This window comes from Streptomyces sp. NPDC096079 (assembly GCF_040303145.1).
Classification (GTDB): Bacteria; Actinomycetota; Actinomycetes; order Streptomycetales; family Streptomycetaceae; genus Streptomyces.
The window spans coordinates 300819-356638 of the sequence record NZ_JBEOST010000004.1 but is presented as its reverse complement, the minus strand read 5'-3'; the positions used below and the strand labels follow the sequence as shown (position 1 = coordinate 356638).

Annotated in this window: 53 protein-coding genes and 2 pseudogenes (2 of these 55 cut by a window edge); 25 read left to right on the top strand and 30 right to left on the bottom strand. The window is 72.5% G+C overall.

Annotated elements, in window-relative coordinates; all coding sequences use genetic code 11:
* Positions 1-2072, top strand: partial view of an ALF repeat-containing protein gene (locus tag ABTY59_RS11965; protein ID WP_352018778.1) — the 3' portion only. Its footprint begins 1594 nt before the window's first position; only the last 2072 of its 3666 coding nucleotides appear in the window; the start codon falls outside the window, past its left edge; it ends in the stop codon at positions 2070-2072.
* Positions 2063-2443 (top strand): DUF6086 family protein, encoded by a 381-nt coding sequence (locus tag ABTY59_RS11960; RefSeq protein WP_352018777.1) that lies wholly within the window; start codon positions 2063-2065, stop codon positions 2441-2443. Before ABTY59_RS11965 ends, ABTY59_RS11960 begins: the two co-directional genes overlap by 10 nt.
* A gap of 56 nt (positions 2444-2499) precedes the next feature.
* Here the strand turns inward: ABTY59_RS11960 and ABTY59_RS11955 are convergent, their stop codons facing one another.
* Entirely contained in the window at positions 2500-3135 is a 636-nt protein-coding gene (locus ABTY59_RS11955) for a nucleoside/nucleotide kinase family protein (RefSeq protein WP_502995355.1), read from the bottom strand.
* Positions 3136-3290: 155 nt separating this feature from the next.
* On the opposite strand from ABTY59_RS11955, the gene ABTY59_RS11950 reads away from it, so the two are divergent.
* Together ABTY59_RS11950 and fusA are read left to right on the top strand one after the other, a co-directional pair.
* Complete coding sequence (locus tag ABTY59_RS11950; protein WP_352018775.1) at positions 3291-3698, top strand: VOC family protein; 408 nt, start codon at positions 3291-3293, stop codon at positions 3696-3698.
* A 242-nt stretch (positions 3699-3940) separates the two neighbouring features.
* Complete coding sequence (gene fusA / locus ABTY59_RS11945; protein WP_352018774.1) at positions 3941-5926, top strand: elongation factor G; 1986 nt, start codon at positions 3941-3943, stop codon at positions 5924-5926.
* 79 nt (positions 5927-6005) lie between these two features.
* On the opposite strand, the gene ABTY59_RS11940 is transcribed toward fusA, so the two are convergent.
* Both ABTY59_RS11940 and ABTY59_RS11935 read right to left on the bottom strand, forming a co-directional pair.
* Entirely contained in the window at positions 6006-6395 is a 390-nt protein-coding gene (locus ABTY59_RS11940; protein ID WP_352018773.1) for a VOC family protein, read from the bottom strand.
* Between the two features lie 83 nt (positions 6396-6478).
* Positions 6479-6943 carry an ATP-binding protein gene (locus tag ABTY59_RS11935; RefSeq protein WP_352018772.1) on the bottom strand — a complete coding sequence of 155 codons (465 nt, stop codon included), beginning with the start codon at positions 6941-6943 and terminating at the stop codon, positions 6479-6481.
* A 150-nt stretch (positions 6944-7093) separates the two neighbouring features.
* On the opposite strand from ABTY59_RS11935, the gene ABTY59_RS11930 reads away from it, so the two are divergent.
* Positions 7094-7927, top strand: a complete 834-nt coding sequence (locus ABTY59_RS11930) for a helix-turn-helix domain-containing protein (RefSeq protein ID WP_352018771.1) — start codon at positions 7094-7096, stop codon at positions 7925-7927.
* Positions 7924-8163 carry a DUF397 domain-containing protein gene (locus ABTY59_RS11925; protein WP_352018770.1) on the top strand — a complete coding sequence of 80 codons (240 nt, stop codon included), beginning with the start codon at positions 7924-7926 and terminating at the stop codon, positions 8161-8163. The genes ABTY59_RS11930 and ABTY59_RS11925 overlap by 4 nt, the downstream gene beginning before the upstream one ends.
* Here the strand turns inward: ABTY59_RS11925 and ABTY59_RS11920 are convergent.
* Positions 8144-9100 (bottom strand): cupin domain-containing protein, encoded by a 957-nt coding sequence (locus ABTY59_RS11920; RefSeq protein WP_352018769.1) that lies wholly within the window; start codon positions 9098-9100, stop codon positions 8144-8146. The genes ABTY59_RS11925 and ABTY59_RS11920 overlap by 20 nt on opposite strands.
* A gap of 179 nt (positions 9101-9279) precedes the next feature.
* Here ABTY59_RS11920 and ABTY59_RS11910 point away from each other — a divergent pair, with 179 nt between their 5' ends.
* On the top strand, positions 9280-10119 hold the full coding sequence (locus tag ABTY59_RS11910) for an NmrA family NAD(P)-binding protein (RefSeq protein ID WP_352018768.1): 840 nt from the start codon (positions 9280-9282) through the stop codon (positions 10117-10119).
* 42 nt (positions 10120-10161) lie between these two features.
* On the opposite strand, the gene ABTY59_RS11905 is transcribed toward ABTY59_RS11910, so the two are convergent.
* Entirely contained in the window at positions 10162-10629 is a 468-nt protein-coding gene (locus ABTY59_RS11905; RefSeq protein ID WP_352018767.1) for a hypothetical protein, read from the bottom strand.
* Positions 10630-10694: 65 nt separating this feature from the next.
* Complete coding sequence (locus ABTY59_RS11900; protein WP_352018766.1) at positions 10695-12077, bottom strand: phage baseplate protein; 1383 nt, start codon at positions 12075-12077, stop codon at positions 10695-10697.
* A gap of 123 nt (positions 12078-12200) precedes the next feature.
* Here ABTY59_RS11900 and ABTY59_RS11895 point away from each other — a divergent pair, with 123 nt between their 5' ends.
* On the top strand, positions 12201-12986 hold the full coding sequence (locus ABTY59_RS11895; RefSeq protein WP_352018765.1) for an SDR family NAD(P)-dependent oxidoreductase: 786 nt from the start codon (positions 12201-12203) through the stop codon (positions 12984-12986).
* A gap of 12 nt (positions 12987-12998) precedes the next feature.
* Here ABTY59_RS11895 and ABTY59_RS11890 read toward each other — a convergent pair whose 3' ends face one another.
* The 9 genes and pseudogenes from ABTY59_RS11890 to ABTY59_RS11855 form a co-directional block, all read right to left on the bottom strand.
* On the bottom strand, positions 12999-13898 hold the full coding sequence (locus ABTY59_RS11890; RefSeq protein WP_352018764.1) for an SUKH-3 domain-containing protein: 900 nt from the start codon (positions 13896-13898) through the stop codon (positions 12999-13001).
* Positions 13895-14290 (bottom strand): YwqJ-related putative deaminase, encoded by a 396-nt coding sequence (locus ABTY59_RS11885; protein WP_352018763.1) that lies wholly within the window; start codon positions 14288-14290, stop codon positions 13895-13897. Before ABTY59_RS11885 ends, ABTY59_RS11890 begins: the two co-directional genes overlap by 4 nt.
* A complete protein-coding gene (locus tag ABTY59_RS11880; RefSeq protein ID WP_352018762.1) occupies positions 14283-14756 on the bottom strand; it encodes an SUKH-3 domain-containing protein in 474 nt (157 codons plus the stop codon). Before ABTY59_RS11880 ends, ABTY59_RS11885 begins: the two co-directional genes overlap by 8 nt.
* A 9-nt stretch (positions 14757-14765) precedes the next feature.
* A pseudogene (locus ABTY59_RS37655) lies at positions 14766-15173 on the bottom strand (YwqJ-related putative deaminase); the annotation flags it as partial.
* Between the two features lie 279 nt (positions 15174-15452).
* A pseudogene (locus ABTY59_RS37650) lies at positions 15453-16541 on the bottom strand (WXG100-like domain-containing protein); the annotation flags it as partial.
* A gap of 200 nt (positions 16542-16741) precedes the next feature.
* Positions 16742-17146 (bottom strand): peptide-methionine (R)-S-oxide reductase MsrB, encoded by a 405-nt coding sequence (gene msrB, locus ABTY59_RS11870; RefSeq protein ID WP_352018761.1) that lies wholly within the window; start codon positions 17144-17146, stop codon positions 16742-16744.
* A 30-nt stretch (positions 17147-17176) separates the two neighbouring features.
* Positions 17177-18568 carry a UDP-N-acetylmuramate--L-alanine ligase gene (gene murC / locus ABTY59_RS11865; protein WP_352018760.1) on the bottom strand — a complete coding sequence of 464 codons (1392 nt, stop codon included), beginning with the start codon at positions 18566-18568 and terminating at the stop codon, positions 17177-17179.
* Between the two features lie 164 nt (positions 18569-18732).
* Positions 18733-19203: an indole-3-glycerol phosphate synthase gene (locus tag ABTY59_RS11860; protein ID WP_352018759.1), complete on the bottom strand. Its 471-nt coding sequence runs from the start codon at positions 19201-19203 to the stop codon at positions 18733-18735.
* 106 nt (positions 19204-19309) lie between these two features.
* On the bottom strand, positions 19310-20071 hold the full coding sequence (locus ABTY59_RS11855; RefSeq protein ID WP_352018758.1) for a pyrimidine reductase family protein: 762 nt from the start codon (positions 20069-20071) through the stop codon (positions 19310-19312).
* Positions 20072-20107: 36 nt separating this feature from the next.
* Here ABTY59_RS11855 and zapE point away from each other — a divergent pair, with 36 nt between their 5' ends.
* The 4 genes from zapE (at position 20108) to ABTY59_RS11835 (ending at position 24167) form a co-directional block, all read left to right on the top strand.
* Positions 20108-21193: a cell division protein ZapE gene (gene zapE, locus ABTY59_RS11850; RefSeq protein ID WP_352018757.1), complete on the top strand. Its 1086-nt coding sequence runs from the start codon at positions 20108-20110 to the stop codon at positions 21191-21193.
* A gap of 34 nt (positions 21194-21227) precedes the next feature.
* Positions 21228-21653: an OsmC family protein gene (locus tag ABTY59_RS11845; RefSeq protein WP_352018756.1), complete on the top strand. Its 426-nt coding sequence runs from the start codon at positions 21228-21230 to the stop codon at positions 21651-21653.
* Positions 21654-21817: 164 nt separating this feature from the next.
* Positions 21818-23203, top strand: coding sequence for an alkaline phosphatase PhoX (locus ABTY59_RS11840; RefSeq protein WP_352018755.1), 1386 nt, complete (start codon positions 21818-21820; stop codon positions 23201-23203).
* 82 nt (positions 23204-23285) lie between these two features.
* Positions 23286-24167, top strand: coding sequence for a PPK2 family polyphosphate kinase (locus ABTY59_RS11835; protein ID WP_352018754.1), 882 nt, complete (start codon positions 23286-23288; stop codon positions 24165-24167).
* Here the strand turns inward: ABTY59_RS11835 and ABTY59_RS11830 are convergent.
* Positions 24153-25625: a helix-turn-helix domain-containing protein gene (locus ABTY59_RS11830; RefSeq protein ID WP_352018753.1), complete on the bottom strand. Its 1473-nt coding sequence runs from the start codon at positions 25623-25625 to the stop codon at positions 24153-24155. The genes ABTY59_RS11835 and ABTY59_RS11830 overlap by 15 nt on opposite strands.
* A gap of 113 nt (positions 25626-25738) precedes the next feature.
* Here ABTY59_RS11830 and ABTY59_RS11825 point away from each other — a divergent pair, with 113 nt between their 5' ends.
* Both ABTY59_RS11825 and ABTY59_RS11820 read left to right on the top strand, forming a co-directional pair.
* On the top strand, positions 25739-25936 hold the full coding sequence (locus ABTY59_RS11825) for a hypothetical protein (RefSeq protein WP_352018752.1): 198 nt from the start codon (positions 25739-25741) through the stop codon (positions 25934-25936).
* A gap of 26 nt (positions 25937-25962) precedes the next feature.
* The gene (locus ABTY59_RS11820; protein ID WP_352018751.1) at positions 25963-26868 is read left to right on the top strand and encodes a polysaccharide deacetylase family protein; all 906 of its coding nucleotides are present in this window, start codon (positions 25963-25965) and stop codon (positions 26866-26868) included.
* 7 nt (positions 26869-26875) lie between these two features.
* Here the strand turns inward: ABTY59_RS11820 and ABTY59_RS11815 are convergent, their stop codons facing one another.
* Genes ABTY59_RS11815 through ABTY59_RS11805 form a run of 3 tightly spaced genes read right to left on the bottom strand, consistent with a single transcriptional unit; the run spans position 26876 to position 29270 of the window.
* Positions 26876-27526 carry an ABC transporter gene (locus ABTY59_RS11815; RefSeq protein ID WP_352018750.1) on the bottom strand — a complete coding sequence of 217 codons (651 nt, stop codon included), beginning with the start codon at positions 27524-27526 and terminating at the stop codon, positions 26876-26878.
* Positions 27523-28596 (bottom strand): ATP-binding cassette domain-containing protein, encoded by a 1074-nt coding sequence (locus tag ABTY59_RS11810; protein WP_502995354.1) that lies wholly within the window; start codon positions 28594-28596, stop codon positions 27523-27525. The genes ABTY59_RS11815 and ABTY59_RS11810 overlap by 4 nt, the downstream gene beginning before the upstream one ends.
* The gene (locus tag ABTY59_RS11805) at positions 28593-29270 is read right to left on the bottom strand and encodes an AIM24 family protein (protein ID WP_352018749.1); all 678 of its coding nucleotides are present in this window, start codon (positions 29268-29270) and stop codon (positions 28593-28595) included. The genes ABTY59_RS11810 and ABTY59_RS11805 overlap by 4 nt, the downstream gene beginning before the upstream one ends.
* A gap of 71 nt (positions 29271-29341) precedes the next feature.
* Between ABTY59_RS11805 and ABTY59_RS11800 the strand changes: the two genes are divergently transcribed.
* The 4 genes from ABTY59_RS11800 (at position 29342) to ABTY59_RS11785 (ending at position 33322) form a co-directional block, all read left to right on the top strand.
* A complete protein-coding gene (locus tag ABTY59_RS11800; RefSeq protein ID WP_352018748.1) occupies positions 29342-30025 on the top strand; it encodes a peptidyl-tRNA hydrolase in 684 nt (227 codons plus the stop codon).
* Between the two features lie 82 nt (positions 30026-30107).
* Positions 30108-31502: an MbnB/TglH/ChrH family RiPP precursor modification enzyme gene (locus tag ABTY59_RS11795; protein WP_352018747.1), complete on the top strand. Its 1395-nt coding sequence runs from the start codon at positions 30108-30110 to the stop codon at positions 31500-31502.
* A gap of 2 nt (positions 31503-31504) precedes the next feature.
* Positions 31505-32548, top strand: a complete 1044-nt coding sequence (locus tag ABTY59_RS11790; protein ID WP_352018746.1) for a TIGR04222 domain-containing membrane protein — start codon at positions 31505-31507, stop codon at positions 32546-32548.
* Between the two features lie 48 nt (positions 32549-32596).
* Positions 32597-33322, top strand: a complete 726-nt coding sequence (locus tag ABTY59_RS11785; protein ID WP_352018745.1) for a TIGR04222 domain-containing membrane protein — start codon at positions 32597-32599, stop codon at positions 33320-33322.
* Positions 33323-33493: 171 nt separating this feature from the next.
* Here ABTY59_RS11785 and hemQ read toward each other — a convergent pair whose 3' ends face one another.
* Both hemQ and hemG read right to left on the bottom strand, forming a co-directional pair.
* Positions 33494-34207 carry a hydrogen peroxide-dependent heme synthase gene (gene hemQ, locus ABTY59_RS11780; protein ID WP_041663021.1) on the bottom strand — a complete coding sequence of 238 codons (714 nt, stop codon included), beginning with the start codon at positions 34205-34207 and terminating at the stop codon, positions 33494-33496.
* A gap of 17 nt (positions 34208-34224) precedes the next feature.
* Positions 34225-35712 carry a protoporphyrinogen oxidase gene (gene hemG / locus ABTY59_RS11775; protein WP_352018744.1) on the bottom strand — a complete coding sequence of 496 codons (1488 nt, stop codon included), beginning with the start codon at positions 35710-35712 and terminating at the stop codon, positions 34225-34227.
* Positions 35713-35851: 139 nt separating this feature from the next.
* On the opposite strand from hemG, the gene ABTY59_RS11770 reads away from it, so the two are divergent.
* Positions 35852-36895: a DUF4349 domain-containing protein gene (locus ABTY59_RS11770; protein WP_352018743.1), complete on the top strand. Its 1044-nt coding sequence runs from the start codon at positions 35852-35854 to the stop codon at positions 36893-36895.
* Positions 36896-36904: 9 nt separating this feature from the next.
* Positions 36905-38278: an FAD-dependent oxidoreductase gene (locus ABTY59_RS11765; protein WP_352018742.1), complete on the top strand. Its 1374-nt coding sequence runs from the start codon at positions 36905-36907 to the stop codon at positions 38276-38278.
* A 31-nt stretch (positions 38279-38309) separates the two neighbouring features.
* On the opposite strand, the gene hemE is transcribed toward ABTY59_RS11765, so the two are convergent.
* A complete protein-coding gene (hemE, locus tag ABTY59_RS11760) occupies positions 38310-39386 on the bottom strand; it encodes a uroporphyrinogen decarboxylase (protein ID WP_352018741.1) in 1077 nt (358 codons plus the stop codon).
* A gap of 91 nt (positions 39387-39477) precedes the next feature.
* Between hemE and ABTY59_RS11755 the strand changes: the two genes are divergently transcribed.
* The 3 genes from ABTY59_RS11755 to ABTY59_RS11745 all read left to right on the top strand — a co-directional run bounded on the left by ABTY59_RS11755 (position 39478) and on the right by ABTY59_RS11745 (position 42428).
* The gene (locus ABTY59_RS11755; RefSeq protein WP_352018740.1) at positions 39478-40170 is read left to right on the top strand and encodes a DUF3000 domain-containing protein; all 693 of its coding nucleotides are present in this window, start codon (positions 39478-39480) and stop codon (positions 40168-40170) included.
* Between the two features lie 228 nt (positions 40171-40398).
* Entirely contained in the window at positions 40399-41064 is a 666-nt protein-coding gene (locus ABTY59_RS11750; RefSeq protein WP_015037008.1) for a response regulator transcription factor, read from the top strand.
* Between the two features lie 80 nt (positions 41065-41144).
* Positions 41145-42428, top strand: coding sequence for an HRDC domain-containing protein (locus ABTY59_RS11745; RefSeq protein ID WP_352018739.1), 1284 nt, complete (start codon positions 41145-41147; stop codon positions 42426-42428).
* 66 nt (positions 42429-42494) lie between these two features.
* Here the strand turns inward: ABTY59_RS11745 and ABTY59_RS11740 are convergent, their stop codons facing one another.
* Together ABTY59_RS11740 and ABTY59_RS11735 are read right to left on the bottom strand one after the other, a co-directional pair.
* Positions 42495-43016, bottom strand: coding sequence for a hypothetical protein (locus tag ABTY59_RS11740; protein WP_352018738.1), 522 nt, complete (start codon positions 43014-43016; stop codon positions 42495-42497).
* A 49-nt stretch (positions 43017-43065) separates the two neighbouring features.
* Complete coding sequence (locus ABTY59_RS11735; RefSeq protein WP_352018737.1) at positions 43066-44403, bottom strand: hypothetical protein; 1338 nt, start codon at positions 44401-44403, stop codon at positions 43066-43068.
* A 259-nt stretch (positions 44404-44662) separates the two neighbouring features.
* Here ABTY59_RS11735 and ABTY59_RS11730 point away from each other — a divergent pair, with 259 nt between their 5' ends.
* On the top strand, positions 44663-45877 hold the full coding sequence (locus ABTY59_RS11730) for a thiolase family protein (protein ID WP_352018736.1): 1215 nt from the start codon (positions 44663-44665) through the stop codon (positions 45875-45877).
* Positions 45874-48012 (top strand): 3-hydroxyacyl-CoA dehydrogenase NAD-binding domain-containing protein, encoded by a 2139-nt coding sequence (locus ABTY59_RS11725; RefSeq protein ID WP_352018735.1) that lies wholly within the window; start codon positions 45874-45876, stop codon positions 48010-48012. Before ABTY59_RS11730 ends, ABTY59_RS11725 begins: the two co-directional genes overlap by 4 nt.
* A gap of 75 nt (positions 48013-48087) precedes the next feature.
* On the opposite strand, the gene ABTY59_RS11720 is transcribed toward ABTY59_RS11725, so the two are convergent.
* The 6 genes from ABTY59_RS11720 to ABTY59_RS11695 all read right to left on the bottom strand — a co-directional run.
* Complete coding sequence (locus ABTY59_RS11720; protein ID WP_352018734.1) at positions 48088-49164, bottom strand: PLL family lectin; 1077 nt, start codon at positions 49162-49164, stop codon at positions 48088-48090.
* Positions 49165-49263: 99 nt separating this feature from the next.
* Positions 49264-50742 carry an amino acid permease gene (locus ABTY59_RS11715; RefSeq protein WP_352018733.1) on the bottom strand — a complete coding sequence of 493 codons (1479 nt, stop codon included), beginning with the start codon at positions 50740-50742 and terminating at the stop codon, positions 49264-49266.
* 155 nt (positions 50743-50897) lie between these two features.
* Positions 50898-52817 carry a 1-deoxy-D-xylulose-5-phosphate synthase gene (gene dxs, locus ABTY59_RS11710; protein WP_352018732.1) on the bottom strand — a complete coding sequence of 640 codons (1920 nt, stop codon included), beginning with the start codon at positions 52815-52817 and terminating at the stop codon, positions 50898-50900.
* A gap of 232 nt (positions 52818-53049) precedes the next feature.
* Entirely contained in the window at positions 53050-54342 is a 1293-nt protein-coding gene (locus tag ABTY59_RS11705) for a sugar ABC transporter permease (RefSeq protein ID WP_352018731.1), read from the bottom strand.
* Complete coding sequence (locus tag ABTY59_RS11700) at positions 54339-55127, bottom strand: ATP-binding cassette domain-containing protein (protein WP_352018730.1); 789 nt, start codon at positions 55125-55127, stop codon at positions 54339-54341. The genes ABTY59_RS11705 and ABTY59_RS11700 overlap by 4 nt, the downstream gene beginning before the upstream one ends.
* 278 nt (positions 55128-55405) lie before the next feature.
* Positions 55406-55820: the final stretch of a sugar ABC transporter substrate-binding protein gene (locus tag ABTY59_RS11695; RefSeq protein WP_352018729.1), read on the bottom strand. Its footprint extends 650 nt past the window's final position; the window shows 415 of its 1065 coding nt (coding positions 651-1065); its start codon lies off the right edge, out of view; the stop codon is at positions 55406-55408.

Here is a 55820-nt window from a genome sequence, read left to right as displayed (position 1 = left end):
CCAGCGCGGTGCTGCAGGCTCAGAAGATCTTCGAACTCGCCCGAAAGGTCGAGGCCGAGGAACTCCTGGGACGCACCAATGCCGGGATCGAGCTCGCCCGCGACCAGAAGGCAGCCGACATCGCACGCACGGCGAAGGCCACAGAGGTGGAGACGGCCGGCAAGAACCGTGAGGCCGAGCGAGACCGCCTTGTCGCGATCCTCTCCGAGCCCGGCGCCGACATTCCGTCCGTCTCCACTCAGGGCCGCAAGCTGGCCGTGCAGGTGATGAAGGAGGGTACGGCCTGGGGACGGGCCGCAGCTGAAGCTGCCTTGACCGGACCCGACGAGGTCGTTGTCGACTACCTGAAGAACGGCTGGGCAACGGTCAGAGAACAGGACGACCGCTCGTACGTCGAGCGCCTCGCCGAGGAAAGCGAAACCCCGGAGATCCGCGCTGCGGCCGAGACCGCACTGAGTGGAAGCGCCGCCGATGTCGCGACCTTCGTCAGCGACGGTCAGTACCAAGTGGCATCGCAGGCTATGCGCCTCGCGATCTCGCAGGTCATCTCACAGGGCGGCCCCGTCGTCACCGACGAGGGCAGAGCAGCGCTCAACAGCGGTGCCCCCAAGAGGTACAGCGAGTTCCTGACCAAGGGCCAGTTCAACGCTCGTACCCAGGACGAGCGGGTGCGAGTCGTCCAGCTGATCTCCGCTGGAACACCTGAGGTCAGGTCTGCGGCGAAGGTTGCGTTCGAAGGCTCGCCTCAAGTCCTCCATGCGTTCATCGCATCCGGGCAGTACATGGCGGCGCGCAAGGACCACCTCAGCGCCACTCACGTTGCTCAGGTCCGCAAGCTGATAGCCGATGCCGCCGTGATCGCAGCCGGGGCGCAGAGGAATGCAGCGTTGGCGCAGAAGGTAGCCGCGGACGCACGCAAGGCGGCCACAGAGGCCAACAACTGGTCGCTCAAGGCTCAGGACGCAGCGGCGGACGCCAAAACACACGCTGCGGAGGCCGATCAGTACGCGAAGGACGCCGAAGCGTCAGCCGCCAGCGCCGCTGTCTCCGCAGCGACGGCGCGTGACGCAGCGAACGCGGCCACCGCCGATGCGAAGAACGCGGCCCTGTCCGCTTCGGATGCCACCCTCTCTTCAGAGATGGCGCAAGTTTCCGCAACCCTTGCCTGGACGTCCGCAGAGCAAGCACGCCAGTCCTACCTCGCCGCCGGCGAGGACGCGGGGGCAGCACTCGAGGCAGCGAAGGAAACCTTTACAATCACGGTCAAGAAGTACCGTGAGGAAGAGACAGCCCGGAGGAAGGCTGCTCTTGAGAAGAAGCAAAAGGCAATGCAGGACCCGGGCTACGTCGCTCGACAGCAGTACCGCTGTGGTCAGGCAATTGTCCCCTGCGATCCTCAGCAGTTCACGCGCTGGTGCCAGCACAACTGGGTTTCCTGTGAGCTCTACTCTTACACCGATGAACTCGGCGAGGCTCTGACTACAGGAGGTAACTTCCTCCTCGAAACGACCGGCTTCGGAAACCTCGAGTCGTGTCTCGACAACAAGGACTTCGAAAGCTGCTGGGAACTCGGTGCGGACGTCCTGCTCGGGAGCAAGTTCAGGGCTCTCGACAAGGCATTGGACCGTCTCCAACTGCTGCAACGTGGCTGCAAGCTCATCGGTGCGACAACCTCGATGGTTCCGTCCAGTGCGGCGATCTCAGTGTTCCGGAATACTGCTTCAGGCGCCACGGGCTGCCTGGAAGGCTTGAAGGACCACGACGTCATCGATCCCGAAACGGGAAAGATAATCACAGACATCGACTTCTTCGAAGGCAATACCCTGTGGGAAGACAAGCACGTTCTCGGCGGCTGGGACGATGAAGTCTGGATAAAGAAGCAGATCGAAGGTAAGGTCGAGAAGTATCTGAAGGCCCGCCAACACCTTCCTGAATTCTACAGGGATGCCGAGATTGGTTTCCGGTTCACGCGACCGAACCAGGACCCGCGTTTCGTAGAGCTGGTCGAGGATCGGTTCAGGCAACTTCGAGAGAAATACCCGACAGTGACCTTCAAGACGAAATGGTTCTAGTGAGTTACCCCTTTGAAACTCCCGACAGGTCGTGCACTCTTTGGGATCCGGCGCTCAGGGTGGGCCAGACATACGTGGCCCTCGCCCAGGAGTTCGGCAGGATGACCGGTCTTCCCACGGGATTGACCGAGAACGAGCAAATCGGTGGCAGCGACGTGGAGCTGGCCGAGTTTCAGCGGTTCACCCAAGCCCTTTACGACCAGTACTGCTCCACCAATAGTTTCGTTCTGCACGGGCTTTTGCGCGGGTTCTTGCTCACCTCCATCGTGATGCTCGAGAGGGGCGGCGGGTCCCTCACTCGCCATCTCGAGCGGGAGGACGGACTGCTGGACGACCTCGACGCCTACGTGCGGTACATGCCTGCGGACTGACTCCCACCGGCGGGAGACCACACGGCAGCCACGAGGCGCGGCTGCCGTGTGCCCGCTCAGTCCACCGTCACGACCAGGTCCGCGTGGGCGCGGCCCCGGGAGACCAGGCGGGCGTTCGCCTCGTCCGAGTCGTGGACCCAGCGTTCCGCCTGGGCGCGGGACTTGCCGAAGCGGACGTGGCGGTCGATCAGCCGGGGGACGCGGAGGCCGTCGTCCAGGTCCAGGTACCAGGTCTCGTCGAGGAGGGGCCGGACGCCGGCCCAGCCGTCCCGGTCGTGCAGGAGGTAGTTCCCCTCGGTGACGACGAGCGGGACCTCGGGGGCGACGGGGACCGCCCCGGCGACCGGTTCCTCCAGGGCCCGGTCGAACGCCGGCGCGTACACCGTGGTGCCGGGGACGGGGGTCCTGAGCCGGGCGAGGAGCGCGGTGTACCCGGCGGCGTCGAAGGTGTCCGGCGCTCCCTTGCGCCCGGCGCGTCCGAGCCGCTCCAGTTCCGCCTGTGCGAGGTGGAACCCGTCCATGGGCACGAGCACGGCGAGCCCGTCGAGCCGGTCGACGAGCCGTCCGGCGAGCGTGGACTTCCCCGCCCCCGGCGCCCCGGCGATCCCGAGGATCCGCCGCTCCCCCGGCACGGCGAGCCCCCGCGCCCGGGCGGCGAGCCGATCGAACTCCCGCACGTCCATGCGGGGCATTCTCGCACCGGTGCGGCCCCCGGCCCCTCGGGCCACCCCTCCCCCACCCCTGTCCCCGACCCTGATTCGCCCCCTCCCCCCGCAAGGGTCATCCCCCGGCACGACGCGGGTGGCCGCGGGTCGAATCCACCGCTTCCACGCATTACGTTGGAGTAATGCCGTCCATCGCACTCGTCACCCTCGTCGTCCACGACTACGACCAGGCCATCGCCTTCTACACCGACGCCCTCGGTTTCGAGCTCGTCGAGGACACCGACCGGGGCGACGGAAGCCGCTGGGTCGTCGTCCGCCCGCGCGGCGCGGCCGGTGTCGGCGGCCTCGGCAACACCGGGCTGCTCCTGGCCCGCGCCAAGAACGAGGAGCAGGAGGCCTCGGTCGGCCACCAGACCGGCGGCCGGGTCGGTTTCTTCCTGCACACGGAGGACTTCGCCCGCGACCACGAGCGCATGGCCGCGGCGGGCGTGAAGTTCCTGGAGGAGCCGCGCCACGAGCCGTACGGCTCGGTCGCCGTCTTCGAGGACCTCTACGGCAACCGCTGGGACCTCCTGCAGCCCGCCGAGTAATTCGGTGTCGCCCGCGCGGCGGCTCTCCCTACACTCGCGGCACGGCGCACCGACCGGTGTGCCGTGCCGCGAGAGTGTCCACCGAGGGGAGCCGACCGTGCGTACGCGCCGTTTCGACGTGATCCTCGCCTCTCGCTCCGGCCGGTGGCGGCTGCGCGCCCGCCATCGCCGACCCGCGGTGTGACCGAACCGCCCCGGGAATCGCGCTGCCCGTTCTTCACGCAGCAGCGAAAGGCACCACCATGCGCGTCCGCAATCTCGGCATCCTCGCCCACGTCGACGCCGGCAAGACCACCGTCACCGAACGCTTCCTCTACCTGACCGGCGCCACCCACAGGCGCGGCGAGGTCCACGACGGCACCACCGTCACCGACTTCGACCCGCAGGAGCGGGACCGGGGCATCACGATCTTCGCCGCGGCCGTCAGCTGCGACTGGGCCGGCCACCGCGTCAACCTGATCGACACCCCGGGTCACGTCGACTTCTCCGACGAGGTCGAGCGTTCGCTGCGCGTCCTCGACGGCGCCGTCGCCGTCTTCGACGCCGTCGCGGGCGTCGAGCCGCAGAGCGAGACGGTGTGGCGCCAGGCCGACCGCCACGGCGTCCCGAGGATCGCGTTCGTCAACAAGCTCGATCGCGCCGGCGCGGAGCTGGACGCCGCCGTGGCCTCCCTGCGCGACCGCCTCGGCACCGTCCCGCTCCCCGTGCAGCTCCCCATCGGCCGCGAGGACGGCTTCACGGGCGTCGTGGACCTGGTCCGCATGCGGGCGTACGTGTGGGCCGACGGCGCCGACACGTTCGCCGACCTGCCGGTCCCCGACGACCTCCGGGACGAGGCCCGGCACCGCCGGCGACGCCTGGAGGAGACGGTGGCGGAGCTGCACCCGGGCGCCCTGGAGGAGTTCTGCGGGGAGGACGCGCTGTCCGGGGAGACCCTGACGTCCGCCCTCCGCGACCTCACCCTCTCCGGGGACGCCGTCGTCGTGCTGTGCGGCTCGGCGTACCGCAACCGGGGCATCGAGCCGCTGCTCGACGCCGTCGTCGCGTACCTCCCGGCCCCCTCGGACCTGCCGCCCGTGCGCGGCGAGGTCCCGGCGGACCCCGGGGCGCCGTTCACCGCGCTCGCCTTCAAGGTGAACGCTTCCGCCACCGGCCGCATGACCTACCTCCGCGTCTACGCGGGCACGCTCAGGAAAGGGGACACCGTGCTCGACGCCACCGCCGGCCGCACCGAGCGGATCGCCCGCATCCTGCGCGTGCAGGCCGACCGCGCGACGGAGGTCGACGAGGCCCGCGCCGGTGACATCGTCGCCGTCGTCGGACCGAAGTCCGCCCGCGCCGGTGCGACCCTGTGCGCCCCGGACGCGCCGGTCGTCCTCGAACCGCCGTCGACCGCCGACCCGGTGGTCTCGGTCGCCGTGGAGGCCCGTCGCAGCACGGACACCGGCCGCCTCGCGACGGCCCTCGCCCGGCTGTCCGAGGAGGACCCGTCGCTCGTGGTGCGGTCCGACCCGGAGACGGGCCAGACCGTCCTGTCCGGGCTCGGCGAACTGCACCTGGAGGTCGCGGTGGAGAAGCTGCGGCGCGACCGGGGCCTTGAGGTCACGGTCGGCCGTCCCCAGGTCGCGTACCGGGAGACGGTGACGAAGGGCGTCGCGGGCCTCCTCCACCGGCACGTCAAACAGGACGGCGGCGCGGGCCAGTTCGCCCACGTCGTCCTCGACGTCGAGCCCGCGGCCGACGACGAGTTCGTCTTCACGTCGACGGTCACGGGCGGCCGCGTCCCGCAGGAGTACGTCCGCGCGGTCGAGGCCGGCTGCCGGGACGCCCTCGTCGAGGGCCCGCTCGGCGGCCACCCGGTGACGGGCGTCCGGGTCACGCTCACGGACGGCGCCACGCATCCGAAGGACTCCTCGGAGATGGCGTTCCGCACGGCGGGCCGCTTCGCCCTGCGCGAGGCGCTCCGCGCGAGCGTCATGACCCTGCTCGAACCGGTGGTCGAGGTGACGGTCACCGTGCCCGCCGAGTCGGTCGGCCCGGTCCTGGGCGACCTCGCGGCCCGCCGGGGCCGGGTCACGGACCAGACGACCCGCTCCGGTACGGCGGTGGTCTCGGCGACGGTCCCGCTGGCCGAACTCTTCGGCTACGCGTCCCGTCTCCGCGGCCGCACCCAGGGCCGGGGCACCTTCACCACCCGCCCGGCCGGATACCAGGCGGCGCGGGGCTGAGGTCGCGTCCGGCCCGCACACACCGTGCGGGCCGGACGCGCGGCGCCGGGACCGGCCGCGACGCGCACAGGTCCTGGCCCTACGGCGCCAGGGTGCGCAGGACGCAGAACTCGTTGCCCTCGGGGTCGGCCATGACCACCCAGCTCCGGCCCGGTCCCTGGCCCACGTCCGCCTTGGCGGCGCCGAGGCCGAGCAGCCTGGTCACCTCGTCCTCGGTGCTGCCGTCGATCGGGCTGACGTCGATGTGCAGCCGGTTCTTCACGGTCTTGCCCTCGGGCACCCGGACGAAGTACAGGGTGGGTGGCATCTGGCGGGCCCGGATGTCCTCGACCGTCGGCTCCCAGGAGCCGATCTCGACCAGCTCCTCGTTCCGGTCGATCACTTTGAAGTCCAGGACCTCGCACCAGAAGGCCGCGAGCGCCTCCGGGTCGTGGCAGTCGACGGCCAACTCGGTGAACCTGCTTGTCATTTCTCTCCCAGGCAGCGCGGAAAGGGGCTCAGCGTACGCCGGTCGTCCGGCGGAGTCGCGCTCATTTCCGACGTCGCCGGCCCTCAGGGAACCGACGGCCCACCGCTCCGGGCCCGGGGCAGGTCGAGCTCGGCCCGTACGGTCTTCCCGACCGGTGCGCGGTCGAGCACCGCCCACCGCGAGGCCAGCGCCCCGACGAGGAGCAGCCCCCGCCCGCCCTCGTCGAGGGGCCCCGGCGCCACGGCGGCCGGGCGCCGCTCGCCCCGCGCGTCGGAGACGTCGATCCGGAGCAGCAGCCCGGGCGTGTACGCGAGCGCCAGCTCGAAGTCGCGCCCGGGCACCCGGCCGTGGGTGACGGCGTTGGCGGCCAGCTCGGCGACGAGGAGCGCGGCGACGTCGGAGGTGTCGGAGCCGTACGGGACCCGCCAGCGGTCGAGTTGGTGGAGGGCGAGCCGCCGGGCGAGGCGGGCGCCGCGCGGGGTCGAACTGAAGCGCTGGGTGAACACACGTACGGTGACGACCGGTTCGCGGGTCAGGGGGGAGGTCATGGGGCCAATGTGGCGACGAGCCCGGGGAGTTGCCAGCTCAGGAACCCGTACGCTGGGCAGCGTACGGGTTCACGCTCTGGACCGTACCGGTGACTATCGGTGAACCTGGATGCGGTTCCGCGCGAGCACACGGGTACGGGAGGTGGCGGGGTGACGGATGACGTTCCGAAGGGGAGCGAACCGGAGACGTCGGAGAGCCTGAGGGCTTTCGGGGAAGTGGTCAAGGTCTTCCGGAGACGGGCGGTCCTGACGCAGGAACAGTTCGCCCCGCGCGTGGGCTACTCGGTCCCGACGATCGCCTCGATCGAGCAGGGTCGGCGGCTGCCGTCGAAGGAGTTCGTGGCGCGCGCGGAGGAGGTGCTGGACGCGTTCGGCGCGCTCACGGCGGCGGCGAAGCACCTGACGCGGAAGGCGGGCCTGGCGAAGTGGTTCGAGGGCTGGGCGGAGCTGGAGCCGCTGGCGGTGACGCTGTACACGTACGAGAACCGGCTGGTTCCGGGCCTGCTCCAGACGGCCGCGTACGCCCGGACGCTCTTCGAGGAGCAGATCCCGGCGATGGGCGACGACAAGATCGAGTCGAACCTGATCCGGCGGATGGAGCGGACGCGGATCCTCGCGGAGCGCCACGAGACGATCTTCAGCTTCATCATGGAGGAGACCGCTCTGCGCCGCCAGGTGGCCACTCCGGAAGCCATGCGCGAGCAGATCGACCACATCCTCGCCGTCGGCGAGCGCCGCAACATCGACATTCAGATCATGCCGCAATCTCGCGGGTATCACGCCGGTCTCGGTGGCCCCTTGTGTCTCCTGGAGACCGAGGAGAACACCTGGTACGCGTACTGCGAAGGTCATGAAACCGGTCAGCTGATCTCCGACCCCAAAGTCGTCAGCGTCCTCCAGCAGCGATATGCCAGGATGCGGGCACAGGCTCTGTCTGTAGAAGCGTCCGTGGGCCTGTTGCAGGAGATCCGAGGAGCACTATGAGCACCACTGAACTGGCCTGGTTCAAGAGCAGCTACAGCGGCGGAAGCGGCGACAACTGCGTCGAAGTCGCCCTCTCCTGGCACAAGTCCAGCTACAGCAGCGGAAGCGGCGACAACTGCGTCGAGGTGGCCGCCTGCCCCTCCACCGTCCACGTCCGCGACTCCAAGCGCCCCACCGGCCCCCAGCTCGCCCTCTCCCCCGCCACCTGGACGGAGTTCATCGGCCGGCTGGGCTGACGGCCGGGGCCCGGTGGTCGCTCGGCCTGGTCCCGTACACGCGCTTGAAGGCCACACTCAGGCCGAACGCGCTCCGGTAGCCGACCTGTCGGGCGATCGAGTCCACCGTGGCGTCGGTACGGGCCAGCAGGTCGGCCGCCAGGGCGAGGCGCCAGCCCGTCAGGTACGTCATGGGCGGTTCGCCCACGAGGTCGCCGAAGCGGCGGGCGAGGGTGGCGCGGGAGACGCCGGTCGCCTCGGCGAGGGTCGTGACCGTCCAGGGGCGCGCGGGCCGGTCGTGGATGAGACGCAGGGCACGGCCCGCGACGGGGTCGCCGAGGGCGCGGTACCAGGCGGGCGGGTCGGCCTCGGGGCGGGCGAACCACTCGCGGAGCGTGGACAGGAGCAGGAGGTCCAGGAGCCGGTCGAGGACGGCCTGTTGGCCGGGGTCCTCGCGGCCGATCTCGATGTCGGTGAGCTCCAGGACGGGCCTGACCTCGCCCTCCTGGGGGACGACGAGGACGCGGGGCAGGCCGCCTATGAGCCGTTCGGAGACGCGTCCGTCGACCTGGTAGCTGCCGGTGAGGAGCACGGTGGTGCCGCCGGGGGCGTTGGCGCAGGTGCGCAGGCCGAGGATGACCTCCTCGCTGACGTCCTCGCCGTCGGCGGTCGTGCAGTGTCCGGGGTGGACGACGTAGAACGGCGCTGTCGGCGCGCTCGCGTCGTCGGTGACGGAGAACGGCTCGCCCCCGGTCACGACGGCCACGTCACCGGGACCGAGGGCGACCGGCGGGGCGTCGCCGCCGGGGAGGATCCAGCCGGAGCCCCGGAGCATGGTGACGACGGCGAGCGGGGTCCCGTCGGCGAAGCCGATCGACCAGGGCGGGACGAGGATGTTCTTGCTGAACAAGGCACCCTCGGAACGGACTTCGTACAGCAGGCTCGCGAGCGGATCCACATTCCGAGTCTACGGCGAGGCCCGACGGGGCCCCGGGTCGGCGGGGGGCCCGAGGGCGAGGCGGACCAGGGCGAGCGGGTTGTCGTCACCGGCGATGCGGTGGGCGCTGAGCTTCTCGGACATCGGGCTGAGCGGATGGACCATTCCGCCGCTCACCACCCCGCCGTTTCACTGGTCGCATGACGACGAAGACAGCACCCATCCTGGTCCTCGGCTCCACCGGCAAGACGGGCCGCCGGGTGACCGCCCGCCTCAAGGAGCGCGGGCACGACGTCCGGGCCGCCTCCCGCGGGGGAGCCGCCCGTTTCGACTGGAACGACGAGAACACCTGGGAGCCCGTACTGAAAGGCGTCGGGGCCGCCTATCTGGTGGACTCGATGCGGAGCGACGCCGGGGAGTCCATGAGCAGGTTCGCCCAGCTCGCCGCCGCCCGTGGTGTCGGGCGGCTCGTGCTGCTCTCGCACCGCGACTGGGTCGTGCCCGAGGGCGAGGAGAAGCTGCCGTGCGAGCGGGCCGTGCGGGAGTCGGGCGCGGAGTGGACGCTGCTCAAGCCCGCCTGGTTCGCGCAGAACTTCGGCGAGGATCCGTTCTTCCGGGGGCAGCTCGTCGACGGCGAGGTCGTGTGGTCGGCGGGGGTCGGCACGGAGCCGTTCGTGGACGTCGAGGACATCGCGGACGTCGCGGTGGCGGCGCTCACCGAGGACGGTCACGCCGGGGAGGCGTACGAGCTGTCCGGGCCGCGCCTGTGGAGCCTGGGCGCGGTCGCGGACGAGATCGCCCGGGCGACGGGCCGGGACATCACGTACCGTGCGGCCTCGCCGGAGGAGTTCGCGGCGCACGCGGCCGGGCGCGGACTGCCGGAGGACTTCACGGGCCTGCTGAACACGCTCTTCGGCTGGATCGCCGAGAACCGTTTCGCCACGGTCGGCGACGGTGTGCGACGGGCCCTGGGCCGCGAGCCGCGCGACTTCGCGGACTACGTCAGGGCCACCGCCGCGACCGGGATCTGGCAGGGCTGATCGGCGCTCCGCCAGGTCCGGTGACGTCCCCGCGGCAGGCCGTCAGCGCAGCACGGACGAGAAGTTGTCCAGCTGGATCCAGGTGACCTTGTTCGTCACCTGGGGGCCGAGGACGTTGACGACGCCGGCCGTGGTGGCCTCGATGCTCAGTGCGTTGATCCCCTGGCTGCTGTTGCGGGGGCAGACGCCGCGGGTCAGCTTGGGCGGGCGGATGTCGCCGTGGAGCGTGCCGAGCGTGCTGTCGCCGGTGAGGTCACAGGTCACCAGGCCGCGCAGTTGGAGGAACTCGGTGCCGGCGAGGCGGATCACGCGGGCCTCGGCCGGCGAGAGGGCGTCGTTCTGCACGCCGGCCTCCAGGGTGATCGGCTTCCAGTCGACGACGACCTGGCAGCCGTCCGCGGGGTCGGCGGCGGCGGGGGCGGCGGAGAGCAGCGGGGCGCCGACGGCGACGGCCGGGGCGGCGAGCGCGGCGGTGAGCAGGGAACGGCGGCTGGTCGTGTGCGGGGTCATGCGCGATCCTCCGGATCGGGTGGGGCGGGCGGACGGCTGTGCGGGGGCGGCGGCGCGGCGGGGGCTCATCGCCAGGCGACGGAGACGCCGTCGAGGTCGATCCAGGTGGTGGGGTTGTCGCTGGTGGCGCCGTAGGCGCGCAGGGCGCCGCTGGTGTCCGTCTCGATGCGGCAGACGCTGCGTCCGGCGGTGTTGTTGCGGGGCACGTTCGCGCGCGTCAGGTGGGTCGGGCGCAGCCGGTGCGGCAGGGTCGCGATCCTGCCGCTGGCGGTCAGGCCGGGGGTGCGGGTGAGGGTGCCGCGCAGCTGGAGGTAGGTGGTGCCGGCGAGGGCGATCAGGCGGCCGCGCGGCTGCTGGGCGCCGGGCTGGATGCCGGGTTCGAGGGCGAGGTCCTCCCAGTCGGCGAGGACCTTGACGCCGTCGACGCCGGGCTTCGTCGGGTACCAGCCGATCGTGACGTCACGCGAACCGGTGGTGCCGGGGACGGTGTTGCTGAAGCCGAAGAGCAGCCTGGTCTCGGCGGTCTCCGGGTCGACCTCGACGGCGACGCCCTCCGGCTCGCGCCGGGTGAGGCCGTCGGCGCCGGTGACGACCTGCCGGTCGAACCGCTTGCCGGTCGTCCAGTCGTACGAGGTGAGGAAGGCGACCCCGGGGAAGCCGTCGGCGGGAAGCGTGTCCGGGTCGTCGTCGACGAGGTAGGGCGCCCACTGGTACCAGTACAGGACGTCGCCGAGGACGGTGTAGCCCTGGGAGGTGAGCCTGCTCTCCAGGGGGTACCGGGCGGGCACGGCGGGGGTCGTCTCCTCGTCCACGCACGTCGCGGGCTGCCCGTCGCAGTCGCTCATGACGAAGGTGGTGCCCACCGGGACCCAGGAGCCGGCGGCGGCCGCGGCGAGGTCGTAGCGCGTGAAGGTCCGCTTGCCGCCCTTGTGGTACATGACGCACAGGAGGTTGTTCACGGGGTCGACCGACGGTCCGGTGCCCGAGGTGCTGCCGGGCGGCGTGAACTTCCGCAGCGCCGGATCGTCCGCCTGGAGGATCGTGTCGTCGGCGTACGGGAAGCGTGTGACGGCCTTGCCGAACGCGGCCGTGACCTTGCCGTCCTTCTTGGTGAGGTGCAGCGGTGCCGCCGCCGACGATCCGACCTCGGTCCAGATGTACGTCGTGTCGCCCTGCGGCTCCACGCCCATCGAGATCCCGTGCCCGAAGCCCCTCAGCTGCATCGATCCCTCGACCTTGCCGGTGAGGCGGTCGATGCGGTTGAGCCGCATGTTGCCCTGCTCGGTGTCCTGCTGGCTGCCGCTCTCCATCTGGAGGACGAAGACCCTGCCGTTGCGGGTGTCGGTGGCGATCGCCTGCGGCGCCGGGCCCTTCACCAGGTCGACCGTCTGGATGAGCCTGCCGGTGACGCCGGACAGGTCGACGCCGTTGGCGTCCGTGTTCCCCATGGTTCTCTCCCCCGGGATCCCTGACGGATCCTCATCATGAAGAGAAGATCATCACACGGTCGTTCCGCGGGCGTGTGCCAGGATGCGTGTACCTGCCCGCCATCGATACGAGGAGCGACCTCCATGAGCAGCACTCCCTCCGGCTACCTCTCCGAGCTGTTCTCGCTCGACGGGCGCACCGCCCTCGTCACCGGCGGGAGTTCCGGCATCGGCAAGGCGATCGCGGGCGCCCTGGCCCGGGCCGGGGCGAGCGTGGTGGTCATGGCCCGCAAGGAGGCCGAACTCGTCGCGACCGTCGACGAGCTGACGGCCGACGGTTGCCGGGCCGCGTGGGTGAGCGCCGACCTGAGCACCCGGGAGGGCATCAAGGCGGGCGCGGAGGCGGCCGCGGCCGTCTTCGGGGAGCCGGACGTCCTGGTGAACTCGGCCGGGATCAACCTCCGTCCGCCGTTCGGCGAGCTGGCCGACGAGGTGTGGGACACCACGATGACCGTGAACCTGGAGGCGCCGTTCCTGCTCGGCCGCCGCTTCGGGCCCGGGATGGCCGAGCGGGGCTTCGGGCGGATCATCCACATCACCTCGCAGCAGGCGCACCGCGCGTTCGTCCAGAGCGGGGCGTACGGGGTGTCCAAGGGCGCCCTGGAGTCGCTCGCCCGCTCGCAGGCCGAGGCCTGGTCCCCGTACGGGGTCACCGCCAACACCCTGGTCCCCGGCTTCGTGATGACCCCGCTCAACCAGCGGCTCTCCTCCGACCCGGAGAAGGTCGCCGCCCTGGCCGCGCGCACGATGGTCGGGCGCAACGGCCTGGCGGAGGACTTCGCGGGCGCCGCCGTCTTCCTGGCGAGCGCCTCCTCGGCGTACGTGACGGGCCAGTCCCTCTTCGTGGACGGCGGGTTCTCCGTCCACTAGGAGAGGCCGGCCTCAGGTCAAGGACGCCGCCCAGTCCGCGAGCGCCCCGGCGCAGGCCTCCAGGGCCTTCGCCGTCGGACCGGTCGTGGCGGACACCGCGGCCGACAGGGTCAGGGCGGGGCCCTCGGTCTCACCGCCCACCGTCACCGCGCAGACGACCGTCGACGGCGGGCCCTCCGTCCCGGGCGGGACCGGCACCGTGAGGGTCAGTTCGCAGGAGCCCGGCCGCGCTCCGGCCGCCTCGACGCGGGCGGTCATCGCCTCGGTCAGCGGCCCGGCGTTGTCCTCCAGGGCGCCCCGGCGCAGCGGGAACTCCTCGTCGACGGCCACGACGCCGATCCCCCGCAGGGTGGTGGCCCGCAGGTGCAGCGCGCGGGCGCCGAAGACGCCCGTGCTGTGCAGGACGTAGACGGCGACGAGCGCGGCCCGGACCGCCGCGCCGAGGTCGTGCGCGCCGCCGGGCAGCGCGTGACGCCAGCGCGGCGCGCGGAGCCGTACCGGGGCGGTGCCGTGGGCGAGTGCCGTCAGGCCGTCGTGGACCGTCGCCCCGAGCAGCCAGGGCCCGCCGGGGCCGAACGCGAGGAGCCGGCCGTGCTCGTCGACCGCGAGCGGCGCGTCCGTGTCCGTGCGGCCGAAGGGGAAGAGCCGCAGTCCGAGGGAACCGGCGAGCCGGTTCAGGTTCGGGACGTCGTGGCGGGCCTCCCGGGGGTCGACGACGCTGCCGACGGCGGCGACCTCCCGGCCGCCGGTCGGGGCGGGCAGGACGGTGAGGCCGTGGAACTCGCGCAGGGCCCGCTCGGCGGCGGGGAAGAGCTCCGCGCCGACGGTCACCGTGACGAGGATCGCGAGCATGGCGGCGTCCCCGGCGTCGCGTCCCGGCCGCCAGCCCGCGTCCGTCAGTACGTCGCTCATGCCCGGTCGTGGAGGATCGTGACGCCCAGCCGGTCGAGGAGCGCCGTGCAGGAACGGCAGACGACCGCCTCGGTGCCGTGCTCGGGGTCGCCGTGCGGGCGGATCTTGCGCGCGACGATCGCCGCGCCGGCGAAGTGCGGGACGGCCTCGTCGAGGGTGGCGGCACGGCCGTCGCCGCGCTGCCGGTCCCATCCGAGGAGCTCGTCGGAGACGAGCGCGGACTCGGCGCAGTAGCCGACGAAGGGCTCGCGCAGGGCGGGCGGGAGCTCGTCGAAGAACGCCCGCACGGCGGGGTGGAGCTGCGGCTCGCCGTCACCGGTGAGGTTGGTGTGGCTGGTGATGGTTCCGTGGAGGAGCAGCGAGGCCGCCGTGCCGGGGATGAGGTCAGACATAGAGGTCCTCCGCGTCCTGCATGGGGGGATGGGCGAGGGAGATCATGGCCTCGTACTTGTCCGCGCCCATGTAGTAGGCGCCCGTGTGGTGCACGTAGAAGAACCGGCCCCGCTCGTCGATCAGGACGGGCGAGCCCTCCGAGTCGTCGATGCCGACCGGGAAGAGCCGCACGCCGAGGCCCCGGCTCAGCTCGGCGGCGTCCTCCGGCATGGACCGGTGGCCCAGGTACGGCGAGAAGTAGAGGTGGTCCTCCCGCCGGGCGTCGATCGTCAGGCGCAGGCCGCCGTGCTCGGCGAGGAAGGCCGACGCGGCCTCGAAGAGCTCCACGGGGTGGCCTGCCTCCCGGTACTCCTCGACGATCTCGGCGACCAGCGCCGGTACGGTCTCCGCCACGTCCCGGCCCGGGAACCATCCGTACTCCCGGAACCAGGCGTCGACGTCCTCCGGGGTGTTCATCTGCGGCATGTGTGCTCCTTATCCTGCGTACGCCGTGACTCCGGCCATGTCCATCGCTATCTCGCAGGACCGGCACGGCGGCTTGTACTTGCCGTGGCCGAGGGGGTGGGGCTTGATCTGCTCGCCGATCTGGACGCTGTAGACCTGCGAGCCCTTCATCGCGTCGCGGACCTGGTCGACCGATGTGATCCCGGTGCCGTGGGGGTCCATCTGCCGGAGACGGTCCGAGACCAGGTTCGCCTCGGCACATTTTCCATGACCCGCGCCCGGGAAGCCGCCGTCGGCCTTGATCTGCTGGTCGACCTGATCGTAGATCGACTGCATCGCCGGGTGCAGGTCAGGGGTCTTCTGACCGGCGCCCTTGGTGGCGCTGGAGTGGCTCGTGACGACGCCGTCGTGCAGGAGACTGCCGGCGCACGAGCCGTCGAGCAGGTTCGTGCCGGGCGGGAAGTGGGTCTTGGCGAGGTCGATCTGGTGCTTGGGGTCGTTCTCGTTCTTCGGGTCGGCCTTGCGCGCCTTGTCGGCGAGGTCACGGGCCTCCTGGACGAGCGCCTCACGCTGCTGCTCGGGGGTCAGGTGGCTGACGTCGAGCGGGTCCGTCCGGTGGTGCCGCATGTTGCCCGCCGAGCTGCCGTGCCACGGCGGGGACGGGGTGATGCGCCGGCCGCCGGAGTCGCCCCCGGAGCCGGAGCCGCCGTTCCCGCCTCCGCCACCGCCACCACCACCGCCGCCGCCGCCTCCACCGCCCTTGTTGTCGTGGTCGCCCTTGTTCTGGCGGGCGAAGCGGTCGCGGAGGTCGTCGTCGGTGTTCTTGTGGTCGGTGGAGATCTGCTTGACGACCTTCGGCAGCGTCTGCCCGACGTGGTCGCCCATCGACTTCGCGGCCTTCGTCAGCGCCTCCATCGCCTTGTCGGCGATCGGGTCGATCGCGTCGGCGATCGAGTCACGCCCCCGGGTCCGGCCGTGCGCGGTCTTCGCCTTCGTGAGTTTGCCCGTGGTCTTGCCGTGGATCCGCACGCTGACGCCGTCGAGCTGGGTCGAGGCGTGGGTGTGCTCGGAGTGCTCGATGTGCAGGTTCTTCAGGCCACTGCCCTTCGCACCTCCACCGCCTCCTCCGGCCGAGGCCAGGTTCATGGCCTCCTTGCCGGACTGCACCCCGTCCTTGAAGCCGTCCTTGCCCGCCTGCTTCGTCTGGTCCAGGTCCACCCCGTCCTGCAGACCGATCGCCATCGCGCCCAGCTGCACGACCAGATCCGCGGCCATGCCCTCCAGAGCGGCCACCGCCGGCTCGGTCATCGCCGCCACGACGTACCCGACGGCCTCCTCCACGCACTCCTTGATCAGCCGCTTGATCACCTCCTGCGTGGCCCGCATCGCCCCCGCGCCGATCAGCGCGGACAGACCACCGGTGACCGGGATCAAGGAGAGCGCGATGCCCGCCTCGGAGGCGAGGTAGCCGAGCTGCACCACCGCCGCGAGCTTCATCCCCTCGATCGCGCCGGCCGCCGTGTCCAGACCGCCCGCGATCGTGCGGGCCGCACCCGCGATGTCCTTGAAGTGCTTGCCCTTGACCTTCCCCCAGTGCTCGTCGAGGGCGTCGATCGCCTCGCCCTGCCCCGAGGACAGGAGCCGCTCGAAATGGTTGTTCGCGAGCTGACCGTCGTCCTCCAGGTCGTCCGCGAACTCCCGCAGCGCGTCCGCCATTTCGCGGTACGCGTCCTCGTCGACATTCGGCCACGCCACCCCGATGAGATCGAGAAGCGTGTCCGCCCAGTCAGGAACCGTGACAGCCATGTCGTACCCCCCGTGCCGGCTGTTTGCAATCCGCAACATTCCTACCACAACGGCTGCCTGACGAACCGTCCGGGGGCGGACGGAGAGGGCCTCCGGGCCTCAGCTACGGGGCCGGTGCGGGCCGGACACGGTGCGAGGGGCTCACCCCGGATGCGGATCCGGGGTGAGCCCCTCGTGCCTTCCGTCGTTCCGCCGGGGCGTTACTCCGTCGGCTCCAGGCGCAGCGAGATCGAGTTGATGCAGTACCGCTGGTCCGTCGGGGTCGGGTAGCCCTCGCCCTCGAAGACGTGGCCCAGGTGGGAGCCGCAGCGGGCGCAGCGGACCTCGGTGCGGACCATGCCGTGGGAGGTGTCGGCGATCAGCTCGACGGCGGCGCTGTCCTTCGGGTCGAAGAAGGAGGGCCAGCCGCAGTGCGACTCGAACTTCTCGTTCGAGGTGAACAGCTCCGCGCCGCAGGCGCGGCAGGAGTAGACCCCCTGGGTCTTGGTGTCCGTGTACTCACCCCGGAAGGCGGGCTCGGTGCCGGCGAGCCGGAGCACCTGGTACTCCGACGGGCTCAGCTCGGCCTGCCACTCCTCGTCCGACTTCTCGACCTCGTACGCCATCGTTCGTCCACTCCCTCGGTTCGCCGACGCTCAGCCCGACAGGCGGGCGAGGATCTTCGGACCGAGGTCCGTGACGTCGCCCGCGCCCATGGTGAGAACGAGGTCGCCGGGGCCCGCCATTCCCGCGACGACGTCCGGGACCGTGTCCTTGTCGTGGACGGGGGTCACGTCGGCGCCGGCGGCACGGGCCGCGGCGATGATCAGCTCGCTGGTGATGCCGGGGATCGGGTCCTCGCGGGCCGGGTAGATGTCGAGGACGACGGAGGCGTCCGCGAGGGCCAGCGCGTCGCCCATCTCCTTGCCCAGCTCCTGGGTGCGGGAGAAGAGGTGCGGCTGGAAGACGACGAGGAGGCGGGAGGCGCCGGCGGCGCCGCGCATGGCCTCCAGGTCGGCGGTCATCTCGGTGGGGTGGTGCGCGTACGAGTCGATGACCTGGACGCCCTTGGCCTCGCCCTTGAGCTGGAGGCGGCGGCCGACGCCGGTGTAGGCCGTCAGGGCCTGCGCGAGCTCGGCCGGGTCGATGCCGACGCGGGCGCCGGCGGCGAGGGCCGCGGCGGCGTTGTGGGCGTAGTGGCGGCCGGGGACGGAGACGGTGAAGGTGTGCTCGACGCCGTCGAGGAGGACCGTGACCTCGCTCTTCATCCCGTTCGGGACGATCTTCAGGATGCGGGCGTCGGAGTCCTCGGACTCGCCGACCGTGACGATGTCCAGGCCCTCGCGGTCCGCGACACGGCGGGCCAGCTCGCGGGCGCCCGCGTGCTCGCCGACGACCAGGGTGCCGCCGGGGCGGATCTTGGCGGTGAAGGCCTCGAAGGACTCGTAGATCTCGTCCATGGAGGCGTAGTTCGCGTGGTGGTCCAGTTCGACGTTGAGGACGATGGCGACCTCGGGGTCGTACTTCTGGAAGCTGCGGTCGCTCTCGTCGGCCTCGGCGACGAAGACCTCTCCGGCGCCGTGCAGGGCGTTCGTGCCGGGGCCCGCGAGGTCGCCGCCGATGGCGTACGAGGGGTCGAGGCCGAGCTCGGTGAGGGCGACGGCCAGCATGGAGGTGGTGGTCGTCTTGCCGTGCGTGCCGGCGACGGCGATCGCGCGCAGGCCGTCCATGAGGGAGGCGAGCGCGTCGGAGCGGTGCACGACGGGGATGCCGAGCTCGGCGGCGCGGGCCAGCTCGGGGTTGTCGGCGCGGATCGCGCTGGAGACGACGACGGCGGAGGCGTCGTCGGCGAGGTGCTCGGCGGCGTGGCCGATGTGCACGGTGGCGCCCAGGGCGCGCAGCGACTCGGCGGTCGCGGACTCCCTGGCGTCGCTCCCGGCGACCTTGGCGCCGCGCTGGGCGAGGATCTTCGCGATGCCCGACATTCCGGCACCGCCGATGCCGATGAAGTGCGGCCGTTCCATGGCGGCAGGGATGGCGGGTGCCATGCGGATCTCTCCCCGGGGTGCGTGGTTCTGGAAGGCCCCAGCCTAGTGGTTCCGGGCGGGGGGCCGGAGGTCGGCGCGAGCGGGCCCGGGCCGCGGCCCGGGGTCCGGCCGCCGACGAGCGCGGCCGGGTCCGCGCCCCGTGGGGCGCGGACCCTGCCCTCCGGTCACTCGCTGTGGGCGAAGAGCTTCAGGACGGGGACCCCGACCTTGTGGCGGGCCCGGGAGGCCCAGTCGCGGTGGAAGAACTCCTCCACGTAGTGCGGGGCGGTGAGGACGATCACCTCGTCCGCCTCCGCCTCGTCGACCACCGACTTCATCTTGTCGAGCGGGTGGTCCTCGACGACCTGGCCGACCGCCTCGCAGCCGGCGTTTCTCAGGGCCTTGAGCGAGACCTCCAGGCCCTGCTCGGCGAGGCCCCTGGCCTCCTTGCCCTCCGGTTCGTCGCCCTCGCGCCTCGCTTCCTTGAGCTCGCCCATGGCGACGTCGTCGATGGCGCGCAGCAGTACATCGGCCTGGTCACCACGCGGCTGCATGAGGACGATGAAGGACACGCCCTCGTCGCCGTGCAGGGTGGTGACGAATTCCACGTCGACGGACGTGAGGGGCTTCTCGATCATCAGAACGCTTGTGAACACCTCAGGAGCCCTTCTGCGGAAACCATCCTTCCCCGTGCCCGCACGGGGTCTGCGACAGTAAGTGTGCCCAGCGGACGCTAAGCGGAACGACAAATTCCGCCGATTGTCAGATCCGACGGTAGCGGGTGAAGAGGAACCCGTCCTGCTCCAGCACGGAAGCCACCTGGAAGCGTGTCGGGACGGCCACCGCGGGGCCGCCGGCGATCCGCTGGGCGTCGCCCGCCGTCATCGTCGGCGAGACCGTCAGGCACAGCTCGTCGAGGACGCCCGCCCCCACGAACTGCCCGAGCAGCCGGGGCCCGCCCTCGGTCAGCTGACGGCGCAGCCCGCGCTCGGCGAGCACCGCCGTCGCGCGGGCCGGGACCACCCGGGCCCCGTCGCCCGCGAAGAGCACCTCCGCCCCGGCCTCCCGCGCGGCCGCGATCCGCTCGGGGGGCGCCCCGCTGCCGGTGAGGACCAGGGTGGGCACCAGCGGCTCGGTGAACAGGGGCAGCGAGAAGTCCAGGTCGAGGGAGGCGCTGACCACGGCGATCACGGGGGCCGGGCCCTGCCCGGCGGCGGCGCGGCGGGCCGCGAAGGCCTCACGCGCGCGGGCCGGGCGGTAGCCCTCCGAGCGGACCGTCTCCGCACCCACCACGACCACGTCGGCGATCGAGCGGAGGGTGCCGAAGATCCGCATGTCCGTCTCGGAGGAGAGCGGCTGGGAGCGCCCCTCGTGCTGGCCGGCGCCGTCGAGCGAGGAGACCATGTTGGCCCGCAGCCACGGGCGGTCGCCCTCCGGATACGCGTAGGCGTCGGCGAGGGCGTCGAGCGACCATTCCTGGTCGGCGGGGGCTGTCATGTCCGTCACAGGGAAGAGCTGGCGCATGATCGAAGTCTGACATGGCGCTTACAGTGGGGAACTGTGTCGACCCGTGCCCTCACCGAAGCGGCTTCTCCCGAAGCGGCCCCGCTCTCGCTCTGCTCGCGAGAGCCCCACGTCCCCGCCGACCGCCTCGTCGCGGAGATGGTGCCGCCGCCGCGCTTCGACTCCGTCCGCTTCGACACGTACCTCCCCGACCCGAACCAGCCGAGCCAGACGGACGCCGTCAAGACGCTGAGCGGCTTCGCCGAGGGCCTCGGCGGGGCGCACGCCACCGGCGCCGGCAAGCGCCGCTGGTTCGCGAAGAAGCCGGCCGCCCCGAGCGGCCCGCGCGGGGTCTACCTGGACGGCGGGTACGGCGTCGGCAAGACCCACCTGCTGGCCTCGCTGTGGCACGCGACCCCCGCGGAGCCCGCGCTGAAAGCATTCGGCACCTTCGTCGAGCTGACCAATCTGGTCGGCGCGCTCGGCTTCCAGCAGACCGTGCGGACGCTCAGCGGACACCGCCTCCTCTGCATCGACGAGTTCGAGCTCGACGACCCGGGCGACACCGTCCTCGTCTCCAGCCTCCTCGGCAAGCTCGTCGAGTCGGGCGTGGCGCTCGCCGCCACCTCGAACACGCTGCCGGGCAAGCTCGGCGAGGGCCGCTTCGCCGCCGCCGACTTCCTGCGCGAGATCCAGGGCCTCTCCGCCCACTTCCTGCCGCTGCGGATCGACGGCGAGGACTACCGCCACCGCGGGCTGCCCGAGGCCCCGGCCCCGTACTCCGACCAGGTGGTCACCGAGACCGCGTACGCGACGCCGGGCGCCTCCCTCGACGACTTCCCGCACCTGCTCGAACACCTGGCCAGGGTCCACCCCAGCCGGTACGGCGCCCTCACGGACGACCTCTCCGCGGTCTGCCTCACCGACGTCCAGCCGGTCCCCGACCAGTCGACGGCGCTGCGGCTCGTCGTCCTCGCGGACCGCCTCTACGACCGCGAGATACCCGTGCTCGCCTCCGGTCTCCCCTTCGACGGGCTCTTCAGCGACGAGATGCTGAACGGCGGCTACCGCAAGAAGTACTTCCGGGCGATCTCCCGGCTCACCGCGCTCGCCCGCGACGCGAAGGGGCTCGTGGCGCAGTAGCTTGGGGGCCGTACCCGATCGAAAGGGATCCACCATGGCCACCGTGCGTCACGCCCACACCGTCTGGCAGGGCGACCTCCTCAAGGGCTCCGGCGTCGTCACCCTCGATTCCTCCGGCCTCGGCTCGTACGACGTCTCCTGGCCCGCCCGCTCGGAGGAGCCGAACGGCAAGACCAGCCCCGAGGAGCTCATCGCCGCCGCGCACTCCTCCTGCTACTCGATGGCCCTGTCGAACGGCCTGGCCGGCGCCGAGCACCCGCCGACCCGCCTGGAGACCAAGGCCGACGTGACCTTCCAGCCGGGCAAGGGCATCACCGGCATCCACCTGACCGTGGTCGGCGAGGTCCCCGGCCTGGACGCGGCCCGCTTCCAGGAGCTCGCCGAGGACGCGAAGAAGAACTGCCCGGTGAGCCAGGCGCTCACGGGCACCACCATCACGCTCGACGCCAAGCTCGCCTGACGGCAGGTCAGTCTCCGCGCCACACGAGGCCGTTGCGGCCCGCATGGTTCACCCGTCACCCCCTTGCGTGATACACACATGCGGGTCACACGTCACTTCACACCTGTCCTCCCCCTCGGCCCCGCGGCCCGGGGGGACCCCCAACAGGAAATGTGGGTTGCCTCATGTCCGCGACACGACGTCAGATCCTCTCCCGCACCGGCGCCACCGCCGCCGGGATCGCCTTCACCGGGGCCCTCGCCGAACTCTTCGCCGGCAGCGCGAGCGCCGCGCCCCGGACGGCCGGCTACGGCCCCCTCGTCCCCGACCCGGACGGCCTCCTCGACCTCCCCGCCGGCTTCCGCTACCGGGTCCTCTCCCGGCAGGGCGACCCGCTCCGCTCCGGCGAGGGCCTCGTGCCCGGCAACCACGACGGCATGGGCGCCTTCGCCGGCCGCCGCGGCCGGGTGCACCTCGTGCGCAACCACGAGAACCGGGTCACCGGGAAGATCGCCGTCCCCACCGTCCCCGGCCTCACCTACGACCCGGCCGGCAAGGGCGGCTGCACGGTCCTCGAACTCGACGGCCGCAACCACGTCCTCGGCGAACGGGTCGCCATCGCCGGCACCGCCGTCAACTGCGCGGGCGGCCCCACTCCCTGGAACACCTGGCTGACCTGCGAGGAGACCGAGGACCGGGCCGGCACCAACGGCTACACCAAGGACCACGGCTTCATCTTCGAGGTCGACGGCGCCGACCCGCACCGCACCGGAGCCGTTCCGCTCACCGCGATGGGCCGCTTCCAGCACGAGGCGATCGCCGTCGACCCGACGAGCGGCATCGTGTACGAGACGGAGGACGCCTTCGAGCGTCCCTTCGGCCTCTTCTACCGCTTCCTCCCCCACAAGCCGCTCGGCGGCACCGGCTCGCTGCGCGCGGGCGGCACCCTGGAGGCCATGCGGGTGCCCGGCGTGCCCGACCTCTCCGTCGTCCAGGAGACCGGCACCCGCTTCGACGGCATCGAGTGGGTCCCCGTACCGGACCCCCTGGCGCGCGAGACCCCGATCCGGCACCAGGACTTCGGGCCCCGGGGCATCACGCACGCCCAGAAGCTGGAGGGCTGCTACTGGGGCGGGCGGGCCGTCTACTTCGTGTCCTCCTTCGCCCGGGCCAAGGACGGCTCGGCGGCCACGCACTTCGGCCAGGTCTGGAAGTACGAGCCGCACCGGCGGCGGCTCACCCTCGTCGTGGTCTTCGGCCCGAGCACCGACGTCCGGCTGCCGGGCGAGTCCCCGGACAACATCTGTCTGGCGCCCACCGGCGGCCTGATGGTCTGCGAGGACGGCTCGGGGGCCCAGCACGTCTTCGGGGTGAGCGCGCGGGGCGAGGTGTACGCGGTCGCGCGGAACGCCCAGGCCCTGACATCGGCCGCTGCCGCGACGGGCGGGACGCCGGAGGCCCCGGAGTGGGGCGAGTTCGCGGGCGTCACCTTCTCCCCGGACCGGAGCACGATGTACGTCAACTGCTACACGCCCGGGACGACCTTCGCGGTGACGGGCCCGTGGTGCTGAACTGAGCCGACCGCGTGCGGGCGGCCGGTTTCCGTCGCAGGATCGGGGAAGGAGGACGACCCTGCGGCGGAAGGGGCCCGAGGTGCCGAAGAAGGACGACGGGAAGCGGAAGCGGACGGGTCCGGAGCCGTCCCTGCGGGACGTCCTGCGCGTCCCCGGGGGCCAGCGGGTCGACCTCACCGCGTACGACGCCCGCGCGACGCCCGCCGGTCCCACCGACAAGGCGGCGGGCCTTTCGGCCACCGCCGCGCTCGGGCCGCGCCTCGCCGGCCTCCAGGAACGGCTGTACGCGGCGAGCACCGCGGGCGACCGGCGGCGGCTGCTGCTCGTCCTCCAGGGCATGGACACCAGCGGCAAGGGCGGCACGGTCAAGCACGTCATCGGCCTGTTCAACCCGTCCGGCTGCCGGATCCGCGCCTTCAAGGCCCCGACGACCGAGGAGCGGAACCATCCGTTCCTGTGGCGGATCATGCGGGCGCTCCCGCAGCCGGGCGAGATCGGCATCTTCGACCGCTCGCACTACGAGGACGTCCTCATCGCCCGGGTCCGCGACCTGGTCCCGCGCCGGCAGCTCGGCCGCCGCTACGACCAGATCAACCGCTTCGAGGAGTCCCTCGTCGAGGACGGGGTGACCGTCGTCAAGGTCTTCCTGCACCTCTCGTACGAGGAGCAGCGCGCCCGGCTCCTGGAGCGCCTGGACAACCCCGACAAGCACTGGAAGTTCAACGCGGGCGACATCGAGGAGCGGGCGCTGTGGCCGGCGTACCGGCACGCGTACGAACTCGCCCTCGAACGCTGCGCGACGGACGGGGCCCCCTGGTACCTGGTCCCGGCGGACCGCAAGTGGTACCGCAACTGGGCGATCAGCAAGCTGCTCCTGGAACACCTGGAGGCCCTGGACCCGACGTACCCGCCGGGAGACTTCGACGTCGAGGAGTGCCGGGCGCGGCTACTGGCCTCGTGAGCTGCGCCAGCGGGTGACCGCCTGGCGCAGCGGCGGGTGTGCCGAGCCGTGGACGTGGTCGAGCATGCCCCGGTCGGCCAGGGCGGCGAGGAACCTGCGGCACATGGGGCTCTCGTCGGTATGGGCGAGATGGGCCGCGAACTCGACCACCGTGTGTCGGTCGCTCGACATGACCAGGTCGAAGAGGGCATCCACGTCGACGTCGTCCATGTCCTCCACGTACCTCACGAAGCCGCCCCGTGGACGCCATTTCATGGCGCCCGCCAACAAGTCCGCCGCGACGTCGACTCTCCGGGCAGCCACCAGTTCGACCGACATCCGCAGCCCGTACGGGTCGCCGGGACGCGTCGCGAGGGCGATGCTCAGGTTCGGCAGAACCGCCATGGACTCGACGTCCGACAGGACCACCGACACGAGGGCGGCGGCGTTCCGGTGGCTGCGCATGCGGCGCACCGCCTCGACGATCAACTCACCGCCCGCCTCGTCACCCATGGCCTGAAGAACGGCGTGCGCGTTGCCCGGCGTGACCCTCGCCGCCACCGCGAGCTTCCACGAAGAACCGAGCCGAACCGCCTCTGGCGGCGCCATCAGCGAGGCGAAGGCCAGCACGTCCTCCAGCGGCCTCAACCGGGCGACGTCCCTCGCGAAGGATTCCGCCTCCTCCCCCAGCCAGTGCGTCAGGTGCACCACGTCCTCCAGGGAGCGCGACCAGGCCGCCTCGGTCAGTTCCCGTGACGCCTCCGGGAGCATCTCCTCCTCCCACATCTCCCGCAGCCGGTCCTTGAACGCCTCCAGCGGGAGGTCGCCGGATCCGTGCCGCGACAGCTCCTCCTCCAGGCGCAGCACCGTCTCCCTCAGCTCCTCGCCGTGGCGTTCCGCCTCCGCGCGGAGGTGTTCGGCGTCCGTCAGGTCCTCCCCGAGGCGCTCGACCTCGCGCAGGAGCTCCTCGCGGGCGCGGGCGAGGGCGGCGCGCTCCGCGCCCCAGTCGAGGCGGAGGCGCGTGAGCTCGTCCGTGACGTCCCGCGCCTCCGCCTCCTTCTTGTCGAGCAGCGCGTGCAGCGCCTCGATGGTGCGGTGGGCCCGCTCCGTGTCCCGCCGTGACCGCGCCAGCTCGTCCCGCAGGCTCTCCAGCCGGAACTCGTCCGGACTGCAGACCCGCAGCGCCTCCAGCCGCTGCCCGCGCAGGGAGTCCTTGGCCTCCAGGCGGAGCGGGGCACCGGCGTGCTCCTCGACCTCCCGCACGAGCCGGTCGATGAAGTCCTGCGGCGCGACGCGGCGCCCGGAGAGGTAGCGCGAGACGGCGGACTTGTCGAGGTGCACGCGGTACGCGTACTGGTTCTGGCTGATGCCCAGCCTGGTGAACAGCCCCTTCAACACGTTGCCGAGGGCCGCGGCCTCCGGGACCTCGCCCCGCTCGACCGCCGCCGAGCTCCCTTGCGTACGGGCCACTTCGGTCATCTCACCCTCCCCCGGAGCGTTGCCGCGGCACCGGCAACGGTTGCGGCTTTCGCAACGTACCGGGTGGCGCCGACGGTGGGGGTCCGTTCCCGCCACCACCCCGAGGAAGCCTCATGCGTACCCTCCGCTGGGCCCAGCGCGCCCTGATCGTCCTCGTCGCCACCCTGCCCCTGCTCCTCGTGACCCTCGCCTTCGTGCCCGCGCTGCTCGTCCTGCCCTTCCGGCGGGACCGGGCCGCGCACGCCCAGGCGATGGTGCGTCAGCTCAGCGCGTGGACTCGGGTGCTGCTGCTGTCGAGTCGCGAGCGTTAAGGACTTTGATCAGATAACTTCCGATCGTGAACAGTTCTGTACGAAAAACGGCGGCGCTCGGTCTCCTGGGCGCCGCCCTCGTCGGCTGCGGCACCGACCCGGCCGCGCCGCCGGCGCCGAAGGCCGGGGTGACCGTCGCCGGAACCCCCGCGCCCAGGGCCGGCGCGACCGCCCCCGCGCCCAGGGCCAGCGCCGCCGCCCCCGGCCCGAAGCCCGCGCGCGTCCCCGCCGCCCCGCCCACCATGGCGCCCGGACCCGGCGGCCTCACCCCCGTGTACACCCACCGCGCCAAGGGCGCCGAGAAGGTCGTCGCGCTCACCTTCGACGCCGACATGACGGCCGATCAGGGCCCCCGGGCCGCGCGCGGCGAGCACTTCGACAATCCCGGGCTGATCGCGACCCTGCGCCGGCTCAAGGTGGACGCCACCGTGTTCATGACCGGCCGCTGGGCGGAGGAGTACCCCGACCAGGCCAGGTCCATCGGCGGCGACCCGCGCTTCGAGATCGCCAACCACTCCTACAGCCACTACGCCTTCGCGACCCCCTGCTACGGGCTGCCGACCGTCCCCGGCCCCGACATGGCCTCCGACGTGCAGCGCGCCTTCGACGCCTTCCGGGACGCCGGGGCCGTCAACGTCGTGCCGTACTTCCGCTTCCCCGGCGGCTGCTACGACGACGCGGCCCGGCGCGCCCTCGCCCCCGCCGGGGTCACCGCGGTCCAGTGGGACGTGGTCAGCGGCGACGCGTTCGCCGACGACGCGGACGCCGTCGCCGAACAGGTCCTCGACGGCGTGAAGCCCGGGTCCCTCGTCGTCATGCACTGCACCCGCAGCGCCGCGCCCGTCACCGAGCGGGCGATCCGCCGGATCGTCCCCGAGCTGCGCGCCCGCGGCTACCGCTTCGTGAAGGTGTCGGAGCTCATGAGCCGCTGACCCGGTCTCACTCCAGGCGCGCGGTCGCCCGGGACGCGAGCGCGGCCGCCCCCGCCGCGAGGAGCAGCGCGCCGCCGCAGGCGAGCCAGGGCGGCTGGGCGGTCGCCGTACGGGCCCCGGTGACCAGGGCCGTCATGGCGTGCTTCGCCGGGGAACCCGTCGTCACCAGCGCCAGCAGGGAGCCGAGGACGAGGGCCGCGAGGGACCAGCCGGTGGACCGCACGAAGGGCCGCGAGGTCAGCGCCCCGACCACGGCGCCCGTCAGGGCACAGGCCAGGGCGGCGAGCAGCCCGGCGGAGACGGCGGCGGGCGCGGCGACCCCGCGCCGGTCGCCGGTCGCCGTCACCGCGAGGACGGCGGCCGTACCGACGAGGACCGGCCAGACGGCGCCGGTGAGCAGGGCCGCGAGGTGCGCGCGGCCCCGGCCGGCCGCCGCCGCGACCACGCTCCGGGCGGCGGGCGGCTCCTGGGTGAGGCAGATCCGTACGGACCAGGCGGAGACCGGGACCAGGGCGGCGGCGGTGAGACCGAGCGCGCCGAGGACGGGTTCGCCGGCCTGGACGCCGACGGCGATGACGGCCACGTAGAGGAGCAGGGGCGCCAGCCAGCGCTGGGAGCGGAGCAGCAGACCCGACTGGTAGCGCAGGAGCGCCGTCATACCCGTACGCCTTCGGTGCCGAGGTGGTGGATGTGCCAGGAGGCGGCGAGGAGCACGCCCAGGAGGGCGTCGGAGTGGGCGGCGCCCACGGTGAGGAGCGTCGTGCCGTCGGGCCCGGGGGCGGTCAGGGGGCCGCCGGGCAGCACCCCGGGCAGCGCGCGTCCGCCGGAGGCGACGATCCGTACGGGAGGCACGGCGGGCGGGCCGAGGACCTCAGGCCCGGGCCCCGGGGCACCGCCCGAGGCGACGATCCTTACGGGAGCCGCGGCGGGCGGGTCGAGGACCTCAGGCCCGGGCCCCGGGGCACCGCCCGAGGCGACGATCCGTACGGGAGCCGCAGCGGGCGGGCCGAGGACCTCAGGCCCGGGCCCCGGGGCACCGCCCGAGGCGACGATCCGTACGGGAGCCGCGGCGGGCCCGGGGAAGGGCGGCCCGTCCGGTCCCGGGCGGGGCTCACGTGCCGCCTCCCGCACCCGTCCCTCCCCCACCGCGTGCACCGCCGTCGCCTCGCCCGCCAGGCGGTGGCGGTCGTGGTCGACGAAGACGACCGTCGCGCCCGCCGCGAGGCGCTCGCGGACGGCCCCGTCCAGTGCCGCGCGGGCGCCGGTGTCCAGACCCGTCCAGGCCTCGTCGAGGACGAGCAGCCCCGGATCGGCGAGGAACGCCTGCGCGACGGCGACCTTCTGGCTCGTGCCCTTGGACAGCGCCGCGAGCCCGGTCCCGGCGTGCCCGTCGGCCCCGAAGCGCTCCAGCCACTCCCCCGCGCGGGCCCGCGCCACCGCGCGGCCGAGGCCCTGGACGCGTCCCAGGTGGACGAGGTAGTCGAGGGCCGTGAACGGCAGGGCGACGGGGAAGCGTTCGGGGACGTACGCGGTACGGGCCGGACGCCCCGTGACCCGGCCCTCCGTGGGCGCGTCGACGCCCGCGAGCAGCCGGAGCAGCGTGGACTTCCCGGAGCCGTTCGAGCCGACGAACCGGACGAGGGCGGCGGCCGGAAGGTCGAGCGAGACCTCCCGCAGCACCCACGGCCCGCGCGGGCCGTGCCGCCGCCCGACGCGCTCCAGCCTCAATTCGAGGAGTGCTTCTGCGGGGTCAGCTCGCTCGGCCGGACGACGACGAAGCCCTGGCCCTCCAGCTTGAGCTGCACCGCCTCGCCCGAGCCGCCGCGGATCATCGAGCCGAGGGACTGCGAGCGGTGCAGGGAGGTGTGGAGCTGCTCGCTCCAGCCGACGACGGCGTCGGTGTCGACGTACACCGGGGCCTGCGGGGTGACGGGGATGACGATCGGGTTGCCCTCGCACATCAGGGCGATCTTGCCGTAGCCGGAGAAGACCGAGTTGAAGATGCCGCCGCCGGTCATGCCGGCGCCCTTCACGGTCTTGATCTCGTAGTGGAGGGTGGCGTCGAAGCAGAGGACGTTGCGGCCGTTGACGGTGAAGGCCTCGCCCTGCTCCACCTCGACGATGAAGCAGTTCTGCGCCTCGTGCGCGAACCAGGCCTCGCCCTGCCCGCGCACGGCCATCAGCGGCAGGCCCTCGCCCGTGACCGCCCGCTTGAGCAGGCCGCCGATGCCCTGGGCCTTGCGCTCGAACTGGAGGTCGCCGCGGTAGGCGACCATCGAACCCTGGCGGGCGTGCATCTCGCCGTTGACGGTGTACTTGACCGATTTGGCGTTCTGCAGGGTCATCCCCGGGAAGGTCGCCGCCTCGGCGAGGTGGTCCCCCGCAAAAAGATCGCTCTTCATGAGGGGCATCCTGGCCCGGAGGGGAGGATTCCCACAAGATTCGCCCGTCACGGCAGTGGCAGACTGGGCGGGTGAGCAGCAACGAGACCGATCTCCGCGACGAGAAGCCCCAGTTCGTCCTCCCCCTGGTCGTCCGGATCGAGCGCGACGCGCCCCCGAGCCGTACCGACGCCCTGGAGACCGCGGCGAGGGCCGTCCTGGAGATCCTCACCGACGACCGGTCCCTCGGCGACGGCGAGTGGGCCCAGGCGATCACCGACTGGCAGGACGCCCGGATCCGCAAGGTGGTGCGCCGGGCGCGCGGCGCGGAATGGCGCCGCGCGGGCACGCTGCCGGGCCTCACGGTCACCGGCGCGCAGGCCGAGGTGCGGGTCTTCCCGCCGGTCCCGCTCGACGGCTGGCCCAAGGAGCTCGCGAAGCTCCAGGTGTCGGGCACCGACCTCGACGACCCGGCCGCGCCCGGCCCCGTGGCGGAGGGGGCGGCGGTCCTCTGGCTCAACCCGGAGCTCGACATGTCGGCCGGCAAGGCGATGGCGCAGGCCGGCCACGGGGCGCAGCTGCTGTGGTGGGCGATGCCGGAGGCCGACCGGAAGGCCTGGCAGGAGGCCGGCTTCCCGCTCGCGGTGCGGACCGCGAGCGCCGGGGACTGGGCGGCCCTGACGTCGAGCGGCCTCCCGGTCGTCCGCGACGCGGGCTTCACGGAGATCGCCCCGGGCTCGTGCACGGTGGTGTCCTCCTTCCCGAACCTCAAATGAAGCTCTGAACGTCCTCCTCCTGGGGTTCGAACGTTCCCGCCTGGGCCATCAGGTGAGGGACTGAGGACCGAAGGAGGGGGACATGACGGAACTCGGCATCGGCATCGGCTGGCGTCCCGAGATCGCTGAGGCGGTGGAGGCGCTGCCCGGTCTCGACTGGGTGGAGGTCGTCGCGGAGAACATCTGCGCGGACCATCTGCCCGACTCACTGACCCGGCTGCGCGAGCGCGGTGTGACGGTCGTCCCGCACGGCGTCTCGCTCGGGCTGGGCGGCGCGGACCGGCCGGACCCGGCGCGGCTCGCGGCGCTCGGGGAGAAGGCGGTGGCGCTGGGGGCGCCGCTGGTGACGGAGCACATCGCGTTCGTACGGGCCGGGGGTCCGCTCACCGCCACCCCGCTGCTGGAAGCGGGGCATCTGCTGCCGGTCCCGCGGACCCGGGACGCGCTCGACGTGCTCTGCGAGAACGTGCGGATCGCGCAGGACGCGCTGCCCGTGCCGCTCGCCCTGGAGAACATCGCGGCCCTGATCTCCTGGCCGGGCGAGGAGATGACGGAGGGGCAGTTCCTGGCGGAGCTGGTGGAGCGCACGGGGGTACGGCTCCTGATCGACGTCGCCAACCTGCACACCAACCACGTCAACCGGGGCGAGGACCCCGCGCGGGCCCTGGCGGAGCTGCCGGTCGAGGCGATCGCGTACGTGCACGTGGCGGGCGGGGTCGAGCGGGACGGCGTCTGGCACGACACCCACGCCCACCCGGTGCCGCGCGCGGTCCTCGACGTCCTGTCGGACCTCACGACCCGGGTGTCCCCGCCGGGGGTGCTGCTGGAGCGGGACGACGACTTCCCGCCCGAGGAGGAGCTGGCACGGGAGCTGGAGGTCATCCGGGCCACCGTGGGCACGCGTGCCGCCGGGGCGGAACGGGCGGTGGGCACGGCCCACGCGCACGGCACCCGGCCCTTGATACCCGCACCCCGGGCGGCCTCGCTGCTGATCGGCGCCGGCGCCCGGGTCTCGGGAGGCCCCATGCCCGGCGCGGCGCCCGTCACCGAGGCCCCCGCACCGCGGGACGGCGCGCGCCAGCGCCTCGCCGTCACCCAGGCCTCCCTCCTCTCCGCTCTCGTCGCCGGCACCCCCGTGCCCGAGGGCTTCGACACCCGGCGGATCGGGGTGCAGAGCCGCGCCCTCGCCGCCAAGCGCGCCGGGGTCGTCGCGAAGGTCGCGCCGGAGCTGCCGGAGATCCTCGGCCGGGGATTCCGGCCCGCGTTCCTGGCGTACGCCCGGTCCCGCCCCATGACCGGCGGCTACCGCCGGGACGCCCTCGACTTCGTCGAGCACCTGCTGCTCGCCGGACGTCCGGAGGACCCGGCGGCCCGGCGGCTGCTCACGGAGTGGTGGCAGGACCGTTCCGGCAGCCGCCCGCCCGGCCGCGCCACCCGGCTCGTCCGGGCCGCCCGTCACGCCCTGGTACGGAGATGACCATGGACCTGCTGCTGATCCTCATCCACCTCGCGGGCGTCGTCGGCATCGCCCTGGTCGTCGCCCGGGTCGTCCGGACCCGCGGGGGTACCGGCGGCCCGGTCCACGACCGGTACGAGGCCGCGTTCCTCAACGGCGGGCCCGCCCGTGTCGTGGACACCGCGATCGCCTCGCTCCAGGCCGACGGCAGGCTCGCGATCGGCGGCCCCGGCATCGTCGCGGTCGTCCGTCCCACCGCGCACGACCCCGTGGAGCGCGCCGTCCTCCAGGAGCTCGCCGCCGCCCCGCACGGGGCGCTGCACCACCTGCGGCTCGCCGTGATGCGCCATCCGGCGGTCCAGGAGATCGGCGACGCGCTCGCGGCGCGCGGCCTCGTGGTGTCCCCGGAGACCCGGCGGGTCACGGCCCGCTGGTGCGCTGCCCTCGTCGTGACGGCCTTCGCGCTCTTCCCGGTCTCGATCGTCCTCACGGTGATCGACTTCTCCTCCGACATGGAGTTCCGGCTGCCGTTCGTCTTCAAGATGGTGCCGCTCCTGTTCACCGCGCTGATCTCCGGCATCGTCTGCGGGGCGGTCAACGCCCGGCAGGTCACCTCGTCGGGGCGGCGCGCGGTCCTCGCGTACGGGAGGGCCCACGGGCAACTCCCGGACGCCGGGCTTCTCGTGGCGCTGCACGGGCTGCGGGCCGTGGCGGACCCGGTGCTCCGTGAGCAGCTCGTCACCGCCGCCCGTCTGTCCGCGCCGCCCCGGCGGAACCAGCGCGGCAGGCGGCCCTCCTCGCCGTCGCACTTCTCCTCCTCGGACGCGGCCGTCCTCGGAGTGGCCGAGTGGTGCGCGACGAACAGCTCCTGCGGCGCGGGCGGCGGGACTTCCTGCTCGGGCGGGGGCAGCTCGTGCTCGTCCGGGTCCTGTTCCTCGGGCTCGTCCTGTTCCTCGGGCTCGTCCTGCTCGTCGGGCTCCTCGTGCTCCAGCGGCAGTTCCTGCTCCAGTTCCAGCAGTTCGTGTTCGAGTTCCAGCTCCAGTTCGTGCTCCAGCTCCAGCAGCTGATCGGCTATTCGGGTGGCGGGCCGCCGCGTCCCGACGTACAACCGGGACATGGTCTGGATTCCGCTCCTCCTCGTGGCGTTCACGGTGGCCGGTGTCGGCTGCGCGCGGGTCTGTCGTGCCGCGCTCGCCGCCGCCCGGCCCGACGCGGCGCCCGGAGGTACGGACGGGCTCACCGTCCGTGAGGCGGCCTACCTCGCCGGCGGGCCGCTGCGGGTCACCGATCTGACCCTGGTGTCGATGCACCGGGCGCGGCGGCTGCTGCTCGCCCGCACCGGCTGGGCCACCGTCGTGGACGCCACGGGCGACGGGGACGCGATCGAGCGCGCGGTGCTCGGTGCGATCGGGCCGGGCGGGCAGTCGCCGATCCCGGCCGTCCGTCCGGTGGTCGCCGCCGCCGCGTCCGTACGGCTGCTCGCGGACGGTCTCGTCGAGCGGGGCCTCGCCGTGTCCGAGGAGGGCCGCCGGGAGCTGGCGGCCGGCGTGCGGGCCGTACGGGCGGGGTTCCTGCTGACGCTGCTGCTCGGGACGGTCGCGGCGCTCCTGGTGCCGGCGGGCGAACGGGCGCCGGTCCTGGCCGGATTCGCGCTGCCGCTCGTCGGATCGGGGCTCTGCCTGCTGATCGGAGGGGTCGAGAGGTACCCGTACACCCGCTGGGCGTCGCCGGCCGGGCAGCGGCTGCTCTCCGGGCTTTCGCCGGCCGATCCGCTCACCGCGCTCGCGACGCGCGGTCCCGCCGTGCTCGAACCGGAACTCCGCGCGGCCCTCAGGGCCTGAAGGACCCCGGAAATGACGCCGGTGCGGCGCGCGTGGAGCGCGCCGCACCCGGAGCCGGACCCGGTGTCGCTGGAGCGGCGGGCAAAGGAGCCGCCCGCCGTCTGATCTTCCGGGTCAAGGGATGGCGCGCCCGGCCGGAAGCCGGGCGCGCCACCAGGTTCTGCGGGGCCGTCAGGCCAGGCCCGCCACCAGGTCGGCGACGCTCTTGCGGCGGCCGGTGTAGAACGGGACCTCCTCGCGGACGTGCATCCGCGCCTCGGAGGCGCGCAGGTGGCGCATGAGGTCGACGATGCGGTGCAGCTCGTCGGCCTCGAAGGCGAGGAGCCACTCGTAGTCGCCGAGGGAGAAGGAGGCGACCGTGTTGGCGCGGACGTCGGGGTAGCCGCGGGCCATCTTGCCGTGGTCGGCGAGCATGCGGCGACGGTCCTCGTCCGGCAGCAGGTACCAGTCGTAGGAGCGCACGAAGGGGTACACCGAGACGTAGTCGCGCGGGTTCTCGTCGGCCAGGAAGGCCGGGATGTGCGACTTGTTGAACTCGGCGGGGCGGTGCAGCGCCATGTTCGACCAGACCGGCTCCAGGGCGCGGCCCAGCTTCGTACGGCGGAAGAGGTTGTACGCCTCCTGGAGCTCGTCGCTCGTCTCGGCGTGCCACCAGATCATGACGTCGGCGTCGGCGCGCAGACCGGACAGGTCGTACGTGCCGCGGATCGTGATGTCCTTGGCCGCGAGCTGGTCGAACAGCTCCTGGACCTCGTCGGCGTAGCCGCCGCGGTCCTCGGGGAGAACGTCGCGCAGCTTGAAGACGGACCACAGGGTGTAGCGGATGACCTCGTTGAGGTCCTTCGCCTTCTTACCGGCGTTCGGGATCTTTTCGGGCGCACTCATACGCCTATTCTCGCCCGTCACAGGGAGTGCCCCGCACCGGGGTCGGTCCTTTTCGACGTGGCGATGATCTCGTCGGCGAACTCCCCGATGATCTCGTCGGCGGCGCGGTGGGCCGAGGCGACGCAGGCGGGGATGCCGACGCCGTCGTAGGCGGCGCCCGCGAGCCGCAGTCCGGGGAGTGCGGCGACGGCCGCGCGGGCGCGGGCGACGCGGGCGAGGTGGCCGACCGGGTACTGGGGCAGTCCGCCCATCCAGCGGGTGACGGCGCTCGCCACCGGGTGCGCGGTGAGGCCGGTGGCGGCTGCGAGGTCCTTGAGGGAGGCGGCGACCAGGTCGGAGTCCTCGCGGTGGACCTGCTCCTCCTCGCCGTGACGGCCGACGGAGGTCCGCAGCACGAACAGGTCGGGGGCGGCGTCGGAGACCCACTGCCACTTCTGGCCGGAGAACGTGGAGGCCTTGATGGTGTGGCCGTCGACGGGCGGCACGAGGAAGCCCGATCCGGCGAGGGCGGGCACGTCGGAGCGGCGGAAGGCGAGGGTGATCAGCGCCATGGAGGCGTAGTCGATCCCGTCGAGCACGGCGGCGGCCTGCGGGGCGTGGCCGCCGAGGAGTCCGGCGGCGGCGGGGGCGGGGGTGGCGAGGACGACGGCGTCGGCGTCGAACGTCCGGTGCGGGGTGACGACCTGCCAGCCGGTGGCTCCGGTGCGGACCAGGGCGGTCACCGGCGTTCCGGTGAGGATCTCGCCGCCGGCGGCGCGGATCGCGTCGGCGACGGCGCCCGGGAGGGTGCCGATGCCGCCCCGGACGCCGAGGAAGGCGGAGCCGCCGAGGCCGGTGGCGGCGCCCGCCGCGTCGGCGGGGGTGGCGGCGCCGGCGCGCTGGACGGCGTGGACGGCGGCGGTGAGCGTGGGGTGGACGCGGGCGGCCTCGAAGAGGGCGGGGACGGCGGCCTTCATCGAGATGCGGTGGGCGTCACCGGCGTACACCCCGCCGAGGAGGGGTTCGACGAGCCGGTCGACGACCTCGTGGCCCATGCGGGCGGCGACGTACGCGCCGATGGCGATGTCCTCGCCGATCTCGGTGGGCGGCAGCTCCAGGTCCGTGCCGATGCGGTGCACGCCCTCCGCGGAGAGCAGGCCCGCGACGGCGGCGGGGTCGCCGGGGACGCCCATGACGTGTCCCTTGGGCATGGGGACGAGCTCGCCCCGGGACCAGACGGACGCGGTGGTCGTCGCGGGGGCCTGGAGCCGGTCGCCGAGGCCGACGGTCCGGGCGAGGGTGACGGCCTCGGGGCGGCGGGCGAGCAGCGACTCCGCGCCGAGGTCGACGGGCGCGCCCGCGATCTCGCCGGCGAGGAGCTTGCCGCCGAGCCGGCCGTCCCCTTCGAGGAGGGTCACCCGGTGGCCGGCGAGGGCCAGCCGGTGGGCGGCCGCGAGTCCGGCGATCCCGCCTCCGACGACGACGGCGTGAGGCCCGGCGTGGTGTCCCGTGATGTCCGCGTTCATGGCACCACTCTCTCAAATGCCCCGCCCGCTCCCGTTCCGAGGCCGGACCGTGACCGCATCGCTACCGCCGGAGGGCAACCCGTCCGGGCGGCCCGTACGTCCAAGGGGCATCACTCACCACCATCCCTGGGGGGATCCCGTGCGGGCTACGAGAACGAGAACGACGGCCGCGGTCCTGCTGACGGCCGCACTGGTCCTGACCGGCTGCGGCGCGGGCGCGTCGGACACGGCCTCGGACGGCAAGGGGGGCGTGGCGGCGAAGCCCGCCGACGGGGCCCGGGACGCGGCGGCCGAGGGAGCGGCCGACGGCAGCGGCTCGGGGGCCGCAGGGACGCCGGCGGCGAAGGCGCCCGCGCGGCAGCACGTCATCCGTACCGCCGAACTCTCCGTCGAGGTGAAGGACGCGGCGAAGGCGCTGGCCGCGGCGCGGCGCGTGGCGGTGGACGCGGGCGGGCACGTGGAGAACGAGTCGACGGAGCGCGTCGACTCCACGTCGCTCACCTCGCAGATCGTGCTGCGCGTCCCGCAGGAGCGGTACGACTCCGTCCTCACCGAGCTCGCGGGTGCGGGGAAGCTGCTCGACCGCAGGGCCGACGCGAAGGACGTCACCGACCAGGTGGTGGACGTGGACAGCCGGATCGCGACCCAGCGGGCGAGCGTGGCGCGGGTGCGGGCGCTGATGCAGCGGGCGGAGAAGCTGTCGGACGTGGTGACCCTGGAGGGCGAGCTGAGCCGCCGCCAGGCGGACCTGGAGTCGCTGCTCGCCCAGCAGGCCTCGCTGAAGGACCGCACGACGATGGCGACGATCACCCTCCGGCTCACCGAGCCCGAGAAGGCCTCGCCCGAGGAGCGGGAGGAGGGACGGCCCGGCTTCGGGGACGCCCTGAGCGGCGGCTGGAACGCGCTGGTGGGCGCGGCGGCCTGGGTCGGGATCGTGCTGACCGCGCTGGCCCCGTGGCTCGCGGTGGCCCTGGTCGGCTTCGTCCTGTGGCGCCGTCTCGTCCGTCCGCGGCTCGCGGCCCGCACCCGGCCGGCGGTTCCCGTCCCGGGGCTGCAGGACACCCCGCGGAACGCGGCGGGAGCCGCGGTGCCGCCCGGGACGCCGGCCCCTGGGGCTTCCGGGGCCGGTCCGGCGGCCGGGTCCCCGGCGCCCCCGCGTCCCCGGGAGACGCCCGAGAAGTAGCGTCGTCCCATGAGCGAACGACTGGTGGTCATCGGTGGCGACGCGGCGGGCATGTCCGCCGCGTCGCAGGCGCGCAGGCTGAAGGGTCCCGGGGAGCTGGAGATCGTCGCCTTCGAACGCGGGCACTTCTCCTCGTACTCGGCCTGCGGCATCCCGTACTGGGTCGGCGGCGACGTCGCCACGCGCGGGGAGCTGATCGCGCGCTCCCCCGAGGAGCACCGGGCCCGTGACATCGACCTGCGGACCCGGACCGAGGTCACGGAGATCGACGTCCCGGGGCAGCGGGTCCGCGCGCGGGACCTGGAGACGGGGACGGAGGCGTGGACGGGCTTCGACAAGCTGGTGATCGCGACCGGGGCCCGGCCGCTGCGCCCGCCCATGCCGGGGATCGACGCGGCGGGGGTGCACGGGGTGCAGACCCTCGACGACGGCCAGGCGCTGCTCGACTCGCTGTCCGAGACCCCGGGGCGGCGGGCCGTCGTCGTCGGCGCCGGGTACATCGGGGTGGAGATGGCGGAGGCCCTGCTGAACCGGGGCTACGAGGTGACGGTCCTGACCCGGGGCGAGCAGCCGATGGCGACCCTCGACCCGGACATGGGACGCCTGGTGCACCGGGCGATGGACGGTCTCGGCATCAGGACGGTCGTCTCGGCACCGGTGACGAAGATCCTGACCGGCCCGGACGGGCGGGTGCGGGCGGTGGCGACGGACACGGACGAGTACCCGGCGGACGTGGTGGTCCTCGGCACGGGCGTGGTGCCGGAGACCTCGCTCGCGCGGGCGGCGGGGCTGCCGCTCGGCGAGTACGGGGGTCTGCTCACCGACCTCGCGATGCGGGTCCGGGGCCACGGGAACATCTGGGCCGGCGGTGACTGCGTGGAGGTCCTTGACCTGGTCTCGGGCCGACAGCGGCACGTCCCGCTCGGCACGCACGCGAACAAGCACGGCCAGGTCATCGGGGCGAACGCGGGCGGCGGGTACGCGACCTTCCCGGGCGTGGTGGGCACGGCGGTGTCCAAGGTGTGCGACCTGGAGATCGCGCGGACGGGCCTGCGGGAGAAGGACGCCCACGAGGTGGGGCTGCGGTTCACGGCGGTGACGGTCGAGTCGACGAGCCGTGCGGGCTACTACCCGGGAGCCGCGCCGATGACGGTGAAGATGCTGGCCGAGCGGCGCACGGGACGGCTGCTCGGGGTGCAGATCGTGGGCCGGGAGGGCGCGGCGAAGCGGGTGGACATCGCCGCGGTGGCGCTCACGGCCGGAATGACCGTGGAGGCGATGACGGCGCTGGACCTGGGGTACGCGCCGCCGTTCTCGCCGGTGTGGGACCCGGTGCTCGTCGCGGCGCGCAAGGCGGTGGCGGCGGTCCGGGCGGCGGGCTGATCCCGCCGCCCGGACCGCCGGGCCCGCGGCGTCAGACGGCCGTCCGCGTGTGGACGTACTCGACGAGACGGGTCAGGGCGTCCGGGTCCATCGCGGGCATGACGCCGTGGCCCAGGTTGAAGACGTGGCCCTCCAGGTCCTTCGCGGCGGCGAGGACCTCGTCGGTCTTGGCCTCGACGACGTCGGTGGAGGCGAAGAGCACGGCGGGGTCCAGGTTGCCCTGGAGCGCCTTGCCGGGGCCGACGCGGCGGGCGGCCTCGTCGAGCGGGACGCGCCAGTCGACGCCGACGACGTCCGCGCCGGCCTCGCCCATGAGACCGAGGAGCTCGCCGGTGCCGACGCCGAAGTGGATGCGCGGGACGCCGTAGCCGGCGACCGCGTCGAAGACCTTGACGGAGGCGGGCATCACCGAGCGGCGGTAGTCCGCCGGGGCGAGGGCGCCGACCCAGGAGTCGAAGAGCTGCACGGCGGAGGCGCCGGCCTCGATCTGCACCTTGAGGAAGGCCGAGGTGATCTCGGCGAGGCGGTCGAGCAGGTCGGCCCAGAGCTGCGGGTCGCCGTACATGAGCGCCTTGGTGTGCTCGTGGCTGCGCGACGGGCCGCCCTCGACGAGGTAGCTCGCGAGGGTGAAGGGAGCGCCGGCGAAGCCGATGAGCGGGGTGTCGCCCAGCTCCTCGGTGAGCATCCCGATGGCCTCGGTGACGTAGTGGACGTCCTCGGGGGTCAGGTCGCGCAGCCGGGCCAGGTCGGCGCGGGAGCGGATCGGGTCGGCGACGACCGGGCCGACGCCGGGCTTGATGTCGAGGTCGAGGCCGATGGCCTTGAGCGGGACGACGATGTCGCTGAAGTAGATGGCGGCGTCGACCTTGTGGCGCCGGACCGGCTGCAGCGTGATCTCGGTGACCAGCTCGGGCCGCATGCACGATTCGAGCATGGGGATGCCCTCGCGGACCTTCAGGTACTCGGGGAGCGAGCGCCCGGCCTGCCGCATGAACCAGACGGGGGTGTGCGGCACCGGCTCGCGTCGGCACGCCTTGAGGAACGCGGAGTCGTGCGTCCGCGACTGCTGCTTCGTCTGCTGGCCCGTGGGGCTGTCGTTGGCACTCACGCCCAGAATCTTCGCATGTGGCGGGAAGCCGCTCGTCCGGGCCGGGTGTCCCTCCCTGCACGGAGGGCCCGTTCCGCCTACTCTTCCCCGCATGGCTGCGGCTCAGGGACATTTTTCCGATCATTCCGACGGCGATCGAGGGACGGACGAAACGGCGGACAGTAAGGAGGCCAACCGGGTTCCGCCCGCGTTCCGGCGGGCGGTGGAGGCCTTGCGGTCGGCGCGGCTGCGGCCCGAGATCGAGATCGACCCGACCAGGCCGCCGCAGCGGCTCGCCCCGTACGCGTACGCGGTCGAGGCGGCCGTCGTGGAGGGCGAGGAGGACCTGGCGGACGGGCGTCTCGTGCTGCTGCACGATCCCGACGGGCACGAGGCCTGGAAGGGCACGTTCCGGCTGGTGACCCTGGTCCGGGCGGAGCTGGAGCCGGAGATGGCGGCGGATCCGCTGCTGCCCGAGGTGTGCTGGTCCTGGCTGACCGGGGCGATGGAGGCGCGGGGGCTCGCGTACGGGGAGGCGAGCGGGACCGTGACGATGGCGGGCTCGCACTATTTCGGCGGGCTCGCGGACCGCAGGCCGGCGACGCAGATCGAGATCCGGGCGTCCTGGACCCCGCACGAGGGCCTGGGCGGGGTGCCGGACACGGGGGCGCACCTGGCGGCCTGGTGCGACCTGCTCTGTCAGATCGCGGGGCTGCCACCGGCGCCGGCGGATCCGGGGGCGGGGACGGTGACGGGCGCGGGGGTCGTCTCGCTGCCCCAGCGGCGGGGGCCGCAGGGGGCGTAGAACGCCTCTCCGGGGGTCCCTCGTGGGGGTGACGGGCCGGGGCCCGCTCGTAGGATGATCGATCACGTATCCGAATTGCCCTAATTGTTACTCACCAAATCGTGATCTTTCCCTAAAGGCGGGCGGCCCAGCTGCCGAAGGAGTCAGTGACCCCTTCACAGCACGGGTTCGCCCCCGGCTTCTTCCCCGAGCCGGCTCCGTCCCGCACCCTTCCCCCCAGGAGGCCTGGTGTCCGTTCTCCTCGAGCAGCCCGCAAGCCTGGTCGCCTACCGCCCGAACAAGCCGACGGCCATGGTCGTCGTGGCCGACCCACGCGTCCGCTCCACCGTCACCCGCCACCTGTGGGCCCTCGGAGTGCGCGACGTGATCGAGGCGTCGTCCATCGCGGAGGCCCGTCCCCGCGTCGGCAACCCGCGCGACATCTGCGTTGCCGACGTCCACCTGCCCGACGGCAGCGGCCTGACCCTGCTGTCCGAGACCCGCGCCGCGGGCTGGCCCAACGGCCTCGCCCTCTCGGCCGCCGATGACATCGGCGCCGTACGCAACGCCCTGGCGGGCGGCGTGAAGGGCTATGTCGTCACCGGCACCCGGACCAACATCGGTCACCCCACCCGTCCCGGCGCCGCCCCCATCGGCGCCGCGGCGGCCCGCCTCGGCCACCGCCGCCCCCCGGGTGCCCCGAGCCACCCGGGCGGCTACCGCGAGCTCTCCGGCCGTGAGGTCGAGGTGCTGCGGCTCGTCGCGGAAGGCCAGTCGAACAAGGCGATCGGCGTCTCCATGGGCCTCTCCGCCCTGACCGTCAAGAGCCACCTCGCCCGCATCGCCCGCAAGCTGGGCACCGGGGACCGCGCCGGCATGGTCGCCGTGGCCCTGCGGACGGGGATCATCCACTGACGGCCGGTGGACACGGGCCCGCGCCTGTCGACGGAACGTTCCGTCGACAGGCGCTTGCCGTTCACCGATACCCTTGACACGTGACCGACGCCCAAGAGACCGCCGCAGACACAGCACTGCGCACCACCGGGGGCGGCCCCCCGGACGACGATGTCCCTGCGAATGGGCTTCCGATCCCGTTGCTGGAGCCCCGCGAGGGGATTCCGCCCGTCGTCGAGACCGAGGACGCCCTCGCCGAGGTGATCGCCGCGTTCGCCGCCGGAAGCGGTCCCGTGGCCGTGGACGCCGAGCGCGCCTCCGGCTACCGCTACGGCCAGCGCGCCTACCTCGTCCAGCTCCGCCGCGAGGGCGCGGGCACCGCGCTCGTCGACCCCGTCGGCTGCCCCGACCTCTCGGGGCTCGGCGACGCCCTCGCCGGCACCGAGTGGATCCTGCACGCCGCGACCCAGGACCTCCCCTGCCTGCGCGACATAGGCATGCGCCCCACCTCGCTCTTCGACACCGAGCTCGCCGGACGCCTCGCCGGCTTCCCCCGGGTCGGCCTCGGCGCGATGGTCGAGTCCGTCCTCGGCTACGCCCTGGAGAAGGGCCACTCGGCCGTCGACTGGTCGACCCGCCCGCTGCCCGAGCCCTGGCTCCGGTACGCGGCCCTGGACGTCGAGCTGCTCGTCGACCTGCGGGACGCCCTGGAGAAGGAGCTCGACCGGCAGGGGAAGCTGGAATGGGCCCACCAGGAGTTCGACGCGATCGCCTCGGCCCCGCCCGCACCGCCGCGCAAGGACCCCTGGCGCCGGACCTCCGGCATGCACAAGGTGCGCCGCCGCCGTCAGATGGCGGTCGTACGGGAGCTGTGGACGGCCCGCGACAAGGTCGCCCAGCGGCGTGACGTCTCCCCCGGCAAGGTGCTGAGCGACGCGGCGATCGTCGAGGCGGCGCTCGCGGTGCCGGTGAACGCCGCCGCGCTCCTCACGCTGCCCGGTTTCGGCAACCGCATGAACCGCCGCCAGCTGGAGCAGTGGCAGGCCGCGATCGACCGGGCCCGGGCCCTCCCCGAGAGCGAGCTGCCCCAGCCGGGCCAGCAGGTCGCCGGCCCGCCCCCGCCGCGCGCCTGGGCGGACAAGGACCCGGTCGCGGCGGCCCGCCTCTCGGCGGCGCGCGCGGCGGTCTCGGCGCTCGCGGAGGAGCTGAACCTGCCGCAGGAGAACCTGATCACCCCGGACACGGTGCGCCGGGTCTGCTGGGAACCGCCGGCCCCGGGCACCCCGGACGCGGTCGCGGCGGCCCTCACCGGCCACGGCGCGCGTCCGTGGCAGGTGGAGCTGGTGACCCCGCTCCTGGTGAAGGCGCTGGCCGCCCAGGCCTGACCGCTCCCGGCACGGCCCACGGGGCCCGCACTCCGGCTCACCGGAAATGCGGGCCCTCCGTCGTTCCTAGCGCCAGATCGCGGAGAGGCTGTCGAGCTGGATCCAGGAGATCTTGTTGCCGGAGGTCGCGCCGTACACGTAGACCTTGCCCGTCGTGGTGACCTCGATCCGGCAGGTGCTGAAGCCGCCGCTGCTGTTGCGCGGGGCGACCCCGCGGACGTACGTCGTGGCGGGCCGCAGCTCGGCCGGAAGGACGCCGACCAGATCGAGGTCCTCGGCGGCGCTGCCGCCCTCGAACTCGTTGTCCTTCGCGCAGCGGACGCCGCCGCGCATCTGGAGGAAGTCGGTGCCCGCGATCCGCACGACGCGGGCCTGCGGCGCGTTGCCGTTCAGGGCTTCCAGGCCCGGGCGGCCCAGCGAGGTGAAGCCGGTCCACGGCACGACGATCTCGATCCCGGTCGGCAGGCCGTCGCTCGGCCCGACGGCCGCGGCGGGCGCGGCACCGAGCAGGGTGCCGCCGGCCGCGGCGGCGGGGACGGCGAGGGCGGCGGCGAGCAGGGAACGTCGGCTGGTGCTTTCGGTGGTCACGGTGTGGGCCTTTCGGGAGCAGGTGAGGGACGGTGACGGCGCGCGGCGGTCAGACCCACGGGACGGAGAAGTTGTCGAGCTGGACCCAGTCGACGGTGTTGTCGGGGGTGGCGCCGTACACGTAGAGCGTTCCGTCGTCGTTGGCCTCGACCCGGCAGGTCGCGAAGCCGTCCCGCGCGTTGCGGGGGCAGCCGGCGTGCAGATCGACGCCGGGGCGGAGGGCGGCCGGGAGGGTGCCGAGGGGGCTGCCCTTGGTGGCGTCGGAGAACGAGCAGTCCACCTTGCCGGAGAGCTGGAGCAGCCGCTGTCCCGAGAGGGCGATGAGCCGGGCCTGCGGCGCGCGCGAGGTGAACCCGGACGTCACACCGGGTGCCAGCGTGATGTCCGTCCAGTCGACGAGGACCTCGACGCCGAGGTCGGGCTCGGCGGGGGCGGGCAGGTACTTCAGGGTGAAGGTGCGGGGGGAGCGGGTCCTGCCGTCCGTCAGGTAGTGGGACTCCGCGAAGCCGAGGACGAGGCGGGTGCCGGTCTCTCCCCCGCCGTCCGGGGTCCAGGCGGCGATGCCCTCGGGCTCCCGGATGACGTCGTCCCCGGGCACGCGGCGGATCCGGGTGTACTGCAGGGGCCCCTCCGAGGGCCAGTGGAGGGTGGCGACGGCGGCGTCGTCCTCCAGGGGGTGGCCGGTCCAGACGTAGAGGTGGTCGCCGAAGGTCGCCAGGCCCTGCGGGTACGGCTGGACGCGGGTGAGCGCGTGGTCGGCCGTCCAGGCGCCCTCGGGGGTCCGGGGGGCGTCGGCGAGCAGGTGCCGCGTGTACCGGTAGGGGTTTCCGGCCACCGGCTCGCCCACCCTGCTGCCGATCACGATCCGGCCCGCGCGGGCGTCGACGGCCGGGAAGTGGAACGCGTCGCGGCCCGCCGGGGTGAACACGCGCACCCGGGTCCCGTCCGTGCAGTCCACGGCCTCGTTGGTGGCGGGGTCCCACGGCACGTACGGCGTGGTGGCCACGGCGCGGCCTTCGGCGTACACCACCGTGTCGTCCGTCGGGAAGGGCTTCCAGGGCTTGGCGAGCCCTTCCAGCCAGAGGTCGACGCCTCCCCCGGGTCTCGGGACGACCCCGAAGGAGGTGCCGTGGCCGAAGCCGCGCAGGTACATGCGGTCCATGACCCGGCCGTCGAGGGTCATCCGGGTGCACAGCAGATCGCCCTGGTAGGCGCGGTGCTGGCCGTCCACGTCCTTGTCGGACCTGCCCAGCTCGTCGTGCAGCCTGATGCCGCCGGGCAGGCACTGGAGGACGTAGAGCTCCTGGGCCGCGCTGTCGACGGCGAAGGACTGCATCTGGCTGCGCTGCGAGTCCGTGGCGGCGCGCGTGACAAGCGGTTTCGGCATGCGTGTGGTGTCGATCGCCTCGATGGGCATGTCTCCCCCTGTGGATTCACGGTCCGACGGCGGCTCCGTCGTGATCATGGACCGTCGGCGCCAGACTGCCAGACGCCCCTCGCGTCCCGCTCTCGCGGTGTGACCTTCGCCGCTTGGGCCTCAGGGGGTGGGCAGCTTGGTTACCCACAAGTAGCATGGGGGGAGCAAGCGCACGCTTAGGCGTGGGCCGCAGCAGCAGTGCCATCCCGCACCCTGGAGGAGAGCCATCGTGCCTCGTACCGTCAGGGACGTCGTCTTCGTCGACGGCGTCCGCACCCCGTTCGGCAAGGCGGGCCCGAAGGGCATCTACCACGAGACCCGCGCCGACGACCTCGTCGTGAAGGCCATCCGGGAGCTGCTGCGCCGCAACCCGGCCCTCGACCCCGCGAAGATCGACGAGGTCGCCATCGCCGCGACCACGCAGATCGGCGACCAGGGCCTCACCCTCGGCCGCACGGCGGGCATCCTCGCCGGCCTGCCGCAGTCGGTGCCCGGCTACTCCATCGACCGCATGTGCGCCGGCGCCCTCACGGCCGTGACCAGCGTCGCCGGTTCGATCGCCTTCGGCGCGTACGACGCCGTCATCGCCGGTGGCGTCGAGCACATGGGCCGCCACCCCATGGGCGAGGGCGTCGACCCGAACCCGCGCTTCGTGTCGGAGAAGCTCGTCGACGAGTCCGCCCTCTTCATGGGCATGACCGCCGAGAACCTGCACGACCGCTACCCGAGCATCACCAAGCAGCGCGCCGACGAGTACGCCGTGCGCTCGCAGGAGAAGGCCGCCAAGGCGTACGCCGACGGCAAGATCCAGCAGGACCTGGTGCCGATCTCGGTGCGCCGCACCGACCCGGCGGGCGGCGAGACCGGTTGGGGCCTGGTCACCGCCGACGAGCCGATGCGCCCGGGCACCACCCTGGAGTCGCTGGCCAACCTGAAGACGCCGTTCCGCGTCCACGGCAACGTCACCGCGGGCAACGCGGCCGGCCTCAACGACGGCGCCACCGCCTCGATCATCGCCTCCGAGGACTTCGCCCGGGAGAACGACCTCCCGGTCAAGATGCGTCTCGTCTCGTACGCCTTCGCCGGCGTCGAGCCCGAGGTCATGGGCTACGGCCCGATCCCGGCCACCGAGAAGGCCCTCGCGCAGGCGGGTCTGTCCATCGAGGACATCGGCCTCTTCGAGATCAACGAGGCCTTCGCGGTCCAGGTCCTCGCCTTCCTCGAGCACTACGGCATCGCCGACGACGACGCCCGCGTGAACCAGTACGGCGGCGCGATCGCCTACGGTCACCCGCTGGCCTCCTCCGGCGTCCGCCTCATGACGCAGCTGGCCCGCCAGTTCGAGGAGAACCCGCAGGTCCGCTACGGCCTCAACACCATGTGCGTCGGCTTCGGCATGGGCGCGACGGTCATCTGGGAGAACCCCCACTGGGAGGGCAAGTGAGCACCACCGCCGAGCTTCTGAAGGGCGCCGCCGAGCTCTTCCCGGACGAGGTCGTCACCAGCGCCCACGTACGGCACTTCGAACTGCCCGCGGGCGCGGGCCGGTTCGCGCTGATCACGCTGGACAACGGCTTCGACCACACCAAGCCGACCACCTTCGGCCCGCAGTCCCTCGCCAACCTGAACGCGGCGATCGACCAGGTCGAGGCCGAGGCCGCGAACGGTGACATCGTCGGCGTCGGCATCACCGGCAAGCCGTTCATCTTCGCCGTCGGCGCCGACCTCAAGGGCGTCGAGCTGCTCAAGAAGCACGACGAGGCGCTCGCCATCGGCAAGGGCGGCCACGACGTCTTCAAGCGCCTCTCCGCACTCGCCGTGCCGACCTTCGCGTACTACAACGGCGCGGCCATGGGCGGCGGCGTCGAGGTCGGTCTGCACTGCACCTACCGCACCGTGTCGAAGGCCCTGCCGGCCTTCTCGCTGCCCGAGGTCTTCCTCGGCCTGGTGCCCGGCTGGGGCGGCTGCGCGATCCTGCCGAACCTGATCGGCGCCGAGAAGGCCGTCTCGGTCGTCATCGAGAACTCGCTGAACCAGAACCGCCAGCTCAAGGGCAAGCAGGTCTTCGAACTCGGCATCGCCGACGCGCTGTTCGAGGGTGCCGACTTCCTGGAGCAGTCGCTGATCTGGACCGCCGGTGTCCTGAACGGCTCCGTGACCGTCGAGCGCCCCGAGATCGACCGCGGCGAGGCCTGGGACCAGGCCGTCGCCAAGGGCCGCGCCATCGCCGACTCCAAGGTGCACGGCGCCGCCCCGGCCGCCTACCGCGCGCTCGACATCATCGCGGCCGCCAAGGACGGCGACCTGCAGAAGGGCTTCGACGCCGAGGACCAGGCCCTCGCGGACCTGATCATGGGCGGCGAGCTGCGCTCCGGCATCTACGCCTTCAACCTGGTGCAGAAGCGCGGCAAGCGCCCCGCCGGCGCCCCGGACAAGTCGCTGGCCCGCCCGGTCACCAAGGTCGGTGTCGTCGGCGCCGGTCTGATGGCCTCCCAGCTCGCCCTGCTCTTCCTGCGCCGCCTTGAGGTGCCGGTCGTCCTGACCGACATCGACCAGGAGCGCGTCGACAAGGGCGTGGGCTACGTCCACGCCGAGATCGAGAAGCTGCTCGGCAAGGGTCGCATCAACCAGGACAAGGCCAACCGTCTCAAGGGCCTGGTCTCCGGTGTCCTCGACAAGGCCGAGGGCTTCGCGGACGCGGACTTCATCATCGAGGCCGTGTTCGAGGAGATGTCCGTCAAGCAGAAGGTGTTCGCGGAGGTCGAGGCGGTCGCCCCGGCGCACGCGATCCTCGCCACCAACACCTCCTCGCTCTCCGTCTCGGAGATGGCCTCCAAGCTCCAGCACCCGGAGCGCGTGGTCGGCTTCCACTTCTTCAACCCGGTCGCCATCCTCCCGCTCCTGGAGATCGTCCGCGGCGAGAAGACCGACGAGGCCTCCCTGGCCACCGCCTTCGGCGTCGCCAAGAAGCTGAAGAAGACCGCGGTCCTCACCAAGGACGCCCCGGCGTTCGTCGTGAACCGCATCCTCACCCGCTTCATGGGCGAGATCCAGAACGTCATCGACGAGGGCACCTCGGTGGAGACCGCCGAGAAGGCCATCGAGCCGCTCGGCCTGCCGATGTCGCCGCTGGTGCTCCTGGAGCTCGTCGGCCCGGCGATCGGCCTGCACGTCTCCGAGACGCTGAACCGCTCCTTCCCCGAGCGCTTCACGGTCTCCCCCAACCTGAAGGCGGTCGTCGAGGCCGGCAAGCGCGGCTTCTACGTCTACAACGCCGAGAACGGCTTCAAGCCGGAGCTCGACCCGGAGGTCGCCGCCCTCCTCAAGCAGGGCGACGTCGTCCTGACCGAGGAGCAGGTCCGCGACCGCGTCCTGGACGCGGTGGCGCAGGAGATCGGCCTGATGCTGGAGGAGGGTGTCGTCGCCGAGGCGCAGGACATCGACCTCTGCCTGATCACGGGCGCGGGCTGGCCCTTCCACCTGGGCGGCATCACGCCGTACCTGGACCGTGAGGGCGTCTCCGAGCGCGTCAACGGCAAGCGTTTCCTGGCCCAGGGCGTGGCGAGCGTCCCGGCGTAACACCCGGACGCGTCAAGACGACGGCCCCGGCACCTCGCACAGGTGCCGGGGCCGTTTCCCGTGTCGCGGGCGGGGTCACCCTATGGAGCGCCAGCCTTCGAGCAGCAGCCCCTCGCCGCCCTGCTTCTGACGGGTGGTGACGGGCGCGCGGCCGTCGGACACCGCCATCGCGACGAGACCGCCGTCGACCCCCTGGGCGAGGACGGTGGCCAGCTCCCCCTGCCGGTCCCCCGTCTCCGACCAGGCCAGGCCCTCGGCCTCCCGCTCGCTGGGGTACGCGGCGAGGGCGAGGCGCCCGTCCTCGGACTGCTGGGCGAGGACCGTGCGGTCGACGCCGTCGACGACGCAGCGCCCGGCGGAGAGGCGCCCGGTGCCGACGGCCTTGCCCAGCGCGGTCGGGGCCAGCCCGCGCTCGGGCGACCAGGCGCACACCTGACCCTCCTGGTCCAGGTAGAACAGCGTGACGTGCCCGGAGGGCCCCGTCACGGCCGTGAGGGTGCCCATCGTCACCGAGGCGGGCAGGAGTTCCTCGCGGAGCGGCTTCGCGCCGGGCTCGCGCTGCACGTAGCGCACGAGGCCCTTGGCGTGCGAGCTGAACAGCTCGACGAGACCGGAGCCGTTGGTGAGGGCGACCGGCGACGGGTCGGTCTTGGAACCGAGCAGGTCCCACCACGGGTGCCAGCCGCCGGCGTCCTTCTGCGCGCGGACGCTGATGCCGCCGCCGCCGTTGCGCATGAAGGCGTAGACGCGGCCCTGGGCGTCGACGGCGACGGCCGGGTTGCCCGTCCAGGGGCCCTTGCCGTTCGAGTGCCCCAGGGAGCGCCAGGGGGCCGCGGGACGGCCCGTCTGGAACTGGACGGCGTGCACCAGCTCGACGTGGCCCTCGTCCCCGCCCGTCGGCCGCAGACCGACGAGGTGGACATAGCGGTCGGCGCCCTGGCCGACCGCGAGGAACGGGGTGAGCCCGGCGCCGCCGAGGGAGACCGGGCCGCTCCAGCCGCCGGGCTCCTCGGTCCAGCGCACCACCTCGCCGTCCCGGGGCAGGTAGGCGCTGAACCGGCCCTCCTCCCCTCTGGTCAGCCAGCCGCCCTGGAGCACGGGGGCGGCGGGGCCGTGGGAACGGTCGGTGGGGGCCTGGGATCGATTCGCCATGGGGGGATCCAGCACTCCGGTCGTCGGGAGGAGTTCGGGTACGAACCGACTGTAGTCGCCCTCCCGGACGCTCTCCGCCGCGCCTGCGGCCTCATCCGTTCAGTAGCGCGCCTCCCGGCCCTCGCGGCCGAGCCGGCTGTGACCGCGCCCGTACAGGAAGTACACGACGAAGCCGATCAGCATCCAGACGGCGAACCGGAACCAGGTCTCGCCCGGCAGGTTGAGCATGAGCCAGACGGAGGCGGCGATGGAGAGGATCGGCAGCACGGGCACCCAGGGGGTGCGGAAGGCGCGCGGCAGGTCGGGGCGGGTCCGGCGGAGCACCATGACGCCGACGGCGACGACGACGAAGGCGAAGAGGGTGCCGATGTTCACCAGGGTCGCGAGTTCGTTGATGCTGGTGAAGCCGGCGACGATGGCGATGATCACACCGAGCAGGACGGTCGGCCGGTACGGGGTCTTGAACCGGGGGTGCGTGACGGAGAAGAAGCGCGGCAGCAGGCCGTCGCGGCTCATCGCGAAGAAGACCCGGGTCTGGCCGAGGAGCAGGATCAGACAGACCGTGGTGAGGCCGACGGCGGCGCCGAAGCTGATCACGCCCGCGTAGAAGGGGTGTCCCGCGGCCTTGAAGGCGTCGGCCAGCGGGGCGCTCACGGACAGCTCGGTGTAGTGCTGCATGCCGGTCACGACGAGGGCGACGGCCACGTACAGCACGGTGCAGATGAGCAGGGAGCCGAGGATGCCCCGGGGCATGTCCCGCTGCGGCAGCTTGGTCTCCTCGGCGGCGGTGGCCACCACGTCGAAGCCGATGAAGGCGAAGAAGACGACGGAGGCGGCGGTGAAGATGCCCATGACGCCGAAGTTCGTCGGCTCGTAGCCGAAGATCAGCTGGACCATCGGGGAGTCCCAGCCCGAGGTGCCGCCGGGCGGGGTGACGGCCGGCGGGATGAAGGGCTTGTAGTTGTCGCCGACGATGAAGAAGAGACCGGCGATGATCACGATCATCACGACGGTCACCTTGATCGCGACGACGACCGCGGTGATCCGGGCGGAGAGCTTCATGCCGAGGACGAGGACCACGGTCAGCACGAGGACGAGCAGGAAGGCCAGGATGTCGAAGGTGCCGCCCTCGATGTCCGGTCCTTCGAGCGAGGCGGGCAGGTGCCAGCCGATGTTGTCCATCAGGGATCTGACGTATCCGGACCAGCCGACGGCGACCACCGCCGTGCCCAGGGCGAACTCCAGGACCAGGTCCCAGCCGATGATCCAGGCGGGCAGCTCGCCGATCGAGGCGTACGCGAAGGTGTACGCCGATCCCGCCACCGGCACCGTCGAGGCGAACTCGGCGTAGCACAGGGCCGCCAGGGCGCAGACGATGCCGGCGGCGACGAACGCGAGCGCGGTGGCCGGGCCGGCGTTCTCCTTGGCCACCTTGCCCGTGAGGACGAAGATGCCGGTGCCGATGATGACGCCGACGCCGAACACGGTCAGGTCCCAGGCCGACAGGGACTTCTTGAGCGCGTGCTCGGGCTCCTCCGTGTCGCGGATCGACTGCTCGACCGACTTGGTCCGGAACAATCCGGAATTGGCGCGTGGTTGCTGGTCCGTACTCACATCGCACCTCCCTGCCTTGGGGCTGCCCGCCCTGGAGACAGAATGCACGCGAAAGGGCCGGTCGGCACTCCGAAGAGTGAGCCGACCGGCCCAAAGGTGACGCCGTGTGACGGGTTCCGTCAGTCGCGGGCGGGCTCCACGGCCTGGCTGCTGCTCTCGAACCGTCCGTCGAGGCGCGAGACCAGACCGGTGACCTGGCGCGCGATGTCGGGGGCGGTGAGCCCGATCTCGGCCAGGACCTCGCCGCGGGAGGCGTGGTCGAGGAAGCGCGGCGGGATGCCGAAGTCACGCAGCGGTACGTCGACGCCGGCGTCGCGCAGGGCCTGGGCGACGGCCGAGCCGACACCGCCGACGCGGCTGTTGTCCTCGACGGTGACGACGACCCGGTGACGCTCGGCGAGCGGGGCGAGGGCCTCGTCGACGGGCTTGACCCAGCGGGGGTCGACGACCGTGGTCGAGATGCCCTGGCGGTCGAGGAGGTCGGCGATCTCCAGGCACATGGGCGCGAGGGCGCCCACCGAGACCAGGAGGACGTCCGGCTTGTCGCTGCCGGGCTCGCGGAGCACGTCCATGCCGCCGACGCGGCGCAGGGCGGGGACGGCCGGGCCGACGGCGCCCTTGGAGAAGCGGACCACGGTCGGGGCGTCGGTGACCTCGACGGCCTCGCGCAGCTGGGCGCGGACCTGGTCGGCGTCGCGCGGGGCGGCGAGCCGCAGGCCGGGCACGACCTGGAGGATCGACATGTCCCACATGCCGTTGTGCGAGGCGCCGTCGGTGCCCGTGACACCGGCCCGGTCCAGGACGAAGGTGACGCCGCACTTGTGCAGGGCCACGTCCATCAGGACCTGGTCGAAGGCGCGGTTGAGGAAGGTCGCGTAGACCGCGAAGACCGGGTGGAGGCCACCGGTGGCGAGGCCGGCCGCGGAGACGGCGCCGTGCTGCTCGGCGATGCCGACGTCGAAGACCCGCTCGGGGAAGGCCTTGGCGAACTTGTCGAGGCCGACGGGCTGGAGCATGGCCGCGGTGATGGCGACGATGTCCGCGCGCTCCTTGCCGAGCGCGACCATCTCCTCGGCGAAGACGCCGGTCCAGTCGGCGCCGGAGGAGGCGATCGGCAGGCCGGTGTCGGGGTGGATCTTGCCGACCGCGTGGAAGCGGTCCGCCTCGTCCTGGAGGGCGGGCTGGTAGCCGCGGCCCTTCTCGGTGAGGCAGTGGACGATCACGGGGCCGCCGAAGCGCTTGGCGCGCGTGAGGGCGGACTCCAGGGCCTCGATGTCGTGGCCGTCGATCGGGCCGACGTACTTGAGGCCGAGGTCCTCGAACATGCCCTGCGGGGCGATGAAGTCCTTGAGGCCCTTCTTGGCGCCGTGCAGGGTCTCGTACAGCGGCTTCCCGACGACGGGGGTGCGCTCCAGGATGTCCTTGCCGCGGGCGAGGAAGCGCTCGTAGCCGTCGGTGGTGCGCAGGGTGGCCAGGTGGTTGGCGAGGCCGCCGATGGTGGGCGCGTAGGAGCGCTCGTTGTCGTTGACGACGATGACGAGCGGGCGGTCCTTGGCGGCCGCGATGTTGTTCAGCGCCTCCCAGGCCATGCCGCCGGTGAGGGCGCCGTCGCCGATGACCGCGACGACGTGGTCGTCCTTCCTCAGGACCTCGTTCGCCTTGGCCAGGCCGTCGGCCCAGCCGAGGACGGTCGAGGCGTGCGAGTTCTCGATGACGTCGTGCTCGGACTCGGCCTGCGAGGGGTAGCCGGACAGGCCGCCCTTCATCTTGAGCTTCGAGAAGTCCTGGCGCCCCGTGAGGAGCTTGTGGACGTAGCTCTGGTGGCCGGTGTCCCAGAGGACCTTGTCCTTCGGGGAGTCGAACACCCGGTGCAGGGCGATGGTCAGCTCGACCACACCGAGGTTGGGGCCGAGGTGCCCGCCGGTCTTGGAGACGGCGTCCACGAGGAACGTCCTGATCTCGTCGGCCAGCTGGTCCAGCTGTTCCGGGGAGAGCCGGTCCAGATCTCGCGGTCCCCTGATACGGGTCAGCAGAGCCACCCGTTCCTCCTTGCTTTGAGCTGGTCGAGCTTGCCGATTTGTCGAGTCTAATGTTCCGTCTTGGATCGTGGGCATCGGGCCGGGGGGTGAGGCGTCACCCTCACGGCCGACAAGCCGCTGATCTGTACGGCCGCAGTACGCGCGCGTGCGGGCTCCGGAGGGGCCCGCGCACTGCTCCGGACGCGCGGGAGCCCGGCACCGGTTTCCCGGTGCCGGGCTGGTGTGACAGGGGTTACGCGCGACCCGCGGTCTTCTGGGTGCGGCGGGAGACCGAGTCGATGATCACGGCGATGAGCAGGACCGCCCCGGTGATCATGTACTGGATGGCGTTCGAGGACAGGTTCATCTGGTTGAGGCCCTGGACGATCGACTGGATGACCAGGATGCCCAGGAGCGCCGACCAGACCTTGCCCCGTCCGCCGAACAGGGACGTTCCGCCGATGACCGCGGCGGCGATGCACATCATCAGCTGGTTGCCGCCGCCGAGCGAGCGGTCGGCGCCGCCCGTCGCGGAGGCGAGGAAGAGACCGCCGATGGCGCCCATCGTGCCGGAGATCATGAAGACCGAGATCCGGATCCACGACACGTTGATGCCGGCGCGGCGGGCGGCCTCGATGCCGCCGCCGACCGCGAAGACCTGGCGGCCGTACGTGGTGCGGCGCAGGACGAAGTCGGTGAGCAGCAGGATCACCAGGAAGATCACCAGGGAGAGCGGCAGACCCTGCTCCTGGTTGAAGCCGTACGCGGCGACGAGGACCAGGACCGCGAGGACGGCGGTGCGCAGGATGATCTCGCTCTGCGGGCGGTGCGGCAGGTCGGCGGCCTTGCGGCGGCGGGAGTCGCGCAGCTGGGCGAGGTAGAACGCGGCGACGACGGCCACGGCGAGGCCGTAGGCGGCGGCGACGTCGGAGAAGTAGTACTTGGTGAGGTCGCCGACGAAGCTGCCGATCGGGGTGGGGATGGTCGAGCGGTCGCCCATGACCCAGGTCTGGAGACCGGCCCAGCCGAGGAAGCCGGCGAGGGTGACGACGAAGGCGGGCACGCCGATCTTGGCGAAGACCAGGCCGTGGAAGGCGCCGATCAGGGTGCCGGAGAGGATGCCGAGGAGGATGGCGAGCCCGTCGGGCATGTCGGTGCCCAGCACGCCCCAGACGGAGCCGGCCAGACCGGCCACGGAGCCCACGGCGAGGTCGATCTCGCCGAGCAGCAGGACGAAGACGATGCCGACCGCCATGATGCCGGGGCCGACCGCGTACAGCGTGATCTGGTCGAGGTTGTACGAGGTGATGAAGTTGCCGGTGAGGGCCTGGAAGACGATGCCGATGACGATCAGGCCGACGACGACGGGAAGCGAGCCGATCTCGCCGGAGCGGATCTTGCGCTTGAACTCGTCGACGTATCCCTTGAAGCCCTGCTCGCGGACGAGGAGGCGGGGGTCGACGGCGGGGACGGCGGCGGCCGCGGGCTCGTCGCCGGTGCGGGGCTCGGGCACGGTGTCCTCGGAGGTGCTGGGGGTGGTGCTCACTTGGCTGCCTCCGCGTTGCGGGCCTGGCGGCGGGTCACGGCGTTGTCCGTGGCTCCGGTGATCGCGGCGATGATCTCTTCGTGCGTGGTGGTGGCCACCGGGAAGGTGCCGTTGTTGCGGCCCAGGCGGAGGACGGCGACGGTGTCGGCGACGGCCTTCACGTCGGCCATGTTGTGGCTGATGAGGATCACGCCGAGGCCCTGCTCGCGCAGCCGCTCGACGAGGTCGAGGACCTGCGCGGTCTGCTCGACGCCGAGCGCGGCGGTGGGCTCGTCCAGGATCACGATCTTGGGGTCGCCGACCAGGGCGCGGGCGATGGCGACGACCTGCCGCTGACCGCCGGAGAGCGCGGCGACGGGGATGCGGACGCTGGGGATGCGGATGGAGAGCGTGGAGAGCAGGTCCTTGGCCCGCTTCTCCATGGCGACCTCGTCGAGGACGCCGCCCTTCTTGATCTCGCGGCCGAGGAACAGGTTGGCGACGACGTCGAGGTTGTCGCAGAGCGCGAGGTCCTGGTAGACGGTCGCGACACCGAGGTTCTGGGAGTCGTGCGGGCGCTGGATCTCGACGCGCTCGCCCTCCCACTCGATGACGCCCTCGTCGATGGGGTGCACGCCGGCGATCGTCTTGACCAGCGTGGACTTTCCCGCTCCGTTGTCGCCGACGAGCGCGACGACCTCTCCTGCGTGGACTTCGAGATCGACACCGGAGAGGACCTGAACCGCTCCGAATCGCTTGAAGATCCCGCGCAACGCCAGCACGGGCGTCTGGGACACGTGAACCAACTCCTTCGCCGCCCGGACGGGGCGGCGGCATGTCGCGCCGGCGGTGCAGCGCCGAAGTTTCGAGGGGGGCTGGGCTCGTCCGGCCCCCGGACCGACAGCGGGGTCTGGGTCGGCCGGGGACCGGACGGGCTGGGGGGGGCGGATCCGGTCGCCGTGCGCCGGCCTTGTTACCGAGGGTCTTCACCCTCTGTACGCGGGCGGCGGCGCCTCTGACGGGCGCGGCGTGGCCGGGATCCGTGCCGCGGGACCCGAGGGGGTCCCGCGGGGCGGAGCCGGGGTTACTTGATGCCCAGCTCGGTGCACTTGGCGGCGAGGTCCGCGGTGCAGAGGTCGGCGGCCTTGTAGATGCCGTCCTTGACGACCGTGGACTGGATGTTGGTCTTGTCGACCACGACCGGGGCGAAGAGGGTGGAGGGCACGCCGTCGGTCTGGCCCTGGGCGCCGAGGTCCTTGCCCTTGAGCAGGTTCACCGCGAACTTGGCGGCCTCGGGGGCCAGCTGGAGCGGCGACTTGTAGATCGTGAAGGTCTGGCTGCCCGCGATGATCCGCTGGATGCCCGCGACCTCGGCGTCCTGGCCGCCCACCGGGATGCCCTTGACGCCGGCGTTCTCGAGGGAGGTGATGATGCCGCCGGCCATGCCGTCGTTCGCGGAGTAGACGGCGCCGATCTTGTCCTTGCCGACCGAGGAGATC

Bases quoted from the DNA above. Each gene is read 5' to 3' on its own strand.
- ABTY59_RS11960 (WP_352018777.1), top strand. From the start codon at position 2,063: ATGGTTCTAGTGAGTTACCCCTTTGAAACTCCCGACAGGTCGTGCACT.
- ABTY59_RS11955 (WP_502995355.1), bottom strand. From the start codon at position 3,135: ATGCCCCGCATGGACGTGCGGGAGTTCGATCGGCTCGCCGCCCGGGCG.
- ABTY59_RS11950 (WP_352018775.1), top strand. From the start codon at position 3,291: ATGCCGTCCATCGCACTCGTCACCCTCGTCGTCCACGACTACGACCAG.
- fusA (WP_352018774.1), top strand. From the start codon at position 3,941: ATGCGCGTCCGCAATCTCGGCATCCTCGCCCACGTCGACGCCGGCAAG.
- ABTY59_RS11940 (WP_352018773.1), bottom strand. From the start codon at position 6,395: ATGACAAGCAGGTTCACCGAGTTGGCCGTCGACTGCCACGACCCGGAG.
- ABTY59_RS11935 (WP_352018772.1), bottom strand. From the start codon at position 6,943: ATGACCTCCCCCCTGACCCGCGAACCGGTCGTCACCGTACGTGTGTTC.
- ABTY59_RS11925 (WP_352018770.1), top strand. From the start codon at position 7,924: ATGAGCACCACTGAACTGGCCTGGTTCAAGAGCAGCTACAGCGGCGGA.
- ABTY59_RS11910 (WP_352018768.1), top strand. From the start codon at position 9,280: ATGACGACGAAGACAGCACCCATCCTGGTCCTCGGCTCCACCGGCAAG.
- ABTY59_RS11905 (WP_352018767.1), bottom strand. From the start codon at position 10,629: ATGACCCCGCACACGACCAGCCGCCGTTCCCTGCTCACCGCCGCGCTC.
- ABTY59_RS11900 (WP_352018766.1), bottom strand. From the start codon at position 12,077: ATGGGGAACACGGACGCCAACGGCGTCGACCTGTCCGGCGTCACCGGC.
- ABTY59_RS11895 (WP_352018765.1), top strand. From the start codon at position 12,201: ATGAGCAGCACTCCCTCCGGCTACCTCTCCGAGCTGTTCTCGCTCGAC.
- ABTY59_RS11890 (WP_352018764.1), bottom strand. From the start codon at position 13,898: ATGAGCGACGTACTGACGGACGCGGGCTGGCGGCCGGGACGCGACGCC.
- ABTY59_RS11885 (WP_352018763.1), bottom strand. From the start codon at position 14,290: ATGTCTGACCTCATCCCCGGCACGGCGGCCTCGCTGCTCCTCCACGGA.
- ABTY59_RS11880 (WP_352018762.1), bottom strand. From the start codon at position 14,756: ATGCCGCAGATGAACACCCCGGAGGACGTCGACGCCTGGTTCCGGGAG.
- msrB (WP_352018761.1), bottom strand. From the start codon at position 17,146: ATGGCGTACGAGGTCGAGAAGTCGGACGAGGAGTGGCAGGCCGAGCTG.
- murC (WP_352018760.1), bottom strand. From the start codon at position 18,568: ATGGCACCCGCCATCCCTGCCGCCATGGAACGGCCGCACTTCATCGGC.
- ABTY59_RS11855 (WP_352018758.1), bottom strand. From the start codon at position 20,071: ATGCGCCAGCTCTTCCCTGTGACGGACATGACAGCCCCCGCCGACCAG.
- ABTY59_RS11845 (WP_352018756.1), top strand. From the start codon at position 21,228: ATGGCCACCGTGCGTCACGCCCACACCGTCTGGCAGGGCGACCTCCTC.
- ABTY59_RS11840 (WP_352018755.1), top strand. From the start codon at position 21,818: ATGTCCGCGACACGACGTCAGATCCTCTCCCGCACCGGCGCCACCGCC.
- ABTY59_RS11830 (WP_352018753.1), bottom strand. From the start codon at position 25,625: ATGACCGAAGTGGCCCGTACGCAAGGGAGCTCGGCGGCGGTCGAGCGG.
- ABTY59_RS11825 (WP_352018752.1), top strand. From the start codon at position 25,739: ATGCGTACCCTCCGCTGGGCCCAGCGCGCCCTGATCGTCCTCGTCGCC.
- ABTY59_RS11815 (WP_352018750.1), bottom strand. From the start codon at position 27,526: ATGACGGCGCTCCTGCGCTACCAGTCGGGTCTGCTGCTCCGCTCCCAG.
- ABTY59_RS11805 (WP_352018749.1), bottom strand. From the start codon at position 29,270: ATGAAGAGCGATCTTTTTGCGGGGGACCACCTCGCCGAGGCGGCGACC.
- ABTY59_RS11795 (WP_352018747.1), top strand. From the start codon at position 30,108: ATGACGGAACTCGGCATCGGCATCGGCTGGCGTCCCGAGATCGCTGAG.
- ABTY59_RS11790 (WP_352018746.1), top strand. From the start codon at position 31,505: ATGGACCTGCTGCTGATCCTCATCCACCTCGCGGGCGTCGTCGGCATC.
- ABTY59_RS11785 (WP_352018745.1), top strand. From the start codon at position 32,597: ATGGTCTGGATTCCGCTCCTCCTCGTGGCGTTCACGGTGGCCGGTGTC.
- hemQ (WP_041663021.1), bottom strand. From the start codon at position 34,207: ATGAGTGCGCCCGAAAAGATCCCGAACGCCGGTAAGAAGGCGAAGGAC.
- hemG (WP_352018744.1), bottom strand. From the start codon at position 35,712: ATGAACGCGGACATCACGGGACACCACGCCGGGCCTCACGCCGTCGTC.
- ABTY59_RS11765 (WP_352018742.1), top strand. From the start codon at position 36,905: ATGAGCGAACGACTGGTGGTCATCGGTGGCGACGCGGCGGGCATGTCC.
- ABTY59_RS11755 (WP_352018740.1), top strand. From the start codon at position 39,478: ATGGCTGCGGCTCAGGGACATTTTTCCGATCATTCCGACGGCGATCGA.
- ABTY59_RS11735 (WP_352018737.1), bottom strand. From the start codon at position 44,403: ATGCCGAAACCGCTTGTCACGCGCGCCGCCACGGACTCGCAGCGCAGC.
- ABTY59_RS11720 (WP_352018734.1), bottom strand. From the start codon at position 49,164: ATGGCGAATCGATCCCAGGCCCCCACCGACCGTTCCCACGGCCCCGCC.